Annotated in this window: 47 protein-coding genes and 3 tRNA genes (2 of these 50 running past the window's edge); 26 read left to right on the top strand and 24 right to left on the bottom strand. The window is 68.4% G+C overall.

What is annotated here, in order from left to right; all coding sequences use genetic code 11:
• On the bottom strand, nt 1-517 hold the 5' portion of the coding sequence (locus ACZYYX_RS01420) for a BTAD domain-containing putative transcriptional regulator (protein WP_463814755.1). Its footprint begins 401 nt before the window's first position; only the first 517 of its 918 coding nucleotides appear in the window; it begins with the start codon at nt 515-517; its stop codon lies beyond the left edge, outside the window.
• 113 nt (nt 518-630) lie between these two features.
• On the opposite strand from ACZYYX_RS01420, the gene ACZYYX_RS01425 reads away from it, so the two are divergent.
• On the top strand, nt 631-1,197 hold the full coding sequence (locus tag ACZYYX_RS01425) for a TetR/AcrR family transcriptional regulator (RefSeq protein WP_463812618.1): 567 nt from the start codon (nt 631-633) through the stop codon (nt 1,195-1,197).
• Between the two features lie 4 nt (nt 1,198-1,201).
• Here ACZYYX_RS01425 and ACZYYX_RS01430 read toward each other — a convergent pair.
• Together ACZYYX_RS01430 and ACZYYX_RS01435 are read right to left on the bottom strand one after the other, a co-directional pair.
• Nucleotides 1,202-1,274, bottom strand: a tRNA-Arg gene (locus ACZYYX_RS01430).
• Nucleotides 1,275-1,296: 22 nt separating this feature from the next.
• Nucleotides 1,297-1,388 (bottom strand) — tRNA-Ser (locus tag ACZYYX_RS01435).
• Between the two features lie 83 nt (nt 1,389-1,471).
• Here ACZYYX_RS01435 and hisC point away from each other — a divergent pair.
• Genes hisC through ACZYYX_RS01455 form a run of 4 tightly spaced genes read left to right on the top strand, consistent with a single transcriptional unit; the run spans nt 1,472 to nt 4,341 of the window.
• Nucleotides 1,472-2,527: a histidinol-phosphate transaminase gene (gene hisC / locus ACZYYX_RS01440; protein WP_463812619.1), complete on the top strand. Its 1,056-nt coding sequence runs from the start codon at nt 1,472-1,474 to the stop codon at nt 2,525-2,527.
• On the top strand, nt 2,524-2,997 hold the full coding sequence (locus ACZYYX_RS01445; protein WP_463812620.1) for a DUF4334 domain-containing protein: 474 nt from the start codon (nt 2,524-2,526) through the stop codon (nt 2,995-2,997). The genes hisC and ACZYYX_RS01445 overlap by 4 nt, the downstream gene beginning before the upstream one ends.
• Nucleotides 2,998-3,015: 18 nt before the next feature.
• On the top strand, nt 3,016-3,462 hold the full coding sequence (locus ACZYYX_RS01450; RefSeq protein ID WP_463812621.1) for a hypothetical protein: 447 nt from the start codon (nt 3,016-3,018) through the stop codon (nt 3,460-3,462).
• A gap of 54 nt (nt 3,463-3,516) precedes the next feature.
• Nucleotides 3,517-4,341, top strand: coding sequence for a crotonase/enoyl-CoA hydratase family protein (locus ACZYYX_RS01455; protein ID WP_463812622.1), 825 nt, complete (start codon nt 3,517-3,519; stop codon nt 4,339-4,341).
• A 4-nt stretch (nt 4,342-4,345) separates the two neighbouring features.
• Here ACZYYX_RS01455 and ACZYYX_RS01460 read toward each other — a convergent pair whose 3' ends face one another.
• Nucleotides 4,346-5,644, bottom strand: a complete 1,299-nt coding sequence (locus tag ACZYYX_RS01460) for an MFS transporter (protein WP_463814756.1) — start codon at nt 5,642-5,644, stop codon at nt 4,346-4,348.
• Nucleotides 5,645-5,928: 284 nt separating this feature from the next.
• Here ACZYYX_RS01460 and ACZYYX_RS01465 point away from each other — a divergent pair, with 284 nt between their 5' ends.
• On the top strand, nt 5,929-6,480 hold the full coding sequence (locus ACZYYX_RS01465) for a cutinase family protein (protein ID WP_463812623.1): 552 nt from the start codon (nt 5,929-5,931) through the stop codon (nt 6,478-6,480).
• Nucleotides 6,481-6,542: 62 nt separating this feature from the next.
• Nucleotides 6,543-6,836 carry a hypothetical protein gene (locus ACZYYX_RS01470; RefSeq protein WP_463812624.1) on the top strand — a complete coding sequence of 98 codons (294 nt, stop codon included), beginning with the start codon at nt 6,543-6,545 and terminating at the stop codon, nt 6,834-6,836.
• Between the two features lie 4 nt (nt 6,837-6,840).
• Here ACZYYX_RS01470 and ACZYYX_RS01475 read toward each other — a convergent pair.
• Together ACZYYX_RS01475 and ACZYYX_RS01480 are read right to left on the bottom strand one after the other, a co-directional pair.
• Nucleotides 6,841-6,927: transfer RNA gene (locus ACZYYX_RS01475), tRNA-Ser, on the bottom strand.
• 10 nt (nt 6,928-6,937) lie between these two features.
• Nucleotides 6,938-7,450 (bottom strand): MarR family winged helix-turn-helix transcriptional regulator, encoded by a 513-nt coding sequence (locus ACZYYX_RS01480; RefSeq protein ID WP_463812625.1) that lies wholly within the window; start codon nt 7,448-7,450, stop codon nt 6,938-6,940.
• A 78-nt stretch (nt 7,451-7,528) separates the two neighbouring features.
• On the opposite strand from ACZYYX_RS01480, the gene ACZYYX_RS01485 reads away from it, so the two are divergent.
• Nucleotides 7,529-8,506, top strand: a complete 978-nt coding sequence (locus ACZYYX_RS01485; RefSeq protein WP_463812626.1) for an NAD(P)H-quinone oxidoreductase — start codon at nt 7,529-7,531, stop codon at nt 8,504-8,506.
• Here the strand turns inward: ACZYYX_RS01485 and ACZYYX_RS01490 are convergent.
• Nucleotides 8,503-9,699 (bottom strand): cysteine desulfurase-like protein, encoded by a 1,197-nt coding sequence (locus ACZYYX_RS01490; RefSeq protein ID WP_463812627.1) that lies wholly within the window; start codon nt 9,697-9,699, stop codon nt 8,503-8,505. The genes ACZYYX_RS01485 and ACZYYX_RS01490 overlap by 4 nt on opposite strands.
• A 132-nt stretch (nt 9,700-9,831) precedes the next feature.
• On the opposite strand from ACZYYX_RS01490, the gene ACZYYX_RS01495 reads away from it, so the two are divergent.
• The 5 genes from ACZYYX_RS01495 to wzm are packed head-to-tail and all read left to right on the top strand — an operon-like array spanning nt 9,832 to nt 14,912.
• On the top strand, nt 9,832-11,781 hold the full coding sequence (locus ACZYYX_RS01495) for a DUF6541 family protein (protein ID WP_463812628.1): 1,950 nt from the start codon (nt 9,832-9,834) through the stop codon (nt 11,779-11,781).
• A 28-nt stretch (nt 11,782-11,809) separates the two neighbouring features.
• Entirely contained in the window at nt 11,810-12,343 is a 534-nt protein-coding gene (locus ACZYYX_RS01500; protein ID WP_463812629.1) for a bacterial proteasome activator family protein, read from the top strand.
• A 7-nt stretch (nt 12,344-12,350) separates the two neighbouring features.
• Nucleotides 12,351-13,163, top strand: coding sequence for a galactan export ABC transporter ATP-binding subunit Wzt/RfbE (gene wzt / locus ACZYYX_RS01505; RefSeq protein WP_463812630.1), 813 nt, complete (start codon nt 12,351-12,353; stop codon nt 13,161-13,163).
• Complete coding sequence (gene glfT1 / locus ACZYYX_RS01510) at nt 13,156-14,085, top strand: galactofuranosyltransferase GlfT1 (RefSeq protein ID WP_463812631.1); 930 nt, start codon at nt 13,156-13,158, stop codon at nt 14,083-14,085. The genes wzt and glfT1 overlap by 8 nt, the downstream gene beginning before the upstream one ends.
• On the top strand, nt 14,082-14,912 hold the full coding sequence (gene wzm / locus ACZYYX_RS01515) for a galactan export ABC transporter permease subunit Wzm/RfbD (RefSeq protein ID WP_463812632.1): 831 nt from the start codon (nt 14,082-14,084) through the stop codon (nt 14,910-14,912). The genes glfT1 and wzm overlap by 4 nt, the downstream gene beginning before the upstream one ends.
• A 3-nt stretch (nt 14,913-14,915) precedes the next feature.
• Here the strand turns inward: wzm and ACZYYX_RS01520 are convergent, their stop codons facing one another.
• The gene (locus ACZYYX_RS01520; RefSeq protein WP_463812633.1) at nt 14,916-15,350 is read right to left on the bottom strand and encodes a pyridoxamine 5'-phosphate oxidase family protein; all 435 of its coding nucleotides are present in this window, start codon (nt 15,348-15,350) and stop codon (nt 14,916-14,918) included.
• A 62-nt stretch (nt 15,351-15,412) separates the two neighbouring features.
• Entirely contained in the window at nt 15,413-15,871 is a 459-nt protein-coding gene (locus ACZYYX_RS01525; RefSeq protein ID WP_463812634.1) for a carboxymuconolactone decarboxylase family protein, read from the bottom strand.
• Nucleotides 15,872-15,920: 49 nt separating this feature from the next.
• Here ACZYYX_RS01525 and pdxR point away from each other — a divergent pair, with 49 nt between their 5' ends.
• Together pdxR and ACZYYX_RS01535 are read left to right on the top strand one after the other, a co-directional pair.
• The gene (gene pdxR, locus ACZYYX_RS01530) at nt 15,921-17,321 is read left to right on the top strand and encodes a MocR-like pyridoxine biosynthesis transcription factor PdxR (protein ID WP_463812635.1); all 1,401 of its coding nucleotides are present in this window, start codon (nt 15,921-15,923) and stop codon (nt 17,319-17,321) included.
• Nucleotides 17,322-17,330: 9 nt separating this feature from the next.
• The gene (locus ACZYYX_RS01535) at nt 17,331-17,822 is read left to right on the top strand and encodes a nitroreductase/quinone reductase family protein (protein ID WP_463812636.1); all 492 of its coding nucleotides are present in this window, start codon (nt 17,331-17,333) and stop codon (nt 17,820-17,822) included.
• 57 nt (nt 17,823-17,879) lie between these two features.
• Here ACZYYX_RS01535 and ACZYYX_RS01540 read toward each other — a convergent pair whose 3' ends face one another.
• Nucleotides 17,880-18,272: a hypothetical protein gene (locus ACZYYX_RS01540; protein ID WP_463812637.1), complete on the bottom strand. Its 393-nt coding sequence runs from the start codon at nt 18,270-18,272 to the stop codon at nt 17,880-17,882.
• A 55-nt stretch (nt 18,273-18,327) separates the two neighbouring features.
• On the opposite strand from ACZYYX_RS01540, the gene ACZYYX_RS01545 reads away from it, so the two are divergent.
• Genes ACZYYX_RS01545 through ACZYYX_RS01590 form a run of 10 tightly spaced genes read left to right on the top strand, consistent with a single transcriptional unit; the run spans nt 18,328 to nt 35,851 of the window.
• A complete protein-coding gene (locus tag ACZYYX_RS01545) occupies nt 18,328-19,782 on the top strand; it encodes an HNH endonuclease signature motif containing protein (protein WP_463812638.1) in 1,455 nt (484 codons plus the stop codon).
• Between the two features lie 41 nt (nt 19,783-19,823).
• Nucleotides 19,824-20,219: a GtrA family protein gene (locus ACZYYX_RS01550; protein ID WP_463814757.1), complete on the top strand. Its 396-nt coding sequence runs from the start codon at nt 19,824-19,826 to the stop codon at nt 20,217-20,219.
• On the top strand, nt 20,216-21,250 hold the full coding sequence (locus tag ACZYYX_RS01555; RefSeq protein WP_463812639.1) for a hypothetical protein: 1,035 nt from the start codon (nt 20,216-20,218) through the stop codon (nt 21,248-21,250). Before ACZYYX_RS01550 ends, ACZYYX_RS01555 begins: the two co-directional genes overlap by 4 nt.
• Before the next feature lie 2 nt (nt 21,251-21,252).
• Nucleotides 21,253-22,635, top strand: a complete 1,383-nt coding sequence (locus tag ACZYYX_RS01560) for an FAD-binding oxidoreductase (RefSeq protein WP_463812640.1) — start codon at nt 21,253-21,255, stop codon at nt 22,633-22,635.
• A complete protein-coding gene (locus ACZYYX_RS01565) occupies nt 22,636-23,412 on the top strand; it encodes a decaprenylphospho-beta-D-erythro-pentofuranosid-2-ulose 2-reductase (protein WP_463812641.1) in 777 nt (258 codons plus the stop codon). It abuts the gene before it with no gap.
• Entirely contained in the window at nt 23,412-25,319 is a 1,908-nt protein-coding gene (locus ACZYYX_RS01570; RefSeq protein WP_463812642.1) for a galactan 5-O-arabinofuranosyltransferase, read from the top strand. The genes ACZYYX_RS01565 and ACZYYX_RS01570 overlap by 1 nt, the downstream gene beginning before the upstream one ends.
• Nucleotides 25,252-28,539, top strand: coding sequence for an arabinosyltransferase domain-containing protein (locus ACZYYX_RS01575; RefSeq protein ID WP_463814758.1), 3,288 nt, complete (start codon nt 25,252-25,254; stop codon nt 28,537-28,539). Before ACZYYX_RS01570 ends, ACZYYX_RS01575 begins: the two co-directional genes overlap by 68 nt.
• Nucleotides 28,540-28,560: 21 nt before the next feature.
• Nucleotides 28,561-31,812, top strand: a complete 3,252-nt coding sequence (locus ACZYYX_RS01580; RefSeq protein ID WP_463812643.1) for an arabinosyltransferase domain-containing protein — start codon at nt 28,561-28,563, stop codon at nt 31,810-31,812.
• A complete protein-coding gene (locus tag ACZYYX_RS01585; RefSeq protein WP_463812644.1) occupies nt 31,812-34,976 on the top strand; it encodes an arabinosyltransferase domain-containing protein in 3,165 nt (1,054 codons plus the stop codon). The genes ACZYYX_RS01580 and ACZYYX_RS01585 overlap by 1 nt, the downstream gene beginning before the upstream one ends.
• On the top strand, nt 34,973-35,851 hold the full coding sequence (locus ACZYYX_RS01590; RefSeq protein WP_463812646.1) for an MBL fold metallo-hydrolase: 879 nt from the start codon (nt 34,973-34,975) through the stop codon (nt 35,849-35,851). The genes ACZYYX_RS01585 and ACZYYX_RS01590 overlap by 4 nt, the downstream gene beginning before the upstream one ends.
• A gap of 10 nt (nt 35,852-35,861) precedes the next feature.
• On the opposite strand, the gene ACZYYX_RS01595 is transcribed toward ACZYYX_RS01590, so the two are convergent.
• Nucleotides 35,862-36,488, bottom strand: coding sequence for a TetR/AcrR family transcriptional regulator (locus ACZYYX_RS01595; protein WP_463812647.1), 627 nt, complete (start codon nt 36,486-36,488; stop codon nt 35,862-35,864).
• A 74-nt stretch (nt 36,489-36,562) separates the two neighbouring features.
• On the opposite strand from ACZYYX_RS01595, the gene ACZYYX_RS01600 reads away from it, so the two are divergent.
• Nucleotides 36,563-37,186, top strand: coding sequence for a DUF998 domain-containing protein (locus ACZYYX_RS01600; protein ID WP_463812648.1), 624 nt, complete (start codon nt 36,563-36,565; stop codon nt 37,184-37,186).
• A gap of 1 nt (nt 37,187) precedes the next feature.
• Here the strand turns inward: ACZYYX_RS01600 and ACZYYX_RS01605 are convergent, their stop codons facing one another.
• From ACZYYX_RS01605 to ACZYYX_RS01665, 13 genes are all read right to left on the bottom strand, one after another.
• Nucleotides 37,188-38,507, bottom strand: a complete 1,320-nt coding sequence (locus ACZYYX_RS01605; RefSeq protein ID WP_463812649.1) for a serine/threonine-protein kinase — start codon at nt 38,505-38,507, stop codon at nt 37,188-37,190.
• Nucleotides 38,508-38,517: 10 nt separating this feature from the next.
• Nucleotides 38,518-39,417 carry a DUF4331 family protein gene (locus tag ACZYYX_RS01610; protein ID WP_463812650.1) on the bottom strand — a complete coding sequence of 300 codons (900 nt, stop codon included), beginning with the start codon at nt 39,415-39,417 and terminating at the stop codon, nt 38,518-38,520.
• Nucleotides 39,418-39,443: 26 nt separating this feature from the next.
• On the bottom strand, nt 39,444-40,997 hold the full coding sequence (locus tag ACZYYX_RS01615; protein WP_463812651.1) for an acyl-CoA carboxylase subunit beta: 1,554 nt from the start codon (nt 40,995-40,997) through the stop codon (nt 39,444-39,446).
• Complete coding sequence (gene pks13, locus ACZYYX_RS01620; RefSeq protein WP_463812652.1) at nt 40,994-46,447, bottom strand: polyketide synthase Pks13; 5,454 nt, start codon at nt 46,445-46,447, stop codon at nt 40,994-40,996. The genes ACZYYX_RS01615 and pks13 overlap by 4 nt, the downstream gene beginning before the upstream one ends.
• Nucleotides 46,448-46,514: 67 nt before the next feature.
• Entirely contained in the window at nt 46,515-48,404 is a 1,890-nt protein-coding gene (fadD32, locus tag ACZYYX_RS01625; RefSeq protein ID WP_463812653.1) for a long-chain-fatty-acid--AMP ligase FadD32, read from the bottom strand.
• A gap of 176 nt (nt 48,405-48,580) precedes the next feature.
• A complete protein-coding gene (culp6, locus tag ACZYYX_RS01630; RefSeq protein ID WP_463812654.1) occupies nt 48,581-49,600 on the bottom strand; it encodes a carboxylesterase Culp6 in 1,020 nt (339 codons plus the stop codon).
• Between the two features lie 14 nt (nt 49,601-49,614).
• Nucleotides 49,615-50,106 carry a DUF732 domain-containing protein gene (locus ACZYYX_RS01635; protein ID WP_463812655.1) on the bottom strand — a complete coding sequence of 164 codons (492 nt, stop codon included), beginning with the start codon at nt 50,104-50,106 and terminating at the stop codon, nt 49,615-49,617.
• Nucleotides 50,107-50,143: 37 nt separating this feature from the next.
• On the bottom strand, nt 50,144-51,028 hold the full coding sequence (locus ACZYYX_RS01640) for an esterase family protein (protein ID WP_463812656.1): 885 nt from the start codon (nt 51,026-51,028) through the stop codon (nt 50,144-50,146).
• A gap of 127 nt (nt 51,029-51,155) precedes the next feature.
• The gene (locus ACZYYX_RS01645) at nt 51,156-52,187 is read right to left on the bottom strand and encodes an esterase family protein (protein WP_463812657.1); all 1,032 of its coding nucleotides are present in this window, start codon (nt 52,185-52,187) and stop codon (nt 51,156-51,158) included.
• 215 nt (nt 52,188-52,402) lie between these two features.
• Nucleotides 52,403-54,400, bottom strand: a complete 1,998-nt coding sequence (gene zomB, locus ACZYYX_RS01650; RefSeq protein ID WP_463812658.1) for a flagellar motor control protein ZomB — start codon at nt 54,398-54,400, stop codon at nt 52,403-52,405.
• The gene (locus tag ACZYYX_RS01655) at nt 54,378-55,304 is read right to left on the bottom strand and encodes a decaprenyl-phosphate phosphoribosyltransferase (protein WP_463812659.1); all 927 of its coding nucleotides are present in this window, start codon (nt 55,302-55,304) and stop codon (nt 54,378-54,380) included. Before ACZYYX_RS01655 ends, zomB begins: the two co-directional genes overlap by 23 nt.
• Nucleotides 55,301-55,828, bottom strand: a complete 528-nt coding sequence (locus ACZYYX_RS01660; RefSeq protein ID WP_463812660.1) for a phosphatase PAP2 family protein — start codon at nt 55,826-55,828, stop codon at nt 55,301-55,303. Before ACZYYX_RS01660 ends, ACZYYX_RS01655 begins: the two co-directional genes overlap by 4 nt.
• Nucleotides 55,821-57,671: the 3' portion of a glycosyltransferase gene (locus ACZYYX_RS01665; RefSeq protein WP_463812661.1), read on the bottom strand. Its footprint extends 99 nt past the window's final position; only the last 1,851 of its 1,950 coding nucleotides appear in the window; its start codon lies off the right edge, out of view — the gene reads right to left on this strand; it ends in the stop codon at nt 55,821-55,823. Before ACZYYX_RS01665 ends, ACZYYX_RS01660 begins: the two co-directional genes overlap by 8 nt.

Here is a 57,671-nt window from a genome sequence, read left to right on the forward strand (position 1 = left end):
ACGCCGGATCGAGTCTGTCGGCAGCCAGCAGGCCCCGCACCGCCTGCGTCAGCGTCCCCCACCGCAGCCGGGCCACCGCGAGGTTGTGTGTCGCCAACGCGTTGTTCGGCTCGATCCGCAGCGCCTGCAGGTACTGCTGCTCGGCAGCTTTGAGCCCCCACGTCGTGCGAAAGATGTCGCCGCGCAACACCAGTGCGTCCGTGTTCGTCGGGTCCAGCCGCAACGACTCGTCGAGAACCGCCAGCGCCTGCTGATCCATGCGGGACTCGTGCAGCAGGCTCGCATAGGTGTACTGCGCCAGCGCCGACCGTGGATGCTCCGTCACCAGACGCCACGCCATCGCCAGCGCGTCGGCGCCACGGCCCTGCCCGTGCAACGCGAGCGCATACAACCGCATCGCGTGCTCGTTCGACGGCTCGACGTTCAACACCGCCCAGGCCGCCGAGGCCGCCGCCCCGTAGTCCTTGACGCCGAGGCTCGCCTGGGCGGACTGCGTGAGCATGGCAACGTCGGACATCACCGGTGAATTTTATCGACGCTCACAGGGTGTCCCGCGCACGTCTTCGCCGGGCACGCGCGGATCCGTGCGTTAATTGAAGGAGCAGAGACGACGGGCAGAGGTGAGGACACATGGCAGGCCGCAGCGGCAAGGCTGCCTCCGGCGAAGATTCTCGCGTCCTCCGCACCCGCGCCGACGTCGGCCGGACCGCACTCGACGTCTTGATCACCGAAGGCTCCGACGCCGTCACCCACGCCCGCGTCGCCGAGCTCGCCGGCTACTCCAAGACCACGCTCTACACCCACTGGCCGTCCCGCGTCGACCTCCTGAAGATCGCAGTCGACGCCATCGGCGAGTTGCCCCACCAAGAGCCCACCGGCGAGCTGCGTGCCGATCTGATCGGTGAGCTGACCGCGTTCCGCACCGCCGTGGTGGACCTGCACATGGACAAGGTGCTCTACGCGATGGCGCAGTGGGCCTCGGTGGAGACCATGGGCGAGATCCGCGACGCGCTGAACAGCGAGGCGCAGCGTCCGATCCGGGCGATGTTGGAGAACGTCTTCGCCGGGGTCCAGCTGGAAGCGGCGATCTCCATGCTGGCGGGCGTGGTGGCGTGCCCGTCGTTGATGTTCGGCACTGTGCCGGGAGACGAAGTCATCGCGGCGGCTGTCGACATGGTGCTCGCCAACAAGAAATAGAGAGTGCGCCCGAAGGGATTCGAACCCCTAACCTTCTGATCCGTAGTCAGATGCTCTATCCGTTGAGCTACGGGCGCTTGGTGGTGCATGTTCAGTTGTTGGCGGAGGCGAGAGGATTTGAACCTCCGGCCCGCTTTAAGGCGGGCAACTCATTAGCAGTGAGTCCCATTCGGCCGCTCTGGCACGCCTCCTGACGTTGACCGCCGAAGGAAGAGAGTACACAGGCCCTGCCGCGAGAAGCAAAGCAGATCGACCGCACCCCTAAACTGGTTCGGTGCCCGCCCGTCTGCGTCCCGAACTCGCTGATCTGCCCGCCTACACGCCAGGCAAGACCGTGCCGGGTGCCATCAAGATCGCCAGCAACGAGACCGTGCACGGTCCCTTGCCCAGCGTGCGCGCCGCCGTCGCCGCCGCGATGGACGGCATCAACCGCTACCCCGACAACGGCTACGTCGAGCTCAAAGAGCGCCTTGCCAAGCACGTCAACTTCGCTCCCGAGCACATCTCGGTGGGCTGCGGGTCGGTGAGCCTGTGCCAGCAGCTGATCCAGATCACCTCGACCGTCGGTGACGAGGTGCTGTTCGGCTGGCGCAGCTTCGAGATCTACCCCCTGCAGGTCCGCACCGCCGGCGCCACCCCGATCCAGGTGCCGCTGAGCGACCACACCTTTGACCTCGACGCGATGCTGGCCGCGGTCACCGACCGCACCCGGCTGATTTTCGTCTGCAACCCCAACAACCCGACCAGCACCGTCGTCGACCCGGCCAAGCTCGCCGCGTTCGTCGAGGCCGTCCCGCCGCACATCATGGTGGTGCTCGACGAGGCCTACATCGAATACATCCGCGACGACCTGGTGCCCGACAGCTTCGGTCTCGTTCGATCGCACCCCAATGTGGTCGTGCTGCGGACCTTCTCGAAGGCCTACGGCCTGGCGGGCCTGCGCGTCGGTTATGCCGTCGCCGACCCTGACATCGTCAGCGCGCTGTCCAAGGTCTACGTGCCCTTCACCGCGACGACCGTGTCGCAGGCCGCCGCCATCGCCTCGCTCGACGCCGCCGACGAACTGCTCGAGCGCACCGACGCCGTCGTCGCCGAGCGCACCCGCGTCTCCCACGCCCTGCGCGAGGCCGGGTACGAGCTGCCGTCATCACAGGCCAACTTCGTCTGGCTGCCACTGCCCGGCCGCGCCCAGCAGTTCGCCGCCGACGCCGCCAACACCCGCATCATCGTGCGGCCCTATGGTGACGACGGCGTACGGGTCACCGTGGCTGCCCCGCACGAGAACGACGCCTTCCTCGACTTCGCCCGCACCTGGACAGGACGCTCATGACCGATCCCCGGAAGACCTTCACCGACCTGACCGCACGGACCGGCCGGATCGAGGACGCCGAGCTCGACACGTTCTGGGCCACGCTCGCCCCCGCCACCATCGAGTTCATGATCGGCGAATGGAAGGGCGGCGAGTTCGACACCGGCCACAAGGCCAACGGCTTCATGAAGCGGCTCAACTGGTTCGGCAAGACGTTCCACTCCGCGGCCGACGCGAAGCCGCTGGTCTGCTTCGACGCCGACGGCAACCGGTTCTCCAACGCCGAGGCGATGAACGGCGAAGCCAGCCTGTGGATGGAGGAGTTCCGCGGCGAGACGGTCGCGTCGATGGTCTACGACGGCAAGCCGGTGCACGACCACTTCAAGATCGTCGACGACAACGCGGTCATCGGCATCATGAACGGCAAGGGCGCCATGGACACCAGCTCCGGCACGCCGCGTCACCTGTATTTCTATCTCGAGCGGGTGTAGCCCCCTATCGTGGCGACCATGAGGACGCGCGCGCGGGTGACGACGACGGCCATGGTCGGGCTGGCAATCGTGCTCGGCGCGACGACGGCGTGCTCGCGCAGCACCGAAGGCGCGGTGGCGCAGACCACCGAGCCGGGACCGCCGCTGACCACCGAACGCAGCGCGCCGAGCATCCCCGGGATGCCGAGCATCCCCGGGTTGCCGGAGATCACGATCCCGAACCTGCCGCTGCCGACCCGCGGGTCGAACGTCCCCGAGGTGCCACCCCCACCGAACGCCACCAGCATGTCGTGCGAGGAGTATTCGAAACTCGATGAGGCGACCCGGCTCGCGGTGGTCAAGGCGATCCTCGCCCAGGGCAACAACCCGATCGGCGCCAACGGCGAGACGGTGGGCCAACTTCTCGCCGACGCCGCGTGCCAGTTCCTGCCGAGCGCGAAGGTCGCCGACGTTCTGATGGGCTGACGACTCGATGGGCTGATGGCTGCCGCCACGCGGCGGGAGCTAGCCTCATGGTCCATGGGCAGCAGCTACGAGTCAGTGACGGTCGAGATCGCCGACCGCATCGCGCAGGTCACGTTGATCGGCCCGGGCAAGGGCAACGCGATGGGGCCGGCGTTCTGGGCCGAACTCCCCCAGGTGTTCGCCGAGTTGGACGCTGACCCCGAGGTGCGCGCGATCGTCCTGACCGGCTCCGGCAAGAACTTCAGCTACGGGCTCGACCTGCCCGCGATGGGCGACACGCTGGCCCCGATGATGGCCGAGGGCGCCTTGGCCAAGCCCCGGGCCGAGTTCCACGCCCGCCTCAAGACCATGCAGCAGTCCATCACCGCAGTGGCCGACTGCCGCACGCCGGTGATCGCCTCGGTCCACGGCTGGTGCATCGGCGGCGGGGTCGATCTGATCTCGGCCGTCGACATCCGTTACGCGAGTGCCGACGCCAAGTTCTCGGTGCGTGAAGTCAAGCTCGCGATCGTCGCCGACGTTGGCTCGCTGGCGCGGCTACCGCTGATCCTGTCCGACGGGCATCTGCGTGAGCTGGCGTTGACGGGCAAGGACATCGACGCGGCGCGCGCCGAGAAGATCGGCCTGGTCAACGACGTCTACCCCGACGCCGACGCATCCCTGGCTGCGGCACGCGCGACCGCGGCCGAGATCGCCGCGAACCCGCCGCTGGTGGTTGCCGGCGTCAAGGACGTCCTCGACGAGCAGCGCACCGCGGCGGTGTCCGCGAGCCTGCGGTACGTGGCGGCGTGGAACTCGGCGTTCCTGGCTTCGAAAGACCTCACCGAGGGCATCACCGCGATGTTCGGCAAGCGTCCGCCGAACTTCACCGGCGAGTGACCCGCTAGATCCTGCGGCCCGCCGTCTCCGGCAGGGCCAGCACACAAGCGAGGCTGACGAGCCCCAGCGCGCCCATCATCACCGAGACGGCCCATCCGCCGTAGGACGCCAGCAGCATCGGCGAGACGACGGGCGGCAAGGCGCCGCCGACGATCGCGCCCAGTGTGTGCGACAGCGCGGCGCCGGTGTAGCGGTACTCGGGGGCGAAGATCTCGGGAAGCAGCGCGGCGAGCGGCCCCATGCACCAGCCGATCAGGCAGTAGGTCACGACGATCGTCACGCCGAACATCGTCTTGTCGCCGGTCTCGATCAGCGGGAACACCGCGAACGCCCACGGCGCCGTCAGCGCGAACCCCCACGAGACGATGCGGCGCCGACCGTAGGTGTCGCTCAGGATCGCTGACACCGCGGCGAAGCCGACCGCGCACAGACCGCCGATCACCCCGGTCATCAACACCAGGTCGTAGGAGAAGTCGAGGCGGTCGGCGGCGTAGTGGACGAAGAAGGTGCCCGCCTGGAACACCAGCATGGGGGCGCACACCGCGACACCGGCGGCCAGCAGCACCTGACGGCCCTGCCTGCGGAACAGCGCGACCAGGGGGGCGCCCTGGTGTCCGGCGTCCGCGTCGAGCGCGGGGGAATCCTTGACGTGCACTCGGATGTAGAGCGCGACGAGGATCAGAATCCCGCTGAGCAGGAACGGGATTCGCCAGGCCCAGTCGAAGAAGGCCGAGCCAGGATCCTCGCCGAAGATCGCCTGCACCACCCAGAACACGAGGTTGGCCAGCACCAGCGCGGTGCCCAGGCCGAGCTGGGTGAACATGCCGAAGAAGCCGCGCCGATCCTGCGGCGAGTTCTCGGCACTGAGCAGTACCGCGCCCGCCCACTCGCCGCCGACGGCGAAGCCCTGGATCAGCCGTAGGCCGAGCAGCAACAGCGGCGCCGCGATTCCGATGGTTGCTGTGCTGGGGATGAGACCCACCCCGACGGTCGCGACGCCCATCAGCAGCAGGGTCACCACCAGGGTCTGCTTGCGGCTGATGCGGTCGCCGAAGTGACCGAACACCGCCGCCCCCACCGGACGGGCCAGGAACGCGGCCGCGAACGCCCCCAGCGAGGCCGTCGTCGCCATGATCGGGCTCAGCTCCGGGAAGAACACCGTCGGGAACACCAGTGCCGCGGCGGTGCCGTAGATGAAGAAGTCGTAGAACTCGATCGCCGAGCCCACGTAGCTGGACAGGGCGATCCGCCACAGCGGTTGGCTGGCTGTTGGGGCTGTCGCGGCTGTGGGCGCCGTTTCCATCGTCATGGGGTCGATATTGACGGGTTTGCCGGATATTCACATCCGCTATTGGGTGGAATGCCCCGGTGGATTGTGATGTCCACCGATCGGGGGATATGCCGCCCGCGCGCCAATCAATGGCAAACGAAGTTGCTGATGACGTTTCGATGACTTTGCTTTGTGCAACAGAAAACAGCAGGAAGAAACGATCAATAGTGAGTGTCTTGTCCTCTGCCACAACCTTATGCGCGAGCATCACGACCGGAATGGTTGCACCTGCGGCGTCAGCACAGGATTGCAGTGATGTGGAAGTTGTGTTCGCCCGCGGCACGACGGAGCCTGCTGGGGTGGGGTGGCTCGGCACCGCGTTCATCAATTCTGTCCGCACCAAGGTCGGCAGCAAGTCGGTATCCAGTTACGCCGTGAACTATCCCGCCGACTGGAACCTGTACTCGTCGGTGCGGGTCGGCGCTTCCGACGCCCTGGCCCACGTGCACGCCACCGCGGCGAACTGCCCGAACACCCGGATCGTGCTGGGCGGCTACTCGCAGGGGGCGGGTGTCATCGACCTCCTCGCGATCGGCCAGCGAGTCGGCCTGTTCACCCCGATGCCCATCCCCGCCGAGGACGAACCGCACGTCGCGGCGATCGCGGTGTTCGGCAATCCGATGCGCACGATGAACGGCGGTGGTTCGCTCGTCGACAAGAGCCCGGTCTACGGCAGCAGGACGATCGACCAATGCGCCACCGGCGACCAGTACTGCGACGCGGGACCCTCCAACAACACGGGGCACTTCGCCTATGTGCAGAACGGAATGGTCGACCAGGCGGCAGCCTTCGCCGCAGGCCGGGTGTAACGGGTTCGACGCGAGGCCCCGAGTTCTCACCGGTTCCGCCCAGCTCTGGCTACGATTCGTCGATGACGAGATCTGCGATCGCAGCCCTGTCGGTGGCGTTGGCTGCGGCCGTCGCCCCCGTCGCTTCCGCTCCCACCGCAGGCGCCGACATCTGCGCCGGCGTCCACGGCCGCTTCGTCGGCGTCGAGGGCTGCGGCGCACCGATCGCGCACATCGCCACCGGCGCGGCGATCGCGACCGGCGTGGCCGCCGGCGTCGCCATCGAATCGGCGTCCGTACCGTACGTGCCCGGGGAGATCCCCTGCTACACCGTGGAAGGGGTTCCCTATTACACCCCGCCCGGACAACCCTGCTGAACTGCGGTGGCGGAGGGATTTGAACCCCCGGACGGTGTTAGCCGTCTCTCGCTTTCAAGGCGAGTGCATTAGGCCGCTCTGCCACGCCACCGCGGGACAGTCTAGACGCGGCCCACCTTCGCCGACGGCGCCCCCGACTGCAGCGCGGTGCTGATCCGGCGGCAGTTCTCCCCCATCGCCGCCACCTGCGGCCGCGACAGCCTGTCCACGAAATGCTCGCGCACCGCGGCCCCGTACGTCAGCTGCGCCGCCGCCAGGACGTCACGGCCTTGCGGGGTGATGGACGCCACCACCCCGCGGCCGTCGTCCGGGCTCGCGCCGCGGGTCACCAGATTCTGCTTCTCCAGCCGGATGATCTGCCGTGTCACGCGGCTCGGCAGCGACATCAACGACTCCGCCAGATCCCCCATCCGGGCCGCCCCCGCCGGCGATGCGGCCAACAGGTCCAGCAGCCGTACGTCATTCAGCGTGAGCTTGTGGCTGTCCACAAGCGCCCGATTCATCGTGGCGTACAAGCGCAGCGCGGCCTCCAAGAAGTTCTGCCACGCACGCTGTTCTGACATGTCCAAACCTGGCGTATCGCTCGCACTACGCCCCCCGATTGTCCCCTCCATTTGCCCATATTAGAGGCAGCACCCTAATGCCAGTGGGCAAACAGGCTGCAGTTTCCCCTGCGTAGTAGCGTTGCGCGAATGCTGGCTATCGTGGCCGACTCCGGCCGACTGACCTGGCAAGCCGTCGACGATGTGACCCCGGGCCCCGGCGAGGTGCTGCTGCGGGTGATCGCGGCCGGGGTCAACAGGGCTGATCTCCTCCAGGCGGCCGGCCACTATCCGCCCCCGCCGGGCGCCAGCGACATCATCGGTCTCGAGGTGTCCGGCGTGATCGAGAGTCTGGGCGCCGACCTCGAGAACACGGACTGGGCGCCGGGGCAACAGGTCTGCGCTTTGCTGGCGGGCGGCGGTTACGCCGAGTACGTGGCAGTCCCAGCTGGTCAGCTGCTTCCCGCTCCCGAGGGTGTGCCGCTCGAACACGCCGCCGCGCTGCCCGAGGTCGCGTGCACCGTCTGGTCGAACATCGTGATGACCGCCGGGATCGCGCCCGGCCAGCTTCTCCTGGTGCACGGGGGCGCCAGCGGCATCGGCACCCACGCCATCCAGGTCGCCCGCGCGCTGGGCTGCCGGGTCGCCGTGACCGCGGGTTCGGCGAACAAACTGGAGCTGTGCTCGGAACTCGGCGCCGAGATCACCATCGACTACCACAACGAAGAGTTCGTCGAGGTGATCCGCGAGGCCGGCGGCGCCGATGTCATCCTCGACATCATGGGAGCGGCCTACCTGGACCGCAACATCGACGCCCTGGCCAAGGACGGCCGCCTGGTGATCATCGGCATGCAGGGCGGCGTCAAGGGCGACCTCGACATCGGCAAGCTGTTGGCCAAGCGCGGCGGCGTGTTCGCCACCGCGCTGCGCGCCCGTCCCGTCGACGGACCCGCCGGGAAGTCGGCGATCGTGGCGCAGGTGCGCGAGCAGGTGTGGCCGATGATCGCTGATGGCCAGGTCCGGCCGGTGATCGGCGCCGAGTTCCCGATCTCGCAGGCCCAGGCTGCTCACGAGCTGCTCGAATCCGGCGACGTGTCCGGCAAAGTCATTCTGCGCGTGTGTGATTAGCCGAGCGAGGCCAGCGCCCGCACCAGTTGATCCACCTCGGCGGCGGTGCTGTAGTGCGCCAGGCCGATCGTCACCGCGCCACCGACGTCGTTGACGCCGATGACGTCGAGCACCCGCGACGGCGCGTTCGCGATCGCGAGGATGCCGTTGTCGGCAAGGCGCTGCACGACGCGTTCGGCGGGCACGTTCTCGACAGCGAAGCTCAACACCGGGATGCGTTGCTCGGGGCTGCCGATCACGATGACTGTCGGTAGTACCCGCAGCGAGGACAGCAGGTAGTCGAACAGACCGTCGAGGTAGCTCGAGGCGGACCTCAACGACACGGCCAGCCGCTCGCGGCGGCTGCCCTGGGCCGAATCCTCAAGACCAGCAAGGTATTCGACGCTGGCCACGAGGCCCGCGAGGTAGCCGAACTGGTGCGATCCCAACTCGAGACGCGCCGGCCCGGCGGCCTCCGGATCCAGCGACACGGACCCGAACGCGTCGATGAGCGACGGGTCTCGGAACACGAGCGCGCCGACCGGCGGACCACCCCAGGCCAGCGCGTTGAGCGCCACGACGTCGGCCTCCACCTCGTCGATGTCGATGAGGCGATAGGGCGCCGCTGCGGAGTGGTCGACGACGACAAGGCCGCCGACCTCGTGGACCAGTTTGGTCACCTCGCGCAGCTCGGTGACCGTACCCAAAGTCGTTGACGCCGAGGTCAATGCGACGAGCCGGGTGGCCCGGTTCACCAGACCCTCCCACTGCCAGGTGGGCAGCTCCCCGGTCTCGATGTCCACCTCGGCCCACTTGACCTGGGCGCCGTACCGGTTCGATGCGCGTAGCCACGGAGCGATGTTCGCCTCGTCGTCGAGCCGAGACACGACCACCTCGTAGCCGAGCCCAACGCGACCCGACGCGGCGTCGGCGAGCGAGGTCAGCAGCACCGCGCGATCGGGGCCGAGAACCACTCCCGCCGGGTCTCCGTTGACCAGATCGGCCACCGCCTGGCGGGCCGCCGCGAGGACGGCTGCACTGCGCCGCGACGAGGGATGTGCACTGTCCACCGAGGGCATCGAGCCACGAAAAGCGGTGGACACGGCACGGCTGACCGTGTCGGGCAGCAGCATCCCGTGCTGCGCATCAAGGTGCACCCAGCCATCGCCCAGCGACGGGTGCAGACCCCGCACCCGGGCGACGTCGTATGCCATGTCAGCCCACCTTAGTGCGTCTAGGGAATCTCGCTGTACCGCTGCAGCGCAGACGGTGAGCGATTGCCCGACCTCGCTCGTGCTGCCCGTGCCGTGGCCGGTACGGGTCATCTGGGCAGCCATACTAGTCCAGTGAGCTTCGGGCTTGGAGTGCTACTTGCCCTCGCGTTGCTGGTGGTCCCCGGGGCAATCATCGCTCGGTGCGGCGGCCTGCACTGGGCTGCCTCGGTGGCGATCGGGCCCGCGCTGACCTACGGCGCGGTGGCCATGGCGATCGTGCCGTTCGGGGCGCTCGGGGTGCCATGGAACACGGGCACGGCGCTGCTCACTTTCGCGGTGCTCACGGGCCTGGTCGCCGGTGTACGAGTACTGGCGCGCCGGATCCGGACGCCCGCAGCGGACCCGGCCGAACGCGCACGTCCGCCGCGCGGCGCCGTACTCGTGGCCGGCGGTGGCGTCGTCCTGGGCGCGGTCCTCATCTGGCTCGCCGCTGCGCGTGGACTGGACGACTGGCAGTCGATCCCCAGCACCTGGGACGCGGTGTGGCACGCCAACACGATCCGGTTCATCCTCGACACCGGCCAGGCCTCCCCCACCCACATGGGCGAACTGCGCAACATCGAAACCCACGAGGCGCTGTACTACCCGTCCACCTTCCACGCCCTCGCCGCGGTGTTCGCCCAGGTGGCCGGTGCCGCGCCGGCGACGGCATACACCGTCGTCTCCGTCGCCGTGTCCTGCTGGCTGTTCCCCGCCAGCGCCGCGATCTTGACGTGGCAGCTCATGCACCGCTGGGCGGCACCGTGGCCCACGTTCGCCGCCGCCGCCACCTCCGCGGTGCTGGCGGCGTCGTTCACCGCCGTCCCGTACGTCGAATTCGACACGGCTTCGATCCCCAACCTCGCCGCCTACGGCATCGCCATCCCGGTCTTCGTGCTCGTCACGACGACGCTGGCACACCGCGACCGCATCCCGATGGCCGTGCTCGCCGTGGTGGGGGTGTTCTCGGTCCACATCACCGGCGGCGTGGTGACGGTCGTCTTCGTCGCGGCCTGGTGGCTGGTCGAGGTGCTGCGCCACCCCGTCCGGGGGCGGCTGGCCGACCTCGGCACCCTCGTCGCCGTCGGCGCTCCGTCGGTGGCGCTGCTGCTGCCCCAGTTCATCGGCGTGCTGCAGCTGGCCGAGATCATCGAAGGGCATTCCTTCGTGACTCATCAGGGCAGGAAGCGGGCGCTCTTCGATGCCGTCGTGCAGCACACCCGCCACCTCAACGATTTCCCGATCCAGTGGTGGCTGATCGCGCTGGCAGCAGCCGGGGGCATCCTGATCACCGCGCGGCGGGTGTGGTGGCCCGTGCCGGTATGGCTGCTGCTGGTCGTGTCGATCGTGCACTCCTCCGCGCCGTTCGGCGGCCCACTGGGCGCGGCCACCGGCCAGTTCAGCGACCTGTTCTACAGCGACCCCCGCCGGCTGTCGGCGGTGATCACGCTGCTGCTGAGCGCGCTGGTCGGGATCGCCGCGGTGACCGGCGCCTGCTGGCTCGCCGCCCGTGTCCCGGCAGTGCCGGCTCGGGTCCGGCACGCGACGGTGGCCGCAGTTCTCGGCGTGGCGTCCGTCGTCTCCGCTGTGCACTACCTGCCCCGCCACGAGTTCCTCTTCGGCGACAAGTACGACTCGGTGATCATCGACGGCAAGGACCTCGAGGCCTTCGCGCACCTCGCGACGCTGCCCGGGGCACGCGAGAGCCTGATCGCGAACGCAAACACCGACGGCACCGCGTGGATGTACGCCATCGCCGACCTGCACCCGCTGTGGACCCACTACGACTACCCGGTGCAGCAGGGGCCCGGCTACAACCGCTTCATCATCTGGGCCTACGCCGACGACGCCGACACCGATCCCCGGGTGGCCGAGGCCGTCGCAGCGCTCGACATCCGCTACCTTCTCGTGAGCACGCCGGTGGTTCGGGGGTTCGTGATTCCCGACGGCCTGGCGTCGCTGGACAAATCCCGCTCCTGGGAGAAGATCTACGACAACGGCGAGGCGCGCATCTACCAGTGGCGCGGAGCCCGACCGGAATGACGACGCAACGCTGGGGCACTCTAGGAATATGACTTCAGGCGGGACTTCAGGCATGACCTCCGAGAACGACGACAACATCGAGATCATCGGCGACGGATCGGTCGACGCCGAGCAGGGCTCCGACGGCAAGTCGCTGACCGACCTCGTCGAGCAGCCCGCCAAGGTCATGCGGATCGGCACGATGATCAAGCAGCTTCTCGAGGAGGTGCGCGCCGCACCGCTCGACGAGGCGAGCCGCGGCCGGTTGCGTGACATCCACCGCACCAGCATCAGCGAGCTGGAAGACGGCCTCGCGCCGGAGCTGCGTGCCGAACTCGAGCGGCTCACGCTGCCGTTCACCGAAGACGCGGTGCCCACGGATTCCGAGCTGCGGATCGCCCAGGCGCAGCTGGTGGGCTGGCTGGAAGGCCTGTTCCACGGCATCCAGACCGCGCTGTTCGCCCAGCAGATGGCCGCCCGTCAGCAGCTCGAGCAGATGCGCCAGGGCGCCTTGCCGCCCGGTGTGAGCATTCCGGGACAACGCGGCGGGCCCAGTCATCCCGGTACCGGCCAGTACCTGTGAGACATCGGTGAGCAGTCCCCACAACTCGTCGGAACCGTTCATCGAGACGCGTAATGCGTGGGTGGAGTTTCCGATCTTCGACGCCAAGACGCGCTCGCTGAAGAAGGCCTTCCTCGGCAAGGCCGGTGGCGCGATCGGGCGCAACGACTCCAACGTCGTCGTCATCGAGGCGCTGCGCGACATCACGATGTCGCTGAAGATGGGCGACCGGGTCGGTCTGGTCGGGCACAACGGAGCCGGCAAGTCGACGCTGCTTCGCCTGCTCTCCGGCATCTACGAACCCACCCGGGGAGTGGCGACGGTGCAGGGCCGGGTGGCTCCCGTGTTCGACCTGGGCGTCGGCATGGACCCGGAGATCTCCGGCTTCGAGAACATCATCATCCGGGGTCTGTTCCTCGGGCAGACACGCAAGCAGATGCTGTCCAAGGTCGACGAGATCGCCGAATTCACCGAGCTGGGGGACTACCTGTCCATGCCGCTGCGGACCTACTCGACCGGTATGCGTGTGCGATTGGCAATGGGTGTGGTGACCAGCATCGATCCGGAGATCCTGCTGCTCGACGAGGGCATCGGAGCGGTCGACGCCGACTTCCTGAAGAAGGCGCAGACCCGATTGGCCGATCTGGTGGCCCGGTCGGGAATCCTGGTGTTCGCCAGCCATTCCAACGAGTTCCTGGCCCGGTTGTGCAACACCGCGATGTGGATCGACCACGGCACCGTGAAGATGGAGGGCGGCATCGAGGACGTGGTGCGGGCCTACGAGGGTGAGGACGCCGCACGGCACGTGCGGGAAGTCCTGGAGGAAACCGCGCGTGGGTGACGTCTTCGTCGATGAGCGCTCGCGCGAAGAGCAGACCATATGCGCGGTGGTGGTGACCCACCGCCGTCCCGACGAGCTCACGAAGTCCCTCGACATCGTGGCGTCGCAGAGTCGCCGGCCCGACCACCTCATCGTCGTCGACAACGATGCCGACGACCGGGTGCGCGATATCGTTGCCGGACAACCGATTCCGACAACCTACCTGGGTTCGCAGCGCAATCTGGGCGGCGCGGGCGGTTTCGCGCTCGGCATGCTGCACGCCCTGGCGCTCGGCGCGGACTGGGTGTGGCTGGCCGACGACGACGGCCGCCCGGCAGACAGCGAGGTGCTGGGCACCCTGCTGAGGTGCGCCGACCGACACGGCCTGGCCGAGGTGTCGCCGATGGTGTGCAACCTCGAGCACCCCGAACGGCTGGCCTTCCCGCTGCGCCGCGGACTCCAGTGGCGGCGCCTGGTCAGCGAATTGCGTACCGACGGAAGCGGAGACCTGCTGCCGGGCATCGCATCGCTCTTCAACGGCGCCCTGTTCCGCGCGTCCACGATCGAGGCGGTGGGCGTGCCGGATCTGCGACTGTTCATCCGCGGCGACGAGACCGAGGTGCATCGGCGGCTGATCCGAACGGGCCTGCCGTTCGGCACCTGCCTGGACGCGGTGTACCTGCATCCATGCGGGACCGAGGAATTTAAGCCGATCCTGGGCGGCCGCATGCACACCCAGTACCCCGACAACGACGCCAAACGGTTCTACACCTACCGCAACCGCGGCTACCTGCAGTCGCAACCCGGCATGCGCCGACTCGTCGCCCAGGAGTGGCTGCGCTTCGGCTGGTACTTCCTGGTGTCGACGCGCGACCCCCGCGGCTTCGCCGAGTGGATTCGGTTGCGGCGGTTGGGACGACGAGAGAGGTTCACACGGAAATGACGTTCACCGATGCCGCAGCGCAATCGAGGACGTTCACCCGGGCCTGGGCCGACCTGGTCGGCGGCTTCGGCAAGCGTGAGCTCTGGTTTCACCTGGGCTGGCAGGACATCAAGCAGCGCTACCGGCGTTCGGTGCTCGGCCCGTTCTGGATCACCATCGCCACGGGCACGACCGCCGTCGCGATGGGTGCGTTGTACTCGAAGCTGTTCAAACTCGAACTGTCCGAACACCTTCCCTACGTCACACTCGGGCTGATCATCTGGAACCTGATCAACGCCTCGATCCTCGAGGGCGCCGAGGTGTTCATCGCCAACGAAGGTCTGATCAAACAGCTTCCGACGCCACTGTCGGTGCACGTCTACCGCCTGGTGTGGCGGCAGATGATCCTGTTCGCGCACAACATCATCATCTTCGTGATCATCGCGATCATCTATCCCAAGCCCTGGAAATGGACCGACCTCGCCGTCATCCCTGCACTGGGTCTGATCGCGTTGAACTGCGTCTGGGTGTCACTGTGTTTCGGCATTCTCGCGACCCGCTACCGCGACATCAGCCCCCTGCTGAACAGCCTGGTGCAGCTGCTGTTCTTCATGACACCGATCATCTGGAACGAGTCCACACTGCAGGCCCAGGGCGCCGGACACTGGGCCAAGATCGTCGAACTCAATCCGTTGCTGCACTACCTCGACATCGTGCGGGCGCCTCTGCTCGGCGCGGATCAGGAACTGCGGCACTGGGTCGTCGTGCTGGTGCTGACAGTGCTCGGCTGGGTGTGCGCTGCGCTGGCGATGCGCCAGTATCGCGCCCGGGTGCCGTACTGGGTGTGACCCTCAGCTGACCAGCGCGGTCTGGTCAGGCTCCGGGCCGAACACGAACCGCCGGCCGGTCACCGTGTGCGGGGTGACTCGCACATAGCGCAATTTGCGGGTCGCGATCCACGGATACAGCCCAGCGCGTTCGGCCTCGGCGATCTCGGCTGAGGTGTGGAGAAGCTTGGCTGTCCCGCGGACCACAACGCTCCACCCCTCAGCGGCATTGTGGTCATCCGCCTCGAACACGACGTTCTCGTTGAGCACAGCGGTCAACAATTTGGTGCCCTCGGCAGTGCGGAACAGCAGGGTCTTGTGCTGGACGACGTAGTTGACCGGGAAGATCTCGGTCCAACCGCCGACGGTCGTCACCAATCTGCCGAGGGTGAGTCCGGACAACAGCTGCCAACTCTGCGCCTCGGACAGTTCGGTCACCGGGGTGGTTGTCGCATCCATGCCCACCATGCTCGTCGGCGGCGACGTCTGGCCGTAGGGTCCAACGGCACTTCTTCGGCGGATCAGCGGCGGGGCGGCGGGGCCTGGACCGCGGCGTTGATCCGGTTCCACGCGTTGATGGTGACGGCCATCGCAATGACCTGGCCGAGCTCACGCTGGGTGAACGCCTCGGCCGCGATGGCGTAGACGTCCTCGGGGACGCCGTGATCGCCGAGCACCGTGAGGGATTCGGTGAGTGCGAGCGCGGCCTGCTCGCGCGCGGTGAAGAGGTCGCCGGCTTCGGTCCACGCTGCGAGCACGTCGATCTTCTGGTCGCTCACGCCGATTTTGCGCGCATCGCGGGTGTGCATGTCCAGGCAGAACGCACACCGATTCATCTGCGAGGCGCGGATTTTGATCAGCTCTCCCAGCTCGGGTTCGACGTCCTTGGCCGCGGCGGTGGACAGCGCCATCATCGCCTCGTAGAGCTCCGGCGAGCTCTTGTAGATCGGGAATCTCGGGCCCTTCAGCGTCTGTGTCATGTCATCGACACTATGCGGCAAAAGCCCGTTCTGATGGTTCAATCGAGTGATGGTTTCATGGGCCAATTCGGGTGCGCGGGATCTGCACCTCGAGCTGCGGGACGTGCTGACCCCGGGTGCGCGCGGCGCCAAAGACGCGGTGATCGTGGCGTTGCGCGACGCGGCGCGATCCGGTCGGCTGCCGCCAGGCACGATGCTGCCTGCGTCGCGCACGTTGGCCGCCGATCTCGGACTGGCCCGCAACACGGTCGCCGACGCGTACGCCGAACTCGTCGCCGAAGGGTGGTTCGCATCCCGCCAGGGCGCAGGCACCTGGGTGTTGAACACTGCCCAGCCGCACAGCGGTACCCGCCCGCGGGGAAGGTCCGTCACTCCGGTGCACAACCTCATGCCCGGCTCTCCGGATGTGTCCGAGTTCCCCCGAAGCCAGTGGATCACCTGTACGCGTCGCGCGCTCACCGTCGCGCCGAACGAGGCACTGCACATGAGTGACCCCCGCGGCCGTGTCGAATTGCGTTCTGCCCTGGCGGGTTACCTGGCCCGAGCACGCGGCGTTCGAACGTCCGTCGACTCGATCGTGATCTGCGCCGGGGTGCGTCAGGGGGTGGAACTGCTGAACCGCGTGCTCGGCGGACCGCTCGCGGTCGAGGCATACGGGCTGCACCTGTTCCGTGACGCGATCACGGCGGCGGGCGGAACGACGGTACCGATCGCCGTCGACGGTCACGGTGCAGTCGTCGAGGAACTGGAGGATCTCGACGTCACGGGAGTCCTTCTGACTCCGGCACACCACAATCCGCTCGGCATGCCGTTGCACCCATCGAGGCGCACCGCGGTGGTCGAATGGGCGCGCCGCACAGGTCGTTTCGTGCTCGACGACGACTACGATGGGGAGTTCCGCTTCGACCGTCAACCCGTGGGCGCACTGCAGGCGCTGGACCCGGGACGGGTCTGCTACCTCGGTTCGGTCAGCAAGAGCCTCTCGCCCGCCTTGCGGCTGGGCTGGCTGGCTCTGCCGGAGGAACTGGTCGATCCGGTCGTCGAAGCCGCTGGCGGGCAACAGTTCTCCGTGGACGTGATCAACCAGCTGACCCTCGCTGATTTCGTAGCGCACGGCCACTACGACCGCCACATCAGGCGGATGCGCGGACGATACCGCCGACGCAGGGACCTCACGGTTGCTGCGCTCGCGCCGTTCGACGTGGCTACGGCAGGGTTGGCGGCCGGGCTCAACCTGTTGGTGACGTTGCCCGACGGAATGGAGGCCGAGGTGATGCGCCGGGCCGGTGAGGCCGGCATCGCCCTGACCGGGTTGTCGATCCTGCGTCACCCTGACGCCGAGATCGACGACCGCGACGGCATCGTCGTCGGATACGCCGCACCGCCCGAACACGCCTTCGGCGCGGCGATTGCGGCGCTATGCGACGTGCTCGAGGCGGCGGGGCTGTAGCGTCTGTCCATGGCGGATCGGCGCCCGATGAGGCTTTACGAACGCACCCTGGAACGCTTCGCCCGCACCCCGGTCGGCTACTGGTACGTGACGCAGCTTGCGCCGCACATCGATCCGCCGCTGTTGCGGCTCACCGGCGGACGGATCAGCAGCATCTTCCCTGTGCCGGTGATGTTGCTGACGACCACGGGCGCCAAGACAGGCCTCCGACGGACGCTGCCGTTGCTCTACGTCGTGGAGGAAGGCTCCCTCCTCGTGATCGCGTCCAACTACGGTCGTCCGGGCCATCCGGCGTGGTACCGCAACCTCAAAGCCAACCCCCGCGTCGACGTTCTGGCCGGCAGCCGTAGCGGCGCATACCTCGCGTCCGAGATCACCGACCCCGGTGAGCGCGCCGAAGCCTGGGCGAAGGCGCTGGACGTCTACGCCGGATACGCCGATTACGAAGTGCGAGCCGGGAATCGGATCATTCCCCTGATCCGGCTGAGGCCGTCGACATGACAAAGGGCGCCCCTCGTGGGGGCGCCCTTTGCGTTTCCGAGGGGGGATCTCGGAGGACTACTTCACCGTGACGTAGATCGTCTGGTTGATCGTCGAGCGGTTCGAGTCGCCATTCGAGGTGCCGAACGGTTCGGCGCCGCGTTGGATCGGGCCGCGGGTGACGGAGACGACCGACGCCTCATCCAGCGGTGCACTGGACTGGCGGGTGACGACAACGCGATTGCCCTGCGCTTCGAGCGCACTGATGGTCTGCTCGGCGTCGCCTCCGGTCGGAGCGGCGAACGCGGGGGCGGCCAAGCCCAGGACTCCGGCAGTCAGGGCGGCGGCGGTAACGGTGGTGATGGTGAACTTCTTCATTGTCTTGCCCTCTTCTGGTTTTCGATCGTGGTGATCTGATATCTGGAACCCGCCCGTCCCCCAAAACATTTCGGGTGGCAGGAATTTGATCATCGGTGGCAGAAACACATGACTGAGACTTGTCGGGGGCGCCGGTATACTCGAACATGTGTTCGAAGAACCGGATCTGCGTCGGCTCAGCGCCGCTGATCTGATCGACGCCGCCCAGCACTGGGCACGCGAAGAGAACGCGGCCGCGGCGCGAAAGATGGCGGTGATGGCCGAGTTGTTCACCCGGCGCACCGGCGTCGACGCCGAGGACCGCTCCGGATGGTGGCTCGATCCCGACGCCGCGGTCGCCGCCGAGGTGGCACCGGCCGTGGGCATCACTCGGGAGCTGGCACTGCACCAGATCCATCGCGCGGTGGCGCTGCGAGACCGGATGCCCCGGGTGGCGGCACTGTTCGCCGACGGACTGATCAGCGATCTGCTGATCCGCAAGATCGTCTATCGCACAGGGTTGGTCACCGACCCCGCGGTGATGGCCGAGGTCGATGCGGCGATCGCAGCCCACGTCGGTCGCTGGGGGCAGCTCTCGGAGAAGAAGCTCGAGCAAGCCATCGACGCGACCGTGCTGGCTCACGATCCGATCGCCGTGCGCCAGGTGGTGGAATCGTTGGCGCGGCGGCGTGTCGAGTTCGGCTCGCCCTCGGACGCGCCGGGTTTCACCAGCGTCTGGGCGCTGCTACCGGCCGCCGACGCCGTCGCGCTGCAGGATCGCCTCGAGGCGATCGCGCACACCGTATGCGCTGCGGACCCGCGCACCCTGGAGACCCGCCGAGCCGAGGCACTTGCCGCCGTCGGCGCCGGGCTCGAGGCTCTGGCGTGCCAGTGCGGTCTCGACGACTGCGACGCCGCCGCGGCACCCAGGCCGACGCGCAACACGACGATCTACGTAATCGCCGACAGCGCGACCGTGGACCACGCAGCCGCGCAGGAGCCCGCACCCGCCCGTGAGGACAAGCCGGCCCTGATCTTCGGGTCCGGCATCACGCCGTCAGAAGCGCTGGACCCGCTGCTGGCGCGCGCGAGGTTGCGTCAGGTCACCCATCCCGGTGACGCTCCGCCCGAAGATCACTACGTGCCGTCTCGGGCCCTCGCGGAGTTCATCCGCTGCCGCGATGTGACGTGCCGCTTCCCCGGCTGCGACGTGCCCGCCACCGAGGCCGACATCGACCACACGGTCCCCTATCCCGTCGGGCCCACCCACGCGTCGAACCTCAAGGCGCTGTGCCGTTTTCATCATCTTCTGAAGACATTCTGGGCTGGCGCCGAGGGATGGCAGGACCGCCAACTTCCCGACGGCACGGTGATCTGGACCAGCCCCACCGGACACATCTATTCGACGCATCCGGGCAGTCGGGATCTGTTCCCGTCGCTGTGTCGGCCGACCGGCGTCCTGTGGGACGGCGACCCGCCACGACCGTCGGCGTGCGAGGCGCGCGGCGTGATGATGCCGAGGCGCCGGTACACCCGCGCTCACAACCGTGCCCGTGCGGTCGCTGCCGCCCGCCGCCTGAACGAGCAACACGGAGCGCACGCCCACGCACCACCACCGATCTGAACAGGTGGTGGCCGTAAGCTGCCCGGGTGGCCGAGCCCCCGCTGTCACCGCAGCTGCCGTTGACGACGCAGATCTGGCGCTTCGTCCTGACCGGCGGGCTGTCGGCGATCGTGGACTTCGGTCTGTACGTCGCGCTGCTCGCCGCCGGGTTGCACGTCAACGTCGCCAAGACGCTGAGCTTCATCGCCGGGACGACGACGGCCTACCTGATCAACCGACGATGGACGTTCCAGGCACCGCCGAGCCGATCGCGCTTCATCGCGGTGGTGCTGCTGTATGCCGTCACCTATGCCGTGCAGGTCGGCATCAACTATGTCTTCTACATGCAGTTCGAGAACCAGCCGTGGCGGGTGCCGGTCGCGTTCGTCATCGCTCAGGGCACTGCGACCGTGATCAACTTCATCGTGCAGCGCGCAGTCATCTTCCGGCTGCGATGACCGCCGGCCCGGCAGCGCACACTGCGCTCGTCACGGACGGTTGGCACGCCGTCGTGCGCCGGTCCGCACCGGCACTGGCCGCCTGGGCCACGCTGATGCTGCTCGAGCTCTACGTCCTGATCGCCTCAGGTGACCAGGACATCGACATCAGCACCTCTCCCTCCTTTGCCGACTGGTCGGTGCTCGTGGTGCTGGCGGCGCTGCTGCCCCTGATGGCCGTCGTCGCCTTCGCCGTGAGCCGCGTCGCGAGTCCGCGAGTGCGTGCGCTGATCGCGTGGGGCTCGATAGCCGTCGGCCTCGCATCGGACACCTACCAGGCCGGCGGGTGGACGGCCTTCGGGACCGAGGCCGTCGACGTGGTCGTCATCCTGGTGATCCTGGCCGCGACCGGCTCAGGGCTCGGCGCGATCCTCGGGTGGGCGCTGCGCACCACCTTCACTCACCTGCGCTCGGCGGGCCAACTGTTCGCGCGGGCGCTGCCGGTGGTCCTGCTCACCCTTCTGGTGTTCTTCAACAACACCGTCTGGTACATCTCCGCCAACCTCGAGACCACCCGGATCTGGCTGCTGGTCGCAGGCATGGCTGCGATCGCCCTGGCCTTCACGGTCACCGAGTCGCGCCACGCCTGCCGCCCGCTGCTCGCCGAGGCCGAACCTGCACTGCGGCGCACGGACCAGGTGAAAGTCGTCGCGGTGGTGTCACTGGCCCAGTGCATCCAGGCGCTGGTCCTCGCCCTGGTCACCGGCGTGATCTTCTTCGTCATGGGGCTGGTGGTGCTCAATTCCACGGTGCTCGACCACCTGACGGACGGCAATCCCGCGCGCAGCCAGTGGCTGGACATCGCGCTGCCGGTCGACCAGGCGCTGGCCCACATCACGATCGTCCTGGCCGCGATGACGTTCATGTACCTCAGCGCCCGCGCGGCCACCGATGCCAAGCACCGCGCGGACTTCGTCGACCCGCTGCTCGACGACGTCCGCGCCACACTCGCGCTGCACCGACCGGCCGCCGCGAAGCGGTACCCTCTGTGACGATGTTTCGCACCGAGTTTCCGACCACCGCCAAGCGCCTGACCGGCTGGGGCCGCACCGCTCCGACCGTCGCGCAGGTGCTGACGACGCCGGATCCCGAGGTGATCGTCAAGGCCGTCACCCGCGCCGCCGAGGACCCTGACCGTGGTGTTCTCGCCCGTGGCCTCGGCCGCTCCTATGGCGACAACGCCCAGAACGGCGGCGGCCTGGTCATCGACATGAATGCGCTCAACCGCATTCACTCGATCAACACCGACGATGCACTCGTCGACGTCGATGCCGGCGTCAATCTCGACCAGCTCATGCGCGCAGCCCTGCCTCTTGGACTCTGGGTGCCTGTGCTGCCGGGCACGCGGCAGGTCACCATCGGCGGCGCCATCGCCTGCGACATCCACGGCAAGAACCACCACAGTGCCGGCAGCTTCGGCAACCACGTCCGCTCGATGGACCTGCTCACCGCCGACGGTCAGGTCCGCACCCTCACCCCCGACGGCCCCGAGCGCGACCTGTTCTGGGCCACCGTCGGAGGCAACGGACTGACCGGCATCATCCTGCGCGCCACCATTGCGATGACGCCGACCGAGACCGCGTACTTCATCGCCGACGGGGACGTCACGGCGAGCCTCGACGAGACCATCGCCTTCCACAGCGACGGCACCGAGGACAATTACACCTACTCCAGTGCGTGGTTCGACGCGATCAGCGCCCCGCCCAAGCTCGGGCGCGCGGCCATCTCCCGCGGCTCGCTGGCAACCCTCGACCAGCTGCCCGCCAAGCTGCAGAAGAACCCGCTGAAATTCGATGCGCCGCAACTGCTCACGCTGCCCGATGTCTTCCCCAACGGGCTGGCGAACAAGTACACGTTCATGCCGATCGGCGAACTCTGGTACCGCAAGTCGGGCACCTACCGCGGCAAAGTCCAAAACCTGACGCAGTTCTACCATCCGCTCGACATGTTCGGAGAGTGGAATCGCGCTTACGGCTCATTGGGTTTCGGCCAGTACCAGTTCGTGGTGCCCACCGACGCCGTCGAGGAGTTCAAGGCGATCCTCGTCGACATCCAGCGCTCGGGGTTCTACTCGTTCCTCAACGTGTTCAAACTATTCGGGCCGGGAAACGAAGCGCCGCTGAGCTTCCCGATCCCCGGCTGGAACGTGTGCGTGGACTTTCCGATCAAGCCGGGCCTCAACGAGTTTCTCAACGGACTCGACAAGCGGGTCCTGCAATTCGGCGGGCGGCTCTACACCGCCAAGGATTCCCGCACCACGGCCGAGACCTTCCACGCCATGTACCCCCGCATCGACGAATGGATCGCGTTGCGCCGCAAGGTCGATCCCGCCGGGGTCTTCGCCTCCGACATGGCTCGACGACTGGAGCTCCTCTAAATGGTGTTTGACGCCACCGGCAATCCTCAGACCATCCTGCTGTTCGGGGGAACCTCCGAGATCGGCCTGGCGATCTGCGCGCGCTACCTGCGCAACGCCTCGGCCCGGGTGATCCTGGCGTGCATGCCCGGCGATCCACTGCGCGATGCCGCCGCAACGCAGATGCGTGACGCCGGCGCCAAGGCAGTGGAAGTCATCGACTTCGACGCCCTCGACACCGACAGTCACCCCGGCGTCATCGAGAAGGCATGGGGCGGCGCCGTTGCCCCGAGAGACATAGACGTCGCGATCGTCGCGTTCGGCCTGTTGGGCGATGCCGAGGAGTTGTGGCAGAACCAGCGCAAGGCCGTCCAGATCGCCGACATCAACTACACCGCCGCCGTGTCGGTGGGCGTGCTCGTCGGGGAGAAGATGCGCGCGCAGGGCTCCGGCCAGATCATCGCGATGAGCTCCGCGGCGGGTGAACGCGTGCGGCGCTCCAACTTCGTCTACGGCTCCACCAAGGCCGGGCTCGACGGCTTCTACCTCGGCCTGGGAGAAGCATTGCGCGAGCACGGCGTTCGCGTGCTCGTCATCCGCCCCGGCCAGGTGCGCACCCGAATGAGCGCGCACGTCAAGGAAGCGCCGCTGACCGTCGACAAGGAGTACGTCGCCGAGCTCGCAGTCACCGCGTCGGCCAAGGGCAAGGATCTGGTGTGGGCGCCCGGCGCGTTCCGTTACGTGATGATGGTGCTGCGCCACATCCCGCGCCCGATCTTCCGCAAGCTCCCCATCTGATGCCAGGCGTGCTGGCCGCGCCGGTTCGAGTGGCCGGCCAGATGACCGTCGCGGCCGCGATCGCCGCCCTGGTCGCCGTCGTGAGCCTGGCTGCGATCGCCCGGGTCGAATGGCCGGCCTACAACTCATCCAATCAGCTGCACGCGCTGACCACGGTCGGCCAGGTCGTTTGTCTGACAGGGCTTTTCGCGGCCGGGCTGCTGTGGCGGCGCGGCCGTCACACCCTGGCCCGCCTCGGCGCGACCCTGTTCCTTGCCGCCTTCTCCGTCGTCACCCTGGCCATGCCGCTGGGCGCCACGAAGCTGTATCTCTTCGGCATCTCCGTCGACCAGCAGTTCCGCACCGAATATCTGACCCGGCTCACGGATTCGGCGAGCTTGCACGACATGACCTACATCGGTCTGCCGCCGTTCTACCCGCCGGGCTGGTTCTGGCTCGGCGGCCGGCTCGCGGCACTGACGGGCACGCCGGCGTGGGAGATGTTCAAGCCGTGGTCGGTCACCTCGATCGCGATCGCGATCGTGATCGCCTTCGCGCTCTGGGCCGCGATGGTCCGCTTCGAATACGCGCTCGTGGTCAGCACCGCGACCGCCGCGGCTGCGCTCGCCTACACCCCCGCCGAGCCCTACGCCGCGATCATCACCGTGCTGCTGCCGCCGATCTTCGTGCTGGGGTGGTCGGGCCTGCGGGGGAAATCAAGAAACGGGGGCTGGGCCGCCGTCGTCGCGGTCGGCATCTTCCTCGGCGGCGCGGCCCTGTTCTACACGCTGCTGCTGGCGTACGCGGCGTTCACGCTGACCATCATGGCCGCCTTGCTCGCCGTCGCCCGCAGGCACTGGGACCCGCTGGCCCGTCTCGCCGTCATTGCGGTGATCTCCGGGTTGATTGCGCTGATCGGGTGGGGGCCCTATCTCATCGCCGCCGCCAAGGGCACTCCCGCCGACCGCGGCACCGCGCAGCACTACCTGCCCGTCGACGGCGCTCAGCTGTCGTTCCCGATGCTGCAGTTCACGCTTCTGGGTGCGCTGTGCCTGCTCGGCACGCTGTGGCTGGTCGTGCGGGCGCGCAGCTCCACGCGTGCGGGCGATGAGCGCTTGCGCGAAGAGCAGACGGCACCCGCGCTGGCTGTCGCCGTGCTGGCCGTGTACGCCTGGTCGCTGCTGTCGATGCTCACCACGCTGGTGGGCACCACGCTGCTGTCCTTCCGTCTGCAGCCGACGCTGACGGTGCTGCTGACCGCGGCCGGGGCGTTCGGGTTCATCGAGACGTCCCGGGCCCTGGCCGCGCGGGTGAGAACCGCGAACACGCACCGCGTCGTCGCCGTCGCCACCGTGGTCGGTGCCCTCGGCGCCGTCACGTTCAGCCAGGACATCCCCGACGTGCTGCGCTCCGACATCGTCGTTGCCTACACCGACACCGACGGCTCCGGTCAGCGCGCCGACCGCAGGCCCCCGGGAGCCGAGCAGTACTACCGGGAGGTCGACGCGAAGATCCAGGAGGTGACCGGCCGGCCCCGCAACGAGACCGTCGTGATGACCGCCGACTACAGCTTCCTGTCCTACTACCCGTACTACGGCTTCCAGGGCCTCACGTCGCACTACGCCAACCCGCTCGCCCAGTTCACCGAGCGCGCCGGCGCCATCGAGGGCTGGTCCATGCTGACCAGCGCCGACCAGTTCGTCACAGCCCTGGACGCCCTGCCGTGGCCGCCGCCCACCGTCTTCCTGATGCGTCGCGGCGCCAACGACACCTACACGCTGCGGCTGGCCGCCGACGTCTACCCCAACCAGCCCAACGTGCGGCGCTATCACGTCGCCCTCGACGACGCGCTGTTCGACGATCCACGCTTCGACGTGTCCACGATCGGGCCGTTCGTGTTGGCCATCCGCAAGCCCTCTACGATCTAGCTCCGTGGCGGAGCAGCGGGCGAGGAGTGGCAACCACCGCACCGCGCGCCTGATCGCGATCGTGGCGGGCCTGCTGGGCACCGTGCTGGCGATCGCCACCCCACTGCTGCCGGTCACCCAGACCACCGCGCAGCTGAACTGGCCGCAGAACGGGGTGCTCGCCAGCGTCGACGCCCCCCTCATCGGGTACGTCGCCACCGACCTCGAGATCACGATCCCCTGCCAGGCCGCCGCGGGCCTGGACCGTCCCGGTCGCTCGGTGCTGCTGTCCACCGTGCCCCGACAGGCGCCGAAAGCCGTCGACCGCGGGCTGCTCATCGAGCGGGTCAACAACGACGTCCTGGTGATCGTGCGCAACACCCCGGTGGTCAGCGCACCGCTGGACCAGGTGCTCAGCCCGGCCTGCCGGGAGCTGACGTTCACCGCCCACGCCGACAAGGTCACCGGCGAGTTCGTCGGGCTCACCCAGCCACCCGACTCGTCCGACGCCGGCGAACCTCTGCGGGGCGAGCGCAGCGGCTACGACTTCCGCCCGCAGATCGTCGGCGTGTTCACCGACCTGTCCGGCCCCGCCCCTCCCGGCCTGCAGCTCTCGGCCACCGTCGACTCCCGCTACAGCACCTCGCCGACGCTGCTCAAGCTCGTCGCGATGATCCTCGGCGTCGCGATGACGATCGTCTCGCTGGGCGCGCTGCACGTGCTCGACAGCGCCGACGGTCGGCGGAACAAGCGCTTCCTGCCGCAGCGCTGGTGGTCGTTGTCCCCGCTCGACGGGCTGGTCACCGCGGTGATGGTGTGGTGGCACTTCGTCGGCGCGAACACCGCCGACGACGGCTACATCCTGACCATGGCGCGGGTGTCGGAGAACGCCGGCTACATGGCCAACTACTACCGCTGGTTCGGCACCCCGGAGGCGCCGTTCGGCTGGTACTACGACCTGCTCGCACTGTGGGCGCACGTCAGCACCACGAGCGTCTGGATGCGACTGCCCACGCTGCTGATGGGGCTGGCCTGCTGGTGGGTGATCAGCCGCGAGGTGATCCCCCGCCTCGGCGACTCGGTCAAACACAGCCGGGCCGCGGCGTGGACGGCCGCGGGACTGTTCCTGGCGTTCTGGCTGCCGCTGAACAACGGTCTGCGTCCGGAGCCGATCATCGCGCTGGGCATCCTGCTGACCTGGTGCTCGGTCGAGCGCGGGGTGGCCACCAGCCGGCTGCTGCCCGTCGCGATCGCCGTGATCATCGGCGCGCTCACGCTGTTCTCCGGGCCCACCGGCATCGCCGCGGTCGGCGCTCTGCTCGTCGCCATCGGGCCGCTGAAAACCATTGTGGCCGCCCATGTCTCACGGTTCGGCTACTGGGCGCTGCTGGCGCCGATCGCCGCCGCGGGCACCGTCACGATCTTCCTGATCTTCCGCGACCAGACCCTGGCCGCCGAACTGCAGGCGAGCAGCTTCAAGTCCGCTGTCGGGCCCAGCCTGGCCTGGTTCGACGAGCACATCCGCTACTCGCGGTTGTTCACCACCAGCCCCGACGGCTCGGTGGCACGCCGGTTCGCGGTCGTCACGCTGCTACTCGCCCTGGCGGTGTCGGTGGCGATGTCGCTGCGCAAGGGCCGCATTCCCGGCACCGCGCTCGGCCCGAGCCGCCGCATCGTCGGCATCACGATCATCTCGTTCCTGGCGATGATGTTCACCCCCACCAAGTGGACCCACCACTTCGGCGTGTTCGCCGGACTCGCTGGTTCACTCGGCGCACTGGCGGCCGTGGCGATCTCGACGGCGGCCATGCGGTCCCGGCGCAACCGCACCCTGTTCACCGCGGCGGTGCTGTTCCTCACCGCACTCTCGTTCGCCACCGTCAACGGCTGGTGGTACGTCTCGAACTTCGGTGTGCCGTGGTCGAATTCGTTCCCCGAATGGCACTTCGGCTTCACCACCATGCTGCTGGGACTCTCCGTGCTCGCCCTGCTGGTGGCCGCCTGGGTGCACTTCTCCGGCCGCGACGCCGCCCCGGAGGCCCCGCCGCGGCGCTGGCGATCCGTGGCGCGCGCCCCGCTGGCGATCGCCACCTGGGCCCTGGTGATCTTCGAGGTCGGCTCCCTCACGCTGGCGATGACCGGCCAGTACCCGGCCTGGACCGTCGGCCGGTCCAACCTCGAGGCGTTGGCCGGAAAGACCTGCGGCATGGCCGAAGACGTCATGGTCGAGCAGGATCCCAATGAAGGCATCCTCACCCCGATCGACACACCCGTCAGCATCTCGCTCGGCGCCGGTCGATCAGAAGGGTTCACCCCCAACGGAATTCCCGCTGACGTCTCCGCCGACCCGGTGATGGAACAACCCGGCTCGGACAACTTCGCCGACTCCGACAGCGGCGTGGTCACCGGCAGCGAAGCGGGTACCGAGGGTGGCACGACCGCCGCAGCGGGGATCAACGGCTCGCGCGCCAGCCTCCCCTACAACCTGAACCCGGCCCGCACCCCCGTGCTCGGCAGCTGGCGCAGCGGCACGCAGGCGCCCGCGTTCCTGCGATCGGCCTGGTACCGCCTGCCCGCCGGCTGGAACGAGGGCGACCGCTCCGACTCGCTGCTGGTGGTGTCGGCGGCGGGCCGGTTCGATCCCAGCGATCTGATCGTGCAGTGGGCCCGCGACGGCGACGACACCCCGGGCGGCGGCATCGGCTTCGGCGACGTCGGCGCGGCCCCCGCGTGGCGCAACCTGCGGGCGCCACTGTCGGCCATCCCCTCCGACGCGACCCGCATCCGATTGGTCGCCACCGACGACGATCTGAGCCCCACCCACTGGATCGCCGTGACCCCGCCCCGCATCCCGGCGCTGCGCACGCTGCAGGACGTCGTCGGCTCCAGCGATCCGGTGCTGCTGGACTGGCTGGTCGGGCTCGCGTTCCCGTGTCAGCGTCCGTACGGGCACCGCAACGGCGTCATCGAGGTACCCAAGTGGCGCATCCTGCCGGACCGCTTCGGCGCCGAGGCCAACTCGCCGGTGATGGACTACCTGGGCGGCGGCCCGCTCGGCATCACCGAACTACTGCTGCGCGCCACCACCGTGCCGACATATCTGAAGTACGACTGGTTCCGCGACTGGGGTGCGCTGCAGCAGCTCACGCCCTACTACCCGGGCGCCGAGGTGGCCCGCCTGGATCTCGGTTCGGCAACGCGTAGCGGACTGTGGAGCCCGGCACCGCTGCGTCTGTCCTAGACCCGTCTACCATCGAGCCTCGTGCCTGCCCGCAGTCCCCGTCTCGTCGCGATCCTCGCGGGAGTTTTGGGACTCGTCGGCATCCTGTGCTGCGGTGTCGCACCGCTGCTTCCGGTCACCCAGCAGACCGCGACGGTCCTGTGGCCGCAGGGCGCCGACGCCGACGGCTTCGTCAGCGACATCACCGCACCGCTGGTCTCCGGTGCCCCCAAGTCGCTCGACGTCACGATCCCCTGCACGGCCGTGACGAGCCTGCCCGCGGACGGCGGCGTGGTGTTCTCGACGATTCCGGCCAACGGGATCGACGCCGGCCGTAACGGCCTGTTCGTGCGCGCCAATGCCGACGTCGTCTACGTCGCGTTCCGCGACACCGTCGCCGCCGTCGCACCCCGGCAGGACGTGAACCGCGGCGCCTGCAGCGAGCTGCGCCTGTGGGCCAACATCGGTGCGGTCGGCGCCGATTTCGTCGGCATCCCGGGCGCTACCGGCACGCTCAGCGTCGACAAACGCCCGCAGGTGGCAGGGGTGTTCACCGACCTTCGTGTCCCCGTCACTGCGGGCCTGAACGCCCGTATCGACGTCGACACCCGCTTCATCACCACCCCGTCGGCGCTGAAGACACTCGTGATGGCGCTCGGCGTCGTGTGTGTGGTCGGCTCGATCATCGCGCTCGCGCTGCTCGACCGGGTGTCCGGACGGCGCCCGCCCCGCACCCGTCGCCGCGTCGGCTGGGCGACCTGGGTGGCCGACCTGGGCGTGATCGGCGGGCTGCTGGCCTGGCACGTCGTCGGCGCGACGTCGTCGGACGACGGCTACAACCTGACGATGGCGCGGGTGGCCGGTGAGGCCGGCTACACCACCAACTACTACCGCTATTTCGGGGCATCCGAGGCGCCGTTCGACTGGTACCAGAGCGTGCTCGCCCACCTGGCCTCGATCAGCGCCGCCGGGGTGTGGATGCGGCTGCCTGCGCTGCTCGCAGGCATCGGTACCTGGCTGATCGTCAGCCGCTGCCTGCTGCCGCGGCTGGGCCGCCGCGTCGCCGCGAACCGGGTGGCCACCTGGACCGCCGCGGCGGTGTTCCTGGCCGCGTGGCTGCCGTTCAACAACGGGCTGCGCCCTGAACCGCTGATCGCCTTCGCGGTGGTCGCGGTCCTGATGCTGGTGGAGTGGACGCTCGGCACGCGCAGGCTGTGGCCGGCCGCCGTGGCGATCGTGATCGCGATGTTCTCGGTGACGCTGGCGCCGCAGGGTCTGGTTGCGCTGGCGCCCCTGCTGGTCGGCGCTCGCGGCATCACGCAGATCGTCTCCGCCCGCCGCCGCACCGACGGATTCGCCGCGACCCTGCTACCGCTGGTGGCGGCCCTCTCGCTGATCTCGGTGATCGTGTTCCGCGACCAGACGCTGGCCACCGTCGCCGAATCGGTGCGCATCAAGTACACCGTCGGGCCGACCATTCCCTGGTACCAGGAGTTCCTGCGCTACTACTACCTCACCGTGGAAGACAGCGTCGACGGCTCCCTGACCCGCCGCTTCGCCGTGCTCCTGCTGCTGTTGTGCGTGTTCGGGCTGATCGTGGTGCTGCTGCGCCGCGGCCGTGTGCCCGGTGCGGTGAGCGGACCGGTGTGGCGGCTGACGGGCAGTGCGGCGATCGGTCTGCTGCTGCTGACCCTGACCCCGACCAAGTGGGCCGCGCAGTTCGGCGCGTTCGCCGGGCTGGCCGGCGCGCTCGGCGGGGTGACGGCGTTCGCGTTCGCCCGGGTCGGCCTGCACAGCCGCCGCAACCTGGCGCTGTACGTGACGGCCCTGCTGTTCGTGCTCGCCTGGGCGACCTCCGGCATCAACGGCTGGTTCTACGTCGGCAACTACGGGGTGCCCTGGTTCGACAAACAGCCCGTGATCGCGCACTTCCCGGTCACCACGATCTTCCTGGTGCTGGCCATCGCCGGCGGTCTGCTCTCGGCCTGGCTGCACTTCCGCATCGACTACGCCGGTCACACCCAGGTCGCCGACACCGGCCGCAACCGTGCGCTGGCCTCGACGCCGATGCTGATCGTCGCGATCATCATGGTCGTCCTCGAGCTCGGCTCCATGCTCAAGGCGACCGCGGGGCGCTACCCCGTCTACACCACCGGCTCCGCCAACATCGCCGCGCTGCGCTCCGGCCTGGGCACGGACAGCTGCGCGATGGCCGACGACGTCCTCGTCGAAGCCGACACCAATGCCGGCATGCTGCAACCCGTTCCGGACCAGCGATGGGGGCAGTACGGGCCGCTCGGCGGTGAGGACCCGGTCGGGTTCACGCCCAACGGCGTCAGCGACACCCTCGAACCGGCCGAGCCGGTCGCCGCCAATCCCGGCACCGTCAACTCCGACGGCCCCGTCGACAAGCCGAACATCGGCATCGGATACGCGGCGGGCACCGGCGGCGGCTACGGACCGGAAGGCGTCAACGGCTCCCGGGTATTCCTCCCGTTCGGCCTCGACCCCAAGCGCACGCCGGTCATGGGCAGCTACGGCGAGAACGCCATCGCGGCGAAAGCCACCTCGGCCTGGTACCAACTGCCGCCCCGAACCCCGGACCGGCCGCTGGTGAGCGTCGCCGCCGCCGGAGCCATCTGGTACTACAACGAAGACGGCTCGTTCAACTACGGCCAGTCACTGAAGCTGCAGTGGGGAGTGCACCGGCCCGACGGGTCCTACCAGGCGCTCAATGAGGTCCAGCCGATCGACATCTTCCAGCAGAAGGCCTGGCGCAACCTGCGCTTCCCGATGACGACGGCACCGCCGGAGGCCAACGTCGCCCGCATCGTCGCCGACGACCCCAACCTGTCGGAGGACCAGTGGTTCGGGTTCACCCCGCCGCGGGTCCCGGTGCTGGAGACCGCCGAACAGTTCCTCGGGTCGGACACCCCGGTGATGATGGACATCGCCACCGCGGCGAACTTCCCCTGCCAGCGCCCGTTCGCCGAGCACCTCGGGATCGCCGAGCTGCCGCAGTACCGCATCATCCCGAACTTCAAGCAGATGGTGGTCTCGTCGAACCAGTGGCAATCCGCCGAATCCGGAGGACCGTTCCTGTTCATCCAGGCGCTGCTGCGCACCGCGACGATTCCGACCTACCTGAAGGGTGACTGGTACCGCGACTGGGGCTCACTGGAGCGCTACATCCGCGTCGTACCGCGCGACGAGGCGCCCGACGCCGTCGTCGAGGAAGGATCGACACGCGTGTTCGGCTGGAGCCGTGGCGGACCCATTAGGGCCCTCCCGTGATGCGCGACGACGTGAAGGTGGCGCGCTGGGTCGCGACGATCGCCGGCCTGCTCGGCTTCGTGCTGGCCGTGGCGACTCCTCTGCTGCCGGTCACGCAGACCACAGCGACGCTGAACTGGCCGCAGCAGGGCCGGGCCGACGACGTCACCGCGCCGCTGATCGCGCAGGCCCCCGTCACGCTCACCGCCTCCATTCCGTGCGCGGTGCTGGCCGACATGCCGGCCAGGGGCGGACTGGTGCTGGGCACCGCACCCGCGCAGGGCCGCGACGCCGCGCTGAACGCGATGCTGGTCAACGTCACCTCCTCCCGCGTCGACGTCATCGTCCGCAACGTCGTGGTGGCCAGCGTCAACCGCAACCGCATCGGCGGCTGCGAGCGCCTGGACATCACGTCCTCGCACGACGGCACGTTCGCCGAATTCGTCGGGCTGAAGAAGTCCGACGGGTCCGCCCAGCGCACCGGCTATGCCGACCCCAACCTGCGGCCGGCGATCGTGGGGGTGTTCACCGATCTGGTCGGCCCGGCGCCGCCCGGGCTGCAGTTCTCGGCGACGATCGACACCCGCTACACCACCCACCCCAGCGCGCTGAAACTCACCGCGATGCTGCTGGCCATGGTGTCGACGGTGATCGCCCTGCTGGCGCTGTGGCGGCTGGATCGCCTCGACGGGCACCGCATGCATCGCGTGATCCCCACCCGGTGGCGCACCTTCACTGTGGTCGACATCGTCGTCGTCGGCGGGTTCCTGCTCTGGTACGTGATCGGAGCCGGCTCCTCGGACGACGGCTACCAGATGCAGATGGCGCGCACCGCCGACCATGCCGGCTACATGGCCAACTACTTCCGCTGGTTCGGCAGCCCCGAGGATCCGTTCGGCTGGTACTACAACGTGCTCGCGCTGATGACCCATGTCAGCGACGCCAGCCTGTGGATCCGGCTGCCCGACCTGATCTGTTCGATGATCTGCTGGCTGCTGCTCTCGCGGGAGGTGCTGCCGCGACTCGGCCCCGCGGTGTCATCGAGCCGGGCCGCGATGTGGGCGGCCGGTCTGGTGCTGCTGGCGGCGTGGATGCCGTTCAACAACGGGCTGCGTCCCGAAGGGCAGATCGCCACCGGTGCTCTGGTCACCTACGTGCTGATCGAGCGGGCCATCACCTCGGGCCGGCTCACCCCGGCCGCACTCGCCACGCTCACCGCCGCGTTCACCCTCGGCATCCAGCCGACCGGGCTGATCGCCGTGGCCGCCCTGGTCGCCGGTGGCCGCCCGATCCTGCGCATCGTGATGCGGCGACGCGCACTGGTGGGCACGTGGCCACTGATCGCCCCTCTCCTGGCAGCAGGCACCGTGATCCTGACGGTGGTGTTCGCCGACCAGACGATCGCAACGGTGTTGGAAGCCACCAAGATCCGCACCGCGATCGGGCCGAGTCAGGAGTGGTACACCGAGAACCTGCGGTACTACTACCTGATCCTGCCGACCACCGACGGCGCCATCGAACGCCGGGTGGCGTTCCTGTTCACCGCGATGTGTCTGTTCCCGTCGCTGTTCATGATGCTGCGCCGCAAGCGTGTTCCCGGCGTCGCCCGCGGGCCGGCCTGGCGCCTGATGGGCGTGATCTTCGCGACGATCTTCTTCCTGATGTTCACCCCCACCAAGTGGATCCACCACTTCGGGTTGTTCGCGGCGGTGGGCGGCGCGATGGCGGCGCTGGCCACGGTCATGGTGTCGCCGGTGGTGCTGCGCTCGGCCCGCAACCGGATGGCGTTCCTGTCGCTGGTCTTCTTCGTACTGGCGCTGTGCTTCGCCTCCACCAACGGCTGGTGGTACGTGTCGAACTTCGGTGTGCCGTTCAACAATTCGGTACCCAAGATCGGCGGCGTGACCGTCAGCACCATGTTCTTCGCGCTGTTCGCGGTGGCTGCGCTGTGGGCCTTCTGGCTCCATCTGAGACCGCGGCGCGAACCTCGCGTGGTGCGACTGCTGACCGCCGCGCCGATCCCGATCGCCGCGGGCCTGATGGTCGTGGTGTCGGTCGCCTCGATGGCGATCGGCGTGGCGCGCCAATACCCGACCTACTCCAACGGATGGGCCAACGTGCGGGCGCTGGCCGGCGGCTGCGGGTTGGCCGACGACGTTCTGGTGGAACCGGATTCGAACGCGGGCTTCCTGGCACCACTGCCTGGCGACTACGGACCTCTCGGACCGCTCGGCGGTGCGACGCCAACGGGCTTCTCCCCCAACGGGGTTCCGGAGAAGATCATCGCCGAGGCGATCAGGCTGAACAATCCGCAACCCGGCACCGACTACGACTGGAACCGCCCGATCAAGCTGTCCCGGCCCGGGCTGAACGGGTCCACGGTCCCGCTGCCCTACGGCCTGGACCCCGCCCGCGTCCCGGTCGCCGGCTCGTATTCGACTGCCGCACAACAGGAGAGCCGCCTCACCTCGGCCTGGTACGCACTGCCCGCTCCTGACGACGCGCATCCTCTCGTGGTGATCACGGCGGCGGGCACCATCGAGGGGACGAGTGTCGCCAACGGTCTGACGTCGGGGCAGAAGGTCGAACTCGAATACGCCACCCGCGGCGCCGACGGAGCGCCGGTGCCCGCCGGCCGCGTACAGCCCTACGACATCGGCCCCACTCCGTCGTGGCGCAACCTGCGCTACCCGCGCTCGGAGATCCCGGCCGACGCCGTGGCAGTGCGGGTGGTCGCCGAAGACCTGTCGCTCGGCCAGGGCGACTGGGTCGCCGTCACCCCGCCGCGGGTCCCCGAGGTGCGCTCGGTGCAGGAGTACGTCGGATCGACCCAGCCCGTGCTGATGGACTGGGCGGTGGGGCTGGTGTTCCCGTGCCAGCAGCCGATGCTGCATGCCAACGGCGTGACCGACATCCCCAAGTTCCGCATCTCGCCCGACTACTTCGCCAAACTTCAGAGCACCGACACGTGGCAGGACGGCAAGAACGGTGGCCTGCTCGGGATCACGGACCTGCTGTTGCGGGCGTCGGTCATGTCGACCTACCTGTCGCACGACTGGGGGCAGGACTGGGGTTCACTACGCCGGTTCGACACCATCGTCGACGCGCAGCCGGCGCAGATCGACCTCGGTGAAGCCAGCCGCTCCGGGCTGTGGTCGCCCGGTCCGATGCGCATCGAGCCGTGACCGATTCCGTCCAGCTCGGCCGGGCCACGCTGACCCGGGTGGTCGAGCTGCGGGTCCAGATGCGCACCGATCTGTTCGGCCAGACCCCCACCGAGGCCTGGGCCGACAACGCCCACCTCCTGGAGCCGCTGTTCTGGGACCGCGAGGCCGACCAGTGGAAGATCGCGATGCAGACGTGGGTGCTGCGGGTCGACGGGCTGACCGTGCTCGTCGACACCGGGGTCGGCAACGACCGGCACCGGCCACACTTCCCGCCGCTGCACCAGCTGCAGACCGGATATCTCGACGCGCTCGCAGCGGCCGGGGTCACCCCGGAATCCGTCGACGTCGTGGTCAACACACACCTGCACACCGACCACGTCGGATGGAACACCCGCCAGGTCGACGGAGAGTGGGTGCCGACGTTCCCGAACGCCCGCTACCTGATGCCTGAACTCGACTACCGCCACTTCTCCCCCGACGGCGACAGCGCCAACGAGGGCATGCAGATCGTCTTCGCCGACAGTGTGATTCCGGTCGCCGACCAGACCGAGCTGTACTCCGGTGACCATCAGCTCAGCGACTCACTGTGGCTGCGGCCCGCGGCTGGACACACGCCCGGTTCGTCGGTGGTGTGGCTGGACGCCGGCGTACCCGCCGTGTTCGTCGGCGATCTCACCCACTGCCCGATCCAGCTGATCCGACCCGAAGATCCGTGCGCGTTCGACGAGAACCCGGCTGCCGCGGCGCGCGCCCGCCACCGCGTGCTGACCGAGGCCGCTCGCCGAGGAGCGGCGGTCGTGCCGGCGCACTATCCCGGCCACGGTGGCGCACGGATCTCGGCCCGCGACAACGGATTCGGCGTCCAGGAGTGGCTGGCGCTGACCGAGATCTGACCGGGGGGATCTAGCCGGTGCCGTAGCCGGCGAGGAACACCCGTACCCCGTTCCGCGCCTGGCGGTCGAGGTCGAGACTCTCCTGCACCGCGGGACCGCCACGGAACAACGCCTCGTCGATACACCGGCCGACGATCAGGAACGCGAAATGCTCTGCGGCGACCGCTGTGTCCGCAACCTTCAGCAGGCCGCGGCGATCCAGCGCCGCGAAGCAGTCGGCGAACGCGGCCAGCATCCGGCCCGGCGCGCGCTGCAGATACGCCTCGGCGAGATCGGGTACGCGGGTGGCCTCTCCGATCACCAGGCGCCGCAGTTGCACGACCGGCTCGGCCAGCACAGCGTGCAGGTAGTCACGCGCCAGCGACGTCAGATCCTGTTCGAGATCGGCCGTGGCGGCGAGCTCTGCGACGCGCGCCTCGAAGCTGCCGACGGTGGAAGTCAAGGCCTCGTCGACGATCGCCAGAAGTAGCGCGTGCTTGTCGCCGAACTGCTTGTAGACCGTCTGCTTGGACACTGCGGCGGCGGCCGCGATCGCGTCGACACTGGTGCCCTGGTAGCCGTGCGCCAGGAACAGCCGCCGCGCCTCGGCCAGGATCGTCGCACGCTTGCGCGCCGAGCGGCTCGTCGGTTCCGGCATCTCACCTCGCTGGTACTGGACAGTCCAGTTTTGGGTACTGTACGGTCTAGTTCCATTCTGACACGGAGGACGCCGTGACCACGACGGATTGCCCGCCACTGGCGGACCGCATCACCAAATCGTTGCTCGGCTACGGAGTTATTGCCGGCCCCGTCTACGTGATCTCGGTGGCCGCGCAAGCCGCCACCCGCGACGGGTTCGACCCGACCCGGCACGCGGCGAGCCAACTCGCCAACGGCAGCCTCGGCTGGATCCAGATCGCCACCTTCATCATCTGCGGCGCGATGACGATCGCCGCCGCCGTCGGCGTCGGCCGTGCCCTGGGAGCGCGACGACGGGCGCCGTGGACGGCTGGCCTGCTCGGCGTCTACGGGGCGGCGCTGATCCTCGCCGGGATGTTCCGCGCCGACCCGTCCGACGGCTTCCCGCCGGGCACCCCGGCAGGCCCGGGAGTGGTGACCTGGCACGGAATCACCCACTTCGCCGTCGCCGGTGTGGGCTTCGCATGCCTGGTCGCGGCGTGCTTCACCTACGGCGGGTGGCCGTCGCGGATCGTGGGGCTCGTGTTCGCGGTGAGCTTCCTGTGGCTGTCCTCCGGGCAGGGCGGCACCCCCGCGCTTCTGACGTTCACCGTCGCCGTCGTGCTGAGCTGGGCGTGGCTCTGCGCGGTGTCGATCCGGTTGTACCGCCGCGTCTGACCTAGTTCGTCTCGTCGTTCGCGCCGGGGTCGGCATTCTCCCGAGCGATGTCACCCTGGCAGTCGTCCTGGGACAGCTTGGTCTGCTGCACGCACACCTGCACCGGGACGTCGCCGGTGCCGGTGGGTTTGGCGATGTCCGACGAATACAAAGACCACAGCTGCTGATCCGACCCGCTCACCCGCGCGCAGTAGGCCTGTGCACCCTGCTCGGTGATGCCCGCCCCGCCCAGCGTCCCGCAGTCCGCGCCGACCACCACCACCGGCACGGCCACGCTGGCCGTCTTCGTCGGCTCGTCGCGCAGCACCACGAACAACGTCGCTGCCACCGCCAGCACAGACAGCACCAGCGCAAGCACCGCCAGGATGCGCCCGCGGGACCGCGCGGCAGCCCGCCCCGTCCTGGCATGACGCGGACCGGCCGTCGCCGCCTGCGCCGGCATCGTCGCGTGGGGATCGGCACCGAGCGCCGGGGCCATCGTCCCCGTCCGGTTGGCCAACGCCCTCGCGAAGTCGATGCAGCGTTCGAACCGGTCTGCCGGTGATTTCGCCAGCGCCTTCTCCAACGCTCCGCCCAGCCCCGACAGGTCCGGGCGCGCCTGCGCGATCGACGGCGGGCGCGCCGACAGGTGCGAGCTGATGACGATCGCCGGGTTGGAATGCTGGAACGGCGGCGAACCCGTCAGCAGCTGGTACGCCGTCGCCGCCAGAGCGTACTGGTCGGCCCGCCCGTCGATGTCCTTGTCGGCAGTGAGCTGCTCGGGCGCCGAGTAGGCGACCGTGCCGACGGTCATGTCCGTGGCCGTCAGCGCGCTCACCTCACCTACACGGCGCGCAATACCGAAGTCCGCCAACAGAATTCGCTCTTCATCGGTATCAGGGTCGGCGATCAGGATGTTGGCGGGCTTGACGTCGCGGTGCAGCAGGCCGCGCGCGTGCGCGTAGTCCAGCGCCTCCCCCACCGCGGTGACGATGCGGACCACCAGATCCGGCGGCATCCCGTCGGGATAGCGCTCGGCGAGCAGCCGCGCGGCGTCGGTGCCCTCGACGTGGTCCATCGACAACCACAACCGGCCGTCGAAGTCCCCGCGGTCGTGCACGGAGACGATGTGCGGATGCCACAGCGTCGCCGCGATGTCGGCTTCCCGGTTGAAGCGCTCCCGGTACTCGGTGTCGGCGCACACCGCGGCCGAGAGCACCTTCAGGGCGTCGTTGCGCGGCAGCCGAGGATGGCGCGCCAGATACACCTCACCCATGCCCCCCGAGCCCAGCAGCCGCATGACGGTGTAGCCCGCGATCACGTCTCCGTCGGTCAGCGGCATCGCGAGACCCCTACGGCGCGCAGAGATAGGGGAAGTCGGGCAGGAATTCCTCACGCGGCGCGAAGTCGGTCAGGCTGGTCCGGCCGTTCGTCAGGAACTTCGACCGGTAGTCGGCGACGTCGTCGCGCAGCGTGCGGCCGTTCGGATACCCGGCGGGCTTGCGTGGGTTGTACGTCAGCACGTCGGGCAGTGTGCCCTCGGACGCGATCGCGTCGATGGCCTCGGCACGGGTGTAGCCGCCGGTCTCGGCCATCAACTCGATGAGATGCCCCATCCAGCGACCCTGGTCCCGGTTCGGCTCACCGGCGTTGAACTCGGCGAGTTCGGAGTCGTCGGGAAAGAAGCCGCTGACCCACGGATGCGCGACACGGTCGGCGTGTACCCACCGACCGTCGGTGTTCACGCTGCACCGCGCCCAAATGCGGACATCGGGCACGGCACCGAGGTAGGCCGTCGGCAGCTCCACGGCCATCGCGATGACCTTCGAGCCCTCGAACGCGGCGTCACTGCGGGCCCCGGCGAAGAACGAGAAAGACCCCGAGCGCGACCGCCACAGATGCGGCTCGTCCTCGAACGACACGTCCGTGCCGCCGAAGATCTCCGACCCCACCGCGGCGTCGACGCGTGCCTCGGCCTGAAGGGCGAGGCGGACGTCGACCTTCTGCCTGCCGTTCACCGGTTCACTGAAGACGAAGTTGAACGCGATGTCGTTGCGCAGGTCGCCGTCGTTGTCGATCGCGATGCGATAGACCGCGTCGGGATGCATCGCATCGGCGTTCGGGTTCGCGGTCAGGATCAGCGCCGTACGGCCCGGGTCCCTGGGGGACGGGAACACATACAAATCGCACAGGTCCAGGCGCGGATCGCCCAGCGGCGCACCCCGACGCAGCCCGGTGAAGTCAGTCGACACGAGCTCTATCCAACCGCACTGCAGTTCTAGATGGGCGTCAGGCCGTGTTTGCGCAGCACCTTGGGGAACGGTTGCTTGTCGCGCAGCAGTTTGAGCGACTTGCGCAGCAGCAGCCGCGTCTCGTGCGGTTCGATGACGCCGTCGATGTAGCCGCGCTCGGCCGCGATCCACGGGGTGGCCATGTTCAGGTTGTAGCCCTCGATGAAGTCCTTGCGGATCTTCTGCACCTCCGGCGCCGTCGGGTCCGGGAAGCGCTTCACCAACAGCTGCGCCGCGCCCTCGGCGCCGATCACCGCGATACGCGCCGTCGGCCAGGCGAAGTTCAGATCGGCCGAGAGCTGCTTGGAGCCCATCACCGCGTAGCCGCCGCCGTACGCCTTACGGACCACGATGGTGACCTTCGGGACGTCGGCCTCCACGATCGCGTTGAAGAACCGGCCGCCACGCTTGATGATGCCGTTCTTCTCCTCCTCGACACCGGGCATGGCGCCCGGGGTGTCGACGACGAACACCAGCGGCAGGTTGAACGAATCGCAGAACCGGATGAAGCTCGACGCCTTGTCCGACGCCTCGCTGTCCACCGCGCCGGACAGCACCATCGGCTGGTTGGCGATGACGCCGACGGGCCGGCCGTCGACCCGGGCGAACGCGGTGATCATCGCGCGCCCGCGCTGATCGGAGACCTCGAACACGTCGCCGTCGTCGAAGATCCGCAGCAGGATCTCCATCATGTCGTAGGCCTGGTTGTCCGAGTCCGGCACGATCGTGTCCAGCTCGAGGTCGTGCGGCGTGATCTCCGGCTCGAGCCCCGGGTTGATGATCGGGGCGTCGTCGAAGTGGTTGGCCGGCAGGAAGCTCAGGTAGTCCCGCACGTACTGGTAGGCGGCGGCCTCGGAGTCGACGACCTTGTGGATGTTGCCGCGCTGCGCCTGCACGTCGGCGCCGCCGAGTTCGTCGAACGTGACGTCCTCACCCGTGACGTCCTTGATGACATCGGGACCGGTGATGAACATGTAGCCCTGGTCGCGCACCGCGACGATCAGGTCCGTCTGGATCGGCGAGTACACCGCGCCGCCGGCGCACTTGCCGAAGATCAGCGAGATCTCGGGCACGAGTCCGCGCAGCATCTCGTGGCGACGGCCCAGCTCGGCGTACCAGGCCAGCGACGTCACCGCGTCCTGGATGCGCGCGCCCGCCGAATCGTTGATGCCGATGATCGGGCAGCCGACCATCGCCACCCACTCCATCAGGCGGGCGACCTTGCGGCCGAACATCTCGCCGACCGAGCCCTGGAAGACGGTCTGGTCGTGGCTGAAGACACCCACCGGGCGGCCGTTGATCGTGCCGTGGCCGGTGACCACGCCGTCGCCGTAGAGCGCGTCCGGGTCGCCCGGAGTCTTGGCCAGCGCACCGATCTCGAGGAAGCTGCCCGGATCGAGCAGCTCGTAGATGCGGTCCCGCGCGCTCGGAATGCCCTTCTTCGCGCGCTTGGCGACGGCCTTCTCACCGCCCGGCTCCTTGGCGAGCTCCAGCTTCTCGCGGAGCTCGGTCAGCAATTCCGCCGTCGTTTTCGTGGTCACTTGCTCTCGCTCTCGATCACGGTGATCGCCTCACTCAGGTGAGCCCCGACCTTGGCAATGTACGGCTCGTCGATGACCTGGATGTGCTCGCCCCCGACCGGCACCACTTCGAGATCCTCGACGTAATCCCCCCACCCGCCGTCAGGCTGACGGACGGCGTAGCGCGGCTCGAAGAAGATCGCGTCGTCGTGGTAGCGATCGGCCATGTACAGCGTCACGTGGCCGTCGTAGGGCTGGATCTCCGCGGTCTCGAGTAACCGGTTGTCCAGGTACGACGTGCGCTGGTGCTCGATGATGCCGCCCGGGATCTCGACCCCGGCCTGCTGTACGGCGTCGAGGACGTAGCGGACCTGACCGTCGTCGTCGAGCGCCTCGAGTTCCTCGTAGGGGATCTCGGGGATCTCGACGTTGAAGGTGCGCTGCGCGAACAACGCGTAGCGATCCCACCGGGCGCGGGTCTCCTCCTTGGTCTGCGGGATCTCCTCGCCGGGACGCACCATGTCGATCAGCCCGACGAACCGCACGTCGGCGCCCTCACGCTTCAGTCCGATCGCGCACGCGTAGGCCAACGCCCCGCCGAGCGACCAACCGACCAGGATGTACGGACCGTCGCCCTGGATCTCCCGCAGCTTCGGCAGGTACTCGGCGGCACGCTCCTCGACCGAACCCTCGACCCGCTCGAACCCGTACATCGGGGTGTCCGGCGGCAACCGCTTCAGCAGCGGCTCGTAGACCACGGTCGACCCGCCCGCCGGATGGAACACGAACACCGGGATGCGCTTCGATCCCTCGGGCCGGGCCCGGATCGTCCGCACGAAGCCGTCGACCTCACCGGCGTCCATGAGATCGCGCACGACGGTGGACAGGTCCTGGATGGTGCCTGCGGCCTTCACCTGGTCGGCGGTCACCTCGCCGTCGGCGCGCTCGGAGAGCCGCTCGGCCAGCTTCTGCGCGGTCGCGTCGTCGATCGACGGCAGCTCGTTGAAGATGCCGCCCGGTGACTTGCCGGTGACGATCGCCCACGTGGCGAACGTGACGCGTTCCGCGGCGTCACGCGGCGGCACGTCGGCGCCGAGCGCCTCGGTGACCGCTTCCTGCGTGAGGACCTTCGCGGCGAGGCTTGCGGCGCTGGGCTTCTCAGCACGTGGACCGGCCGGGCCGCTCGGGTCGGTGGGCGGGGGCGGGATGCCCGGGCCCGACGGATCCGTAGGCGGAGCGGGGACCGCGACATCGGACAGGGGCGGCGGGATCGTCAGATCCTGCTGGGCCTCCACGGAATCGGTGGCGATCTTCTCCGCCGGCGACTGTTCGGCCGCGATCGGGTGCCCTGCCTCGGCGAGCTTGGCCTCGAGTTCGGCGACCGTGCTTGCGCCGCCCATCATCTCGGCCTGCTCGGCCGCGATCTCCTCGGCCGTCTTGCCCTTCTGGGCCTCGGCCAGCTGGTCGACCTCGTCGCGATGCTCGATCGCGTACGCGATCAGCTTCTCCACCGCATACAGGTTCGCGTCGCGGACCGCGGTCAGCTGGATCGGCGGCAGGTCGAAGTCGTATTCGACGCGGTTCTTGATGCGCACCGCCATCAGAGAATCCAGGCCCAGCTCGATCAGCGGGACCTCCCACGGCAGGTCCTCGGGCTCGTACCCCATGGCCGAGCCGACGATCGTGCCGAGCCGCTCGCCGATCGTCTCGCCGGACTCCGGGGACCACTTCGCGAAGCTCGCACCGAGGTTCGCCCCGGCGGTCAGGTTGTCGGCCTCGAACGCCGGTGTCTCTTCCGGCTCCTCGACCGGCGTCGCGACCGACACCTCGGCAACGGTGCCGGCGCCGACGGCGGTCGGCAGCACGGTCTGCGCGCCACCGCGGCTGACGATCGCGTCGTAGACGAGGGTGAAGGACTCGTCGATCCGGGCATGCACCTGCACGCTCGCCCCGCCCGGATGGCGGGTCAGCGTGGTCACCAGGCGCGAACCCTGGGCGGGAACGGCGCGCTGCTCGGAGGCGACCAGCTTGGCGTCCGGGAGAACCATCGCAGCAGCACTTTTCACCAGAGCCGCCAAGTCGACCTCGCCCACACCTGTCCCGTCGCTTCGCTCGCCCAGACGCGGCGAGAACTCCCACACGTGCCGGCCGTCCGGGGTGGCCACGTGGCTGCCCGGCATCACGCCGGAGCTGTCGCCGGTGAAGTGCGCATCCAGCCAGTGCGGCTTGCGCTTGAACGTGGTCGGCGGGATGTTCGCGAAATCCAGCGCCCCGCCGAACCCGCGCGACTTCCGCGGGAACAGGGTGCGGAAGTCGAGGTCATGGCCGTAGACGAACAGATGTGACATGGCCGTGGTCATCGAGTCGACCTCGTCCTGCTTACGCGCCAGCGTCGGAATCAGCTGCGCGTCATGCAAACCCGCGTCGGCCGTGGTGAGCCCGGCCTGCATCAGCGCCACCGGGTTGGGCGCCAACTCGAGGAACGTGGTGTGCCCGTTGTCGACGGCGTTGCGGATGCCGTGGGTGAAGTAGACGCTGTGCCGCAGCCCCTTCTTCCAGTAGTCCACGTCGTGGATCGGCTCGCCACCGGCGCGAACGAGGTTGCCCTCGTGCACCGTCGAGTAGTAGGCGACCTGCAGCGGGTGCGGTTCGATGCCCTGCAGTTCCGCGGCGAGCTCACCGAGCAACGGATCCATCTGCGAGGTGTGGCTGGCGCCCTTGGTCTGGAACTTGCGCGCGAACTTGCCCTCCGATTCGGCGCGGGCGATGATCGCGTCCACCTCGTCGGGCGGACCGCCGATCACCGTCTGCCCCGGCGCGGCGTACACGCACACCTCGAGGTTCTTGAAATCCGAGAAAACGCTGTCGATCTCGTCCGCCGAGTACTCCACCAGCGCCATCAACCGGATGTACTCGCCGAAGAGCATCGCCTCGCCCTCACCCATCAGGTGGCTGCGCGAGCAGATGGTCCGGGTCGCGTCCTCCAGCGAGAGCCCGCCGGCGAAGTAGGCCGCGGCCGCCTCGCCGAGCGACTGCCCCACCAGCGCACCGGGTGTGGCGCCATGGGACTTCAGCAGTTCGCCGAGCGCGATCTGGATCGCGAAGATGACGAGCTGCACCTTCTCGATCGGTAGCTCGGTGGTCTCGTCGGTGTAGTCGATCGCGTCATCGAGGATGAGTTCGAGGACCGAGAAGCCGCGCTCGTCCTGAATGAGGCTGTCCACCTTGTTGATCCACTCGGCGAACGTCTCGTCGCGCAGGTACAGACTCTTACCCATCTTGCGGTGCTGCGCGCCGAAGCCGGCGAGCACCCACACGGGACCGTTGGTCACCGGGCCGTCGGCGCTGATGACCAGCGGGGTGGGTTTGCCGTCGGCGATGGCCCGCAGACCCTTGATCGCCTCGTCGTGATCGTGGGCGAGCACCACGGCGCGGGAACGGCCGTGGTTACGCCGCGACAGCGAGCGGCCGATCGACTCCAGCGACGACGCCCGGCCCTCGGGGCTGTCGATCCAGTCTGCCAACTCCGCGGCAGTGGCCTTCTTGCGCGAGGTCAGGAAGCCCGAGACTGCCAGCGGGACAATCGGATTCGGGGGATTCTCGGCGTCGGCGGCGGCCTGCTGTTCGCGGGCGACCTCGAGCAGGCGCAGCGCCTCGTCGGTCAAGCCTGGCAGTTCGTAGTCGCCCTCGGCGGCCACGGCCGGGGTGTCCAGCGCGTCGTCATCGTCGTCCTCATCGACGAATTCGCCGTACTCGTCCATCCGCACGCCGCCCACGTACACGGCTTTCGCGTCGTCGTTGGCGGGCGTCACGACCGCGACGTCGGGCTCGGGCTCCGGCTCGACCAGATCGCTGGCGAGCACCTCGCGCACCACCAGGTGGGCGTTGGCGCCGCCGAAACCGAACCCGGACACACCGGCGATGGCCCGGCCGCTGTAGCGGGGCCAGTCGGCCACCGTGTCGACCACCTTGAGGTGTTCGGCGTCGAAGTCGATGTAGGGGTTGGGTCCGGCGTAGTTGATCGACGGCGGGATCTTGTTGTTGCGCAACGACAGCGCCACCTTGGCCAAGCTGGCCGCACCGGCGGCCGACTCCAGGTGTCCCACATTGGACTTCACCGCGCCCAGCAGGGCCGGCTTGTCGGCGGCGCGGCCGCGGCCGATGACCCGGCCCAGCGCGTCGGCCTCGATCGGATCACCGAGGATCGTGCCGGTGCCGTGGGCTTCGACGTAGTCGACAGACCGCGGGTCGATGCCGGCGTCCTTGTATGCCTTGCGCAGCACCGCTTCCTGGGCATCCGGGTTGGGCGCCAGCATGCCGTTGGAGCGGCCGTCGTGGTTGACCGCACCGCCGGCGATCACGGCGAGGATGTCGTCGCCGTCCCGGCGGGCATCCTCGAGACGCTTCAGCACGATCATGCCGCCGCCCTCGGAACGGGCGTACCCGTCCGCGTCGGAGGAGAACGACTTGATCCGGCCGTCGGAGGCCAGCACGCCACCGACCTCGTCGAACCCGAGGGTGACCAACGGGGTGATCAGCGCGTTGACCCCGCCGGCGAGGACGACGTCGGCGTCCCCGGCGCGTAGCGCCTTCATGCCTTCGTGCACGGCGACCAGAGCCGACGAACACGCCGTGTCGATGGCCATCGACGGGCCGCGGAAGTCGAAGAAGTAGGACACGCGGTTGGCGATCACCGCGCTGGAGTTACCGGTGATCGCATAGGGGTGCGCGACGGTGGGATCGGCGACCGACATGAACATGTAGTCGTTGACCGAGCTGCCGATGAACACGCCGACATTGGCGCCGCGCAGACTCGACGCGGGAATCCTGGCGTGCTCCAACGCCTCCCACGTCAGCTCGAGCGCCATGCGCTGCTGGGGGTCGATGTTGTCGGCTTCCATCTTCGACAGCGCGAAGAACTCGGAGTCGAAGCCCTTGATGTCTTTCAGGTAGCCGCCGCGGGTGCGGGCCTTGGCCACCCGCTCGGCGATGCGCGGCTCGGACAGGAACTCCGACCACCGCCCCTGGGGCAGGTCGGTGATCGCGTCGCGGCCCTCGAGCAACGCCTCCCACGTCTGGTCGGGGGTGTTCATGTCCCCCGGAAAGCGTGTGCCCACACCGACGATGGCGATGTTGAGCTTGCCCTCGTCACCGTGGCGCGACCAGTCCTCGGCATCGAGGGCGGCCATGTCCGCTTCGGGCTCACCCTCGATGATCACCGTCGCCAGCGACTCGATCGTGGGATGGCGGAACGCCACGGTCGCGGTCAGCGTGACACCGGTGAGGTCCTCGATGTCGCTGGCCATGGCCACCGCGTCACGCGAGGACAGCCCCAGCTCGACCATGGGCGTCGACTCGCTGATGGAGTCCGGCGACTGCCCGGTGGCATTGCCGATCCAGTTGCGCAGCCATTCCCGCATCTCGTTCACGGTCATGTGCGGTACGCGCGAATTCTCTTGCGAGTCAGCCATGTTCACTTAACCTCACGATCGACAAGCGGCCCGCACGGGCCGCCGTTGCCGTTGCTGTAGTTGGGCGTCAGTCCGTCTGGTCCGGGAAGGCGTTGGCCACCCTGCCGCTGCGCAGGCTTCCGTCGAGATAGGCCGAGCGGCACGCCCGCCGGCCGATCTTGCCGCTCGACGTCCGCGGGATGGCCCCGGCGGGGGTGAGCAGGACGTCGCGAACCGTCACGCCGTGCCGCACGGCGATCGCCGCGCGAATGTCGTCGGCGATCGGGCCCATCTCGAGCTTGTGCGCACCCGGTGCCCGTTCACCGACGATCACCAGCTGCTCGGAGGTGTCGTTGGGGTCACGCTTGAGCCCGGAGTGGGCATCGGCGAACACCTCGTCGGGCAGCTGATTGGCCGGCACGGAGAACGCGGCGACGAAGCCGGTGCGCAGCGCCTTGGTCGCCTCCTGCGCGGAGTACTCCAGATCCTGCGGATAGTGGTTGCGGCCGTCGATGATCACCAGATCCTTGGTGCGGCCGGTGATGAACAGCTCGCCATCGTGATAGGCGCCGAGGTCACCGGTGCGGACCCAGGTCGCGTCGTCGGCGGCGCCCTGGGCGTGCGACGGCTCGGTACGGGACTTGAGGAGATTGTGGAAGGTCGCGGTGGTCTCGTCGGGCTTGCCCCAGTAACCGGTACCCATGTTCTGCCCGCTGATCCACACCTCGCCGATCTGGCCATCAGGCAGTTCGGTGGCGCTGTCGGCGTCGACGATGACGGCCCACTCCGCGACGCCGATCTTGCCGGCGCCGGCCTGCGCGACCGCCTTGGGCGAGTCGGCCGCCACCTCGACGAAGCGGTGCTCGTTGAGGGCATCACGGTCGACGTGGATGATCCGCGGCTCGGCGTTCATCGGTGTGGTCGAGACGAACAGCGTCGCCTCGGCCAGACCGTACGACGGCTTGATGGCCTGCGGCTTGAACCCGAACGGACTGAATGCCTCGTTGAACCGGTTGACCGTGGCGGCCGAGATCGGCTCGCTGCCGTTGAGGATGCACTTGATGTTCGACATGTCGAGGGGCTCTTCGCCCTCCTTCGGCACGCCTCGCGCTGCCGCGTGATCGAAGGCGAAGTTCGGGGCCACCGAGATGGTGCCGCCGGTGTCGCTTTCCTTACGCGCCATCTCCCGGATCCACCGCCCGGGGCGACGGACGAACGCGGCCGGCGTCATGAAGGTGATGTAGTGCCCCAGCATCGGGGACAGCAGCACGGTGATGAGCCCCATGTCATGGAAGAACGGCAGCCACGACACTCCGCGGTCACCTTCTTGACCGTCGAGCGCCTCGATGACCTGCACGACGTTGGTGGCCAGGTTGAGGTGGGTGATCTGCACGCCGGTCGGGATGCGGGTCGAGCCGGACGTGTACTGCAGGTAAGCGATGGTGTCGTGGTCCACTTCGACCGGTTCCCACGTGGCGCCGACCTCGGTGGGCACCGCGTCGACGGCGATCACGCGCGGCCGCTGGTTGGCCGGACGGGTGCGGAAGAACTTGCGGACACCTTCGGCGGCCGCGGTCGTCGTCAGGACGGCCGCGGGCGAGCAGTCGTCGAGGACGGCGTGCAAGCGGCCGACGTGACCGGGCTCGTTCGGGTCGAACAGCGGCACGGCGATCCGGCCGGCATAGAGGGTGCCGAAGAACGCGACCAGGTAGTCGAGGTTCTGCGGGCACAGGATCGCGATGCGGTCGCCGGGCTGGGTGACCTGCTGCAGCCGGGCGCCGACGGCACGGTTGCGGGCGCCGAAGTCCGCCCACTTGAGGTCACGCTCGACACCGTCACGCTCGGTCGAGAAATCCACGAACCGGTAGGCCAGCTTGTCGCCACGCACCTTGGCCCATCGCTCGACGTGCTTGACCAGGTTGCCGCTGTCAGGGAACTTGATCAGCCCGTCTTTGATGAACGGGTTGTGGAACGCCATCTCAACTCCAATCACATGGGATGAATCCCAAACCCCCAAATCGTACCGGGGTGACGGCGCCCCGCCCCTGAGCCGCCAACCGAGTCCTCTGAGACCGCACCTCAATGGCCACGGTCTTAGATTTCCCTTAATGTTAGGTGACGGCCTGACCGCCGCCAAATCTTCACGGTCACATGTCAGCCATGTTTCGGCTGCGGAGCGTTACTAATCAACTGCCGCGCCCAGTTCAGGGTCCAATCGGTGGCCGGCTGGCCGTCGATGTTCCAGAACTGGGGAGTGGCGTACATCGCATGGACAGGCTGCCCGGCCCCACCGCTGAGCACCTCCAACGTCTTGGGCAGCTGGGTGATGTTGAACGCCGACGAGGGTGCCGCGCAGATCAGATCGCCCTGCGCGCAGATCTCGTTGGTGCGGTCGTTGAGCGCACCGAAGCCGCCTGGTCGCGGACCCGTCATCGTCAGACCCAGCGCGGAGAGCGTCGGCACCTCGTTCAGCGTGATCTCTGCACCCTGGCCGTCCGGGTTCGGTCCGATGTCCTGGCCGACGCTGTCCTGGCGGCGGCCGTCGGCGACCAGCGTCACGCCGAGGACCAGATCCTGGTCCACCGGACCACGCCCGTTGCCGATGTCGCTGGCGAGATCGCCGGCGATCACCGCGCCCTGCGAGAACCCGATGAGCACGTAGCTGGTCAGCGGGCACCGGTTGTTCATGTCGGTCATCGCCTGCACCGCGGCCCGGGTGCCCTCGGCCCGGCTGTCGTTGTAGGACATCTGCTGATCGGCCGAGAGCGGATTGTGGAACTGCGCGGTGTAGGGAACCGTGAACACCTCGACACGGTCGGTGCCGAACTCGGCCCGGATCGGGTTCGTGACGCGAAGCAGCAGCGCGTTGGGGAACTGCACCGGATTGAACGGGTCCAGCGCCCGCGAGGACTCCCAGGTACCCGGGATGGAGATCACCTGGACGTCGGGGCAGCTGGCGTCCTGGAACTCCGGCCGCGGCTTGCTCGGACCCGGTTGCCCGGAGGGCACGCCTGTCGGCGGCAGCGCGGTGGGCGGAATGGCGGTCGACCCGCCGTCCGGCCGACGCAGCACGACGATGACGACGGCGACGATCAGCACGACGACGAGGCCCACCGCGCCCGCAGCGAAGAGCGCCAGCAGGCGGTGGCGTTTACGCCGGTTGGTCTTGGCCATGGTTTTCGGAGCTCCTAGCAGAGTTGATCGGTGGCGATGCGAATGTAGTCGGCGGTCTCGTCATCCAATCGGCTCGCCGACGGCGGCGCGGCGCCGGAGTTCATCACACCGCCCGACGCCGGTTCGCCGACGTCATTGCGTACCAGCGGCGCCACGTAATCCCACACCGCTTGATCGGACTGCCTGGCAGCACGCGCCTGGCACACGTAGGAGCCGATGCTCAGGGCCGCGAGATCGCTGGACGGAGCCACGCCCGCAGACCGTAGGGCGTCGAGGAAGGAGCGCTGGCGCGGCGTGACCACCAGTGCGTTGGAGCTCTCTCCCCCGGCGGGCAACCCGGGCGGCTGCGCACCGGCTTGACCGTGTGCGGGTGACGGCTCGATCTCCGAGGCCGGCCCGGCGACCATCTCGTCGCTGGCCCCGCACCCGGCCAGCCATGAGGAGGCGACCAGCAAGCACCCCGCCACACCTGCGCCCGCCACCGCGGTCCGTGACCTGTGATGCACGGTCTCCAACGTACCGGGGCCCCGGACCGGCGCTCGGCTACCGGATCGTCGTGACGAGCTCTCCACTCATCGCGCCCAACTGCCCGCTCCAGGTTCCCCAGTCGTGGGAGCCCGACGTCGGGAAGTCGAAGTGCCCGTTACCGCCGCCGACCGAGCGGTAGTGCTGGTAGAACGTCCGGTTGCTGCCTTGGGCCTGGTCGCAGTAGCCGATCATGGCCGGCACGTCGGTGCAGGTGGTGGTCGCCGGGCTGTAGATCCACAGCCGCGTGTTGTTGTCGACGAGCAGCTGCACGTGCACGTCGGGGTCGTGCCACTTCCACCGACCCAGCTGCGGCAGACCCCACATGTTGCGGATGTCCAGACCACCGAACTGCGCCAAACCGGCGGTGATCGCGCCGTTCATCGTCGTGTTCGACGGGGTCAGGAAGCCCGACAGCGAACCCGCGAAGCGATAGCGGTCGGGATGGAACGCCGCCATCGTCACCGCACCGGTGCCGCCCATCGCCGCGCCGACGATCCCGTGCCCGCCCGGAGCGAGGCCCTTGTTGGCGGCCAGCCAGTTCGGCAGCTCGTCGGCCAGGAAGGTCTCCCACTGCTTGCTGCCGTCCTGCTCCCAGTTCGTGTACATGCTCCACGCGCCGCCGGCAGGGGCGACCACCGAGATGCCCTTGCCCGCCAGGGTGTTCATCGCGTTGCCTGCCGTCACCCAGTTGCTGACGTCGGGCCCGCCGTTGAACGCGTCGAGCAGCACGACCGCGTGCGGACCGCCGCCCTGGAACGCGACGGGGATGGCGCGGCCCATCGCCGCCGAGGGCACCATCAGCATCTCGACGCCCTGGGCGTGGGAGGTGCCCACCCCGCCGGCGAAGCCTGCCGCGGCCGCCAGCACGACAGCCATGAATGTCCGGATCAGCCCACGCATCAACCCCACCTCTCGAATCGCACCGACCGCAACGTAGTGAACCACATCACCACGACGGGTCGTGCCGCATACGACTGACGGCGGTGCCCCCGCGAGGGGACACCGCCGTCAGTGACGTCGCGACGGACTAGCCGCCGTTGGCCGGAGCCTCGACCGGCGCCGGCGGAGCCGACGGCTGCGGCACCGCGCCGAGCACGCGCTGCACATCCGGCTTCATCTGCTGGAGCTGCTGGCCCCAGTAGCCCCAGTCGTGGGCGCCCGAGGACGGGAAGTTGAACACACCGTTGGTCCCACCGTTGGCCAGGTAGGTCTCCTGGAACGTCCGGTTGGTGCGGATCGTCAGGCCCTCGAGGAACTTGGCGGGCAGGTTGTTGCCACCCAGCTCGGACGGCTTGCCGTTACCGCAGTAGATCCAGATGCGGGTGTTGTTCGCGATCAACTTGTTGATGTTGACGTACGGGTCGTTGCGCTTCCAGGCGCTGTTGGGGTCCTCGGTGGGGCCCCACATGTCGTTGGCCTTGTAGCCGCCTGCGTCACCCATCGAGATGTTGACCAGTGCCGGCCACCACCCCTCGGAGAGGTTCAGGAAGCCCGACAGCGAACCGGCGTACTGGAATTGGTTCGGGTGGTAGATCGCCAGCGTCAGCGCGGCCGAGCCCGCCATCGACAGGCCGACGGCCGCGTTGCGGTTGGGGTTCACGCCCTTGTTGGCCGCGAGGTAGGCGGGAAGCTCCTGGGTGAGGAATGTCTCCCACTTGTAGGTCTGGCAACCGGACTTGCCGCACGCCGGCTTGTACCAGTCACTGTAGAAGCTGGACTGGCCGCCGACCGGCATGATCGTGGCCAGGCCCGAGTCGAGGTACCACTCGAACGCCTGGGTGTTGATGTCCCAGCCGTTGAAGTCGTCCTGCGCACGCAGACCGTCGAGCAGGTAGAGGCCGGGCGCATTGGGTCCGCCGCTCTGGAACTGCACCTTGATGTCGCGACCCATACCGGCCGAGGGCACCATCAGGTACTCCACCGGCAGACCTGGGCGTGAGAACGCGCTCGCCGTTGCGGAGCCGCCCACGACACCGATCACGGCGGGCAACACGGCTGCCACCAGGGCCGCGATCGTGAGCCGTCGCGCATTGGCGCGCAGCCTTGAACCGAACTTCATGCTTTGTTGTGTCCCATCTTTTCGTACAGCAGCAACCAGCCGCCGGTCCCCGACCCGGCCTCGTGCTCGTGTAGTCAACCACACCTTTGTGGCCGTCTCTTGTCGCCGCGATACGCGCTCGCGACCCGTCGTCCCATGCCTATCCGGCATATCTTCGCCAGGGAGTCCTTATGTTACGAAAGCAGACTCCATGACGCCTGGCCAAATCGTGGGGCTCACGGGCCGGTCGGCGGGAGCCCCTTGTAGGGCGGGTTCACCGGCTCCGGGATGGGCAGACCGCACCGGGCGAGCTCGTAGAGCGGCACGCGGTCGATGCGGTAGCGGGTGTACTCCGCGGCGTGCACGACGTTGGACAAAAACCGCCGAACCCCCATCGGCGCACGGATCGCGTCGAGCACCTTCTCGGTCTCCGGGCACTTCAGTGCGGCCTCTGCCTGACGAATCCAGTCCTCGTCCAGATACTGCGGAATCCACGGCGGCTCCTTGAGGAACGGGCCCTCGGCCACCGCCCAGTCGGGGAACAGGTTCTTGTCGTGTCCGATCCGGCCGTCGGTCAGCCGCGCGGTGTGCGCGGCCAGCGGGTTGGCCAACCCGATCTGGTCGATCACGCGGACGTCGAGGCCGACGTTCATGCCGAGCATGCCGAGGTTGGTGAAGAACACGGTGTGCGGGCCGACGTAGCCGCCGACCGCCGCCTTGCGGACCTCCGGAGGCGGCGGCAGCGCGGGCACGACGTCCCAGCGGTCGTAGTTGCCCGACGGGAGCAGGAGCGCCCCGTCGGGGGTGTTGTCGATCGCGGTCAACACCGCCCGCATGCGCGGATAGTCCAGATAGTCGGCCGCGGTCAGCGGGTGAGCGTGCCCGGTGGCCTGGGAGTAGAACCGGCGCTCGTCGACGATGCCGCTGTAGGTCACCCGGGTGGCGTCGGCGCCCAGACCCGGCGAATTGGCCGCCCACAGCGCCCATCCCGCCACAGCCAGCCACAGCACCGCGGTCGCGCCGGCATAGAGATAGCCGGCGCCGCGCGCCATCCGGGTGCGGTCGGGGAGAAGTAGCGGGATCACCGCGACCGGCGCGAGTAGACAGAACATCGGGGTCAGCAGCACCCGGCCGTGCATGAAGTCACCGCCCTGCCGGATCCAGTAGACGGCCTGCAAAAGACCGGACACCAGCATGAACGCCACGACCGCAGGCGGGCTCTGGACGGTACGGGCCACCCAGCCGGATTCCCTGCGAGCGTTGCCCGTCGGGGTGCGCTGCGCCCATCGGGGCCGGCCGCGCAGCAGCAGCACCATCAGGCCCAACCCGATCAGCAGAATCGCCGGCGCCCACAGCAAATAGGGCCGATTGAAGTTGGCCAGGTACACCAGGCCCTGATCCCACTTCGCGCCCGAGGCATCCTTGGCCAGCGCGGTCCCAGGCACCAGCAGCCCGTAGTAGCCCATGCGAAAGATCTGATACACCACCGGAATCAGGCCGCCGGCGACGACGAGGATCGCCCGGGCGGCCCATCCGGTGGTTGCGATCAGCATCATCACCAGGGCGACGCCGCCGATCAGCGCCAACTCGGGACGCACCAGGACCGAGAATCCCGCGACGAAGGCGAGAGCGATCTGGAAGCCGCGGGATGCGCCCCCGCGACGAGGGGCCTGCGACCAGCAGACCATCATCCACCACAGCAGCCCGAGATACGCCAGCACCAGACCGTTTTCGAGCCCGGAGGTGGCGAAGTCACGTGCCGGCGGAACCGCGATGTACACCAGCGCGCCCGCGGGCAGGAAGATCGCGCGGCGTCCGCCGAGACCCGGGGCGTACAGGCGCGCGGTGCCCAGCATCACCAAGACCACACCGAGCACGCTGAGCACGAGAGCCAGCACCAGCGCGACGTACTCGAGCCGGGCCGACCCGGAGACGAATCCGCCGAGCGTCACCAGATAGGACCAGGCGGTCGAGGTGTTGGCCTCCACCCGCTCGCCGGCGTTGAACACCGGGCCGTTGCCTGCCAACATGTTTCGCACGGTGCGCAGCACGATCAGGCCGTCGTCGGCGATCCACCGGCGCTGCCAGGCGCCCCACCCGAAGAGAGCGGCCACCGCGGCCACACTGACCCAGAGGCTGATCCGCCCCCACGCGTGGTACGGAAAGGCGGGCCACCGGTTCAGCCGGTCCGCCGCCGCGGAGGTGATGCGGTCAGCTGAAGACGATTGCGGCACCGATGGTCCCGATCCACGCCAGCAGCAGCAGCTGCAGAACCCGGTCCTTCAGTGCGATCTCCTCCGGTTCACCGGCCAGTCCCCCGTCGACGTCGACGGCGTAGCGCAGGATCGCGATCGTGATCGGGATGATGGTGATCGCGTACCACGAGGCGTTGGTGCCGTCGCGTTCGAAGGCCCACAGGCTGTAGCAGACCACCATCGCCGTGGCCGCGACCGTCCACACGAACCTCAGATACGAGGCGGTGTAGCTCTCCAGTGATTTGCGGATCTTGGCGCCCGTGCGTTCTGCGAGTTGCAGTTCCGCATACCGCTTCCCGGCCACCATAAACAGCGAGCCGAACGTCATCACCAGCAGGAACCACTGCGACAGCGGGATGCCCGCGGCCGCGCCGCCGGCGATCGCGCGGATCAGGTACGCCGACGAGACGATGCAGATGTCCAGCACGGCTTGGTGTTTGAGCCCGAAGCAGTAGGCCAGCTGCATCGCGATGTACACGGCGATGACCACGACGAGGTTGGGGGAGGCCAGGAAGGCGAGACCGAGCGACGCGACACCGAGGACCACCGCCAGGGTGTAGGCCAGCCACTGGGGAACCACGCCCGCCGCGATCGGCCGGAATCTCTTGGTCGGATGCTGCCGGTCGGCCTCGACGTCCCGCGAATCGTTGACCAGATAGATGCACGAGGCCGCGAGCGAGAACGCCACGAACGCGATCACGATGTTGACCGCCATCACGTCGTAGTCGTAGCGCGCCGTGCCGCCGAACGCCGCGATCGGCGCGGCCAGCACGAGGAGGTTCTTCACCCACTGCCGCGGCCGGATCGCCTTGATGATGCCGGCCGGCAGGTTCTTGGGCGGTCCTGCCGCCGATCCCGTCTCGCGAACCTGGGATGTACTCATCGCGACCCTCCTTCGAACACCTCGGCGGCCTTGGCGACCGCACCGGCGACGGCTACGCCGACGGCGACACCGGCGACGACGTCGCTCGGATAGTGCACACCGAGGACCAAGCGCGACAACGCCATCGGCGGCACCAGCAGGGCAGGCAGCGGCAGACCGGTCGGCCGGGCCAGCAGCACCGCTGCGGCCGCGGTCGACGTGGCGTGCGCCGACGGAAAGCTGAGCCGGCTGGGGGTGCCGACGTTCACCGCGATCGCCGGGTGGTGCGGGCGGGCACGGCGGACCACGCGCTTGATCAGGACCGCGGCGGCGTGCGCGGCGAACGCGCCGACACCGGCGGTCACGTACTCCCGCCGCCGGGCAGGCACCAGCCACGCACCGAGCGCGGCGACGGCGAGCCAGCCGAGGCTGTGCTCACCGAAGTGGGACAGTGCCCGCGCCGCAGGCAGTACGCCGGGGCGCTGTGCCACGGCCGACTGCACGGCCACCAACACGGCGTCCTCGCCGCGCGGCGTCTCAGCCACGGCTGGTCTCTGGACTGGAGTCCAGGAGCACGCTCTCCCACTTCTGCGTGCTGGTCAACATCGGCAGGGCGGAGCGGTACACCTTGCGCATCTTGTTGAACTTCCGAGCGAGCAGCGCCTGCCGCTTGAGCGACTCGCGCAGCAGCTCGAACATCTTCTCCCGGTCACGCTGGCGGTAGACCACGCCGCGGCCGTCGGCGGTGGTCACGGTGACGCCGTCGACGTTGCACAGTGAGAACCAGCGCGCGTCCTGGGTGGCGACGTTGACCTGCGGACGCTCGTGGTGCTCGGGATCGTGGGGCTTGAGCTGGTGCACCACACCGCGGCCCAGCCGCAGCGAGATCGCCAGCGGGTTGGTCGGGATCTCCACCTTCTTGCGCCAGCGCTTGTCCGACGGGGTCGGCAGCGTGGTGGCGCTGGGCAGGACGACCGCGTCGGGGTACTCCTGGCGCATCGCGCGGACGTCGGGCAGCGAGGACTCCAGGATGGAGAAGAGTCGCTCGGGTCCGGCGAGGAAGTCGTCCATCGCCTTGTTCTGGATCGCGACGGTCGAATACTCAAGGCAGAGAAGATGTTTCAGCGTCGCCTTGAGGTGGCTGCGCAGCAGGCCGCGGATGTTGCCGTCCCAGTGCAGGGCCGCCACGATCAGCCGGTTGCGCAGATGGAAGTACGCCTGCCAATCGATCGCGTCGTCTTTGTCGCTCCACGCCATGTGCCAGATCGCCGCACCCGGCAGCGTCACCGTGGGGTAGCCGTGCTCGCCGGCACGCAGACCGTAGTCGGCGTCGTCCCACTTGATGAACAGTGGCAGCGGCTGACCCAGCTCCTCGGCGACCTGGCGCGGGATCATGCACATCCACCAGCCGTTGTAGTCGACGTCGATGCGACGGTGCAGCAAGCGGCTGCGGTACTCGTCCTCGTCGTTGAGCGGGTACTTCGCGAAGTTGTGGTCGTACTCGGTGTTGACCGCCCCGGTCCACATGAAGTTCTCGGAGTCGACCATCTCACCCATCACATGCAGGTGGCTGGGCTCCTGCAGGTTGAGCATCTGGCCGCCGACGAGGGTGGGCACCTTGGCGAAGCGGTTCATCGCCAGGGCCCGCAGGATCGAGTCCGGCTCGATTCTGATGTCGTCGTCCATGAACAGGATCTGTTCGCAGTCGGTGTTCTTCAACGCCTCGTACATCACGCGGCTGTAGCCGCCCGACCCGCCGAGGTTGGGCTGGTTGTGGATCGAGAGCCGGTTGCCCAGCGCGGCGGCGGCCTCGGCGAAGCCGGGATGGTCCTTGGCCTTCTTGGTGCCCTGATCGGAGACGATGACAGCGCTGATCACCTCGTCGACCAGCGGGTCGGACGTCAACGCGGCCAGCGCGCTGACACAATCCGACGGCCGGTTGAACGTCGGGATACCGACGGCGACGTTGGCGCGGCCGGGCGCCGGGATCGGGGCGTACCAGCCCGCGTGGTGCAGCGTCGTCGGCGCGTCGGTGGTGATGTCGAACCAGATCCAGCCGCCGTCCTCGAAGGGCGTGAGATCGATCTCGAACTCGGCCACGGCCGGCTCGTCACCCGAGCTGACTACGGGGGCGCCGCCGACGGTGATGCGGGCACCGGTGGCCTTGCTGCGGTAGACGTCGACCCGGGCGCTACCGGTGAGCTCCACCCGCAGCACCACGCTCTCCAGCACGGACCAGCGCCGCCAGTAGCTGGCCGGGAACGCGTTGAAGTACGTCGCGAACGACACCTCGGATTCGGTGCCGATCTCGAGCGTCGTGCGGGTGGGGGCGTGCGCGCGCCGGGCGTTGGTGTCCGACTCCTCGATGTAGAGCTTGCGGACGTCGAG

Source organism: Mycobacterium sp. IDUB_1 (genome assembly GCF_055419625.1).

What these genes read in the sequence shown, in the direction of transcription:
- ACZYYX_RS01585 (WP_463812644.1), top strand. Translation starts at nt 31,812, where the DNA reads ATGCGCGACGACGTGAAGGTGGCGCGCTGGGTCGCGACGATCGCCGGC.
- ACZYYX_RS01460 (WP_463814756.1), bottom strand. Translation starts at nt 5,644, where the DNA reads ATGGAAACGGCGCCCACAGCCGCGACAGCCCCAACAGCCAGCCAACCG.
- ACZYYX_RS01655 (WP_463812659.1), bottom strand. Translation starts at nt 55,304, where the DNA reads ATGAGTACATCCCAGGTTCGCGAGACGGGATCGGCGGCAGGACCGCCC.
- ACZYYX_RS01645 (WP_463812657.1), bottom strand. Translation starts at nt 52,187, where the DNA reads ATGAAGTTCGGTTCAAGGCTGCGCGCCAATGCGCGACGGCTCACGATC.
- ACZYYX_RS01490 (WP_463812627.1), bottom strand. Translation starts at nt 9,699, where the DNA reads ATGGCATACGACGTCGCCCGGGTGCGGGGTCTGCACCCGTCGCTGGGC.
- ACZYYX_RS01470 (WP_463812624.1), top strand. Translation starts at nt 6,543, where the DNA reads ATGACGAGATCTGCGATCGCAGCCCTGTCGGTGGCGTTGGCTGCGGCC.
- ACZYYX_RS01500 (WP_463812629.1), top strand. Translation starts at nt 11,810, where the DNA reads ATGACTTCAGGCGGGACTTCAGGCATGACCTCCGAGAACGACGACAAC.
- ACZYYX_RS01555 (WP_463812639.1), top strand. Translation starts at nt 20,216, where the DNA reads ATGACCGCCGGCCCGGCAGCGCACACTGCGCTCGTCACGGACGGTTGG.
- ACZYYX_RS01425 (WP_463812618.1), top strand. Translation starts at nt 631, where the DNA reads ATGGCAGGCCGCAGCGGCAAGGCTGCCTCCGGCGAAGATTCTCGCGTC.
- ACZYYX_RS01535 (WP_463812636.1), top strand. Translation starts at nt 17,331, where the DNA reads ATGGCGGATCGGCGCCCGATGAGGCTTTACGAACGCACCCTGGAACGC.
- culp6 (WP_463812654.1), bottom strand. Translation starts at nt 49,600, where the DNA reads ATGGCCAAGACCAACCGGCGTAAACGCCACCGCCTGCTGGCGCTCTTC.
- ACZYYX_RS01525 (WP_463812634.1), bottom strand. Translation starts at nt 15,871, where the DNA reads ATGACACAGACGCTGAAGGGCCCGAGATTCCCGATCTACAAGAGCTCG.
- ACZYYX_RS01485 (WP_463812626.1), top strand. Translation starts at nt 7,529, where the DNA reads ATGCTGGCTATCGTGGCCGACTCCGGCCGACTGACCTGGCAAGCCGTC.
- ACZYYX_RS01540 (WP_463812637.1), bottom strand. Translation starts at nt 18,272, where the DNA reads ATGATCAAATTCCTGCCACCCGAAATGTTTTGGGGGACGGGCGGGTTC.
- ACZYYX_RS01445 (WP_463812620.1), top strand. Translation starts at nt 2,524, where the DNA reads ATGACCGATCCCCGGAAGACCTTCACCGACCTGACCGCACGGACCGGC.
- pdxR (WP_463812635.1), top strand. Translation starts at nt 15,921, where the DNA reads ATGGTTTCATGGGCCAATTCGGGTGCGCGGGATCTGCACCTCGAGCTG.
- ACZYYX_RS01570 (WP_463812642.1), top strand. Translation starts at nt 23,412, where the DNA reads ATGCCAGGCGTGCTGGCCGCGCCGGTTCGAGTGGCCGGCCAGATGACC.
- ACZYYX_RS01605 (WP_463812649.1), bottom strand. Translation starts at nt 38,507, where the DNA reads ATGCCGCTGACCGACGGAGACGTGATCGCGGGCTACACCGTCATGCGG.
- ACZYYX_RS01455 (WP_463812622.1), top strand. Translation starts at nt 3,517, where the DNA reads ATGGGCAGCAGCTACGAGTCAGTGACGGTCGAGATCGCCGACCGCATC.
- ACZYYX_RS01640 (WP_463812656.1), bottom strand. Translation starts at nt 51,028, where the DNA reads ATGCGTGGGCTGATCCGGACATTCATGGCTGTCGTGCTGGCGGCCGCG.
- ACZYYX_RS01595 (WP_463812647.1), bottom strand. Translation starts at nt 36,488, where the DNA reads ATGCCGGAACCGACGAGCCGCTCGGCGCGCAAGCGTGCGACGATCCTG.
- pks13 (WP_463812652.1), bottom strand. Translation starts at nt 46,447, where the DNA reads ATGGCTGACTCGCAAGAGAATTCGCGCGTACCGCACATGACCGTGAAC.
- wzm (WP_463812632.1), top strand. Translation starts at nt 14,082, where the DNA reads ATGACGTTCACCGATGCCGCAGCGCAATCGAGGACGTTCACCCGGGCC.
- ACZYYX_RS01565 (WP_463812641.1), top strand. Translation starts at nt 22,636, where the DNA reads ATGGTGTTTGACGCCACCGGCAATCCTCAGACCATCCTGCTGTTCGGG.
- ACZYYX_RS01560 (WP_463812640.1), top strand. Translation starts at nt 21,253, where the DNA reads ATGTTTCGCACCGAGTTTCCGACCACCGCCAAGCGCCTGACCGGCTGG.
- ACZYYX_RS01480 (WP_463812625.1), bottom strand. Translation starts at nt 7,450, where the DNA reads ATGGAGGGGACAATCGGGGGGCGTAGTGCGAGCGATACGCCAGGTTTG.
- ACZYYX_RS01450 (WP_463812621.1), top strand. Translation starts at nt 3,016, where the DNA reads ATGAGGACGCGCGCGCGGGTGACGACGACGGCCATGGTCGGGCTGGCA.
- ACZYYX_RS01520 (WP_463812633.1), bottom strand. Translation starts at nt 15,350, where the DNA reads ATGGATGCGACAACCACCCCGGTGACCGAACTGTCCGAGGCGCAGAGT.
- fadD32 (WP_463812653.1), bottom strand. Translation starts at nt 48,404, where the DNA reads ATGGCGTTCCACAACCCGTTCATCAAAGACGGGCTGATCAAGTTCCCT.